The organism is Parabacteroides caecihominis (assembly GCF_023656785.1).
Taxonomy (GTDB): domain Bacteria; phylum Bacteroidota; class Bacteroidia; order Bacteroidales; family Tannerellaceae; genus Parabacteroides; species Parabacteroides segnis.
Genome location: NZ_JAMOKS010000048.1, coordinates 1 through 41,818 on the forward strand (window position 1 = coordinate 1; position 41,818 = coordinate 41,818).

General features: G+C 44.8%; 32 protein-coding genes. 24 read left to right on the plus strand and 8 right to left on the minus strand.

The window, feature by feature from the left end:
- Positions 1 to 156: 156 nt before the first annotated feature.
- Entirely contained in the window at positions 157 to 639 is a 483-nt protein-coding gene (locus NBH14_RS25675; RefSeq protein WP_186961637.1) for a ferritin, read from the minus strand.
- Positions 640 to 793: 154 nt separating this feature from the next.
- Between NBH14_RS25675 and NBH14_RS25680 the strand changes: the two genes are divergently transcribed.
- The 4 genes from NBH14_RS25680 (at position 794) to NBH14_RS25695 (ending at position 5,475) form a co-directional block, all read left to right on the plus strand.
- Entirely contained in the window at positions 794 to 2,278 is a 1,485-nt protein-coding gene (locus NBH14_RS25680; RefSeq protein ID WP_186961638.1) for a DUF4153 domain-containing protein, read from the plus strand.
- Between the two features lie 159 nt (positions 2,279 to 2,437).
- Positions 2,438 to 3,658: a sugar MFS transporter gene (locus NBH14_RS25685; RefSeq protein ID WP_186961639.1), complete on the plus strand. Its 1,221-nt coding sequence runs from the start codon at positions 2,438 to 2,440 to the stop codon at positions 3,656 to 3,658.
- A 694-nt stretch (positions 3,659 to 4,352) separates the two neighbouring features.
- Positions 4,353 to 4,907, plus strand: a complete 555-nt coding sequence (locus NBH14_RS25690) for a hypothetical protein (protein WP_186961640.1) — start codon at positions 4,353 to 4,355, stop codon at positions 4,905 to 4,907.
- Positions 4,908 to 4,956: 49 nt separating this feature from the next.
- Positions 4,957 to 5,475, plus strand: a complete 519-nt coding sequence (locus NBH14_RS25695) for a hypothetical protein (protein ID WP_186961641.1) — start codon at positions 4,957 to 4,959, stop codon at positions 5,473 to 5,475.
- 162 nt (positions 5,476 to 5,637) lie between these two features.
- On the opposite strand, the gene NBH14_RS25700 is transcribed toward NBH14_RS25695, so the two are convergent.
- Positions 5,638 to 6,471: an OmpA family protein gene (locus tag NBH14_RS25700; protein ID WP_186961642.1), complete on the minus strand. Its 834-nt coding sequence runs from the start codon at positions 6,469 to 6,471 to the stop codon at positions 5,638 to 5,640.
- Positions 6,472 to 6,566: 95 nt separating this feature from the next.
- Between NBH14_RS25700 and nrfH the strand changes: the two genes are divergently transcribed.
- The 7 genes from nrfH (at position 6,567) to NBH14_RS25735 (ending at position 14,236) form a co-directional block, all read left to right on the plus strand.
- Complete coding sequence (nrfH, locus tag NBH14_RS25705; protein WP_010800218.1) at positions 6,567 to 7,154, plus strand: cytochrome c nitrite reductase small subunit; 588 nt, start codon at positions 6,567 to 6,569, stop codon at positions 7,152 to 7,154.
- A gap of 25 nt (positions 7,155 to 7,179) precedes the next feature.
- Positions 7,180 to 8,664 carry an ammonia-forming cytochrome c nitrite reductase gene (gene nrfA / locus NBH14_RS25710; RefSeq protein ID WP_186961643.1) on the plus strand — a complete coding sequence of 495 codons (1,485 nt, stop codon included), beginning with the start codon at positions 7,180 to 7,182 and terminating at the stop codon, positions 8,662 to 8,664.
- A gap of 2 nt (positions 8,665 to 8,666) precedes the next feature.
- On the plus strand, positions 8,667 to 9,938 hold the full coding sequence (locus NBH14_RS25715) for a cytochrome c biogenesis ResB family protein (protein ID WP_186961644.1): 1,272 nt from the start codon (positions 8,667 to 8,669) through the stop codon (positions 9,936 to 9,938).
- Between the two features lie 3 nt (positions 9,939 to 9,941).
- Positions 9,942 to 10,736, plus strand: a complete 795-nt coding sequence (gene ccsA / locus NBH14_RS25720; protein WP_186961645.1) for a cytochrome c biogenesis protein CcsA — start codon at positions 9,942 to 9,944, stop codon at positions 10,734 to 10,736.
- A 37-nt stretch (positions 10,737 to 10,773) separates the two neighbouring features.
- A complete protein-coding gene (locus NBH14_RS25725) occupies positions 10,774 to 12,084 on the plus strand; it encodes an alginate export family protein (RefSeq protein ID WP_186961646.1) in 1,311 nt (436 codons plus the stop codon).
- A gap of 64 nt (positions 12,085 to 12,148) precedes the next feature.
- A complete protein-coding gene (locus NBH14_RS25730; protein ID WP_007659441.1) occupies positions 12,149 to 12,814 on the plus strand; it encodes a Crp/Fnr family transcriptional regulator in 666 nt (221 codons plus the stop codon).
- Between the two features lie 81 nt (positions 12,815 to 12,895).
- Positions 12,896 to 14,236 (plus strand): sigma-54-dependent transcriptional regulator, encoded by a 1,341-nt coding sequence (locus NBH14_RS25735; RefSeq protein ID WP_186961647.1) that lies wholly within the window; start codon positions 12,896 to 12,898, stop codon positions 14,234 to 14,236.
- Positions 14,237 to 14,282: 46 nt separating this feature from the next.
- Here NBH14_RS25735 and NBH14_RS25740 read toward each other — a convergent pair whose 3' ends face one another.
- On the minus strand, positions 14,283 to 14,951 hold the full coding sequence (locus NBH14_RS25740) for a chloramphenicol acetyltransferase (RefSeq protein ID WP_186961648.1): 669 nt from the start codon (positions 14,949 to 14,951) through the stop codon (positions 14,283 to 14,285).
- An 859-nt stretch (positions 14,952 to 15,810) separates the two neighbouring features.
- On the opposite strand from NBH14_RS25740, the gene NBH14_RS25745 reads away from it, so the two are divergent.
- From NBH14_RS25745 to NBH14_RS25790, 11 genes are all read left to right on the plus strand, one after another.
- Positions 15,811 to 16,605 carry a DUF6261 family protein gene (locus NBH14_RS25745; protein ID WP_186961649.1) on the plus strand — a complete coding sequence of 265 codons (795 nt, stop codon included), beginning with the start codon at positions 15,811 to 15,813 and terminating at the stop codon, positions 16,603 to 16,605.
- Between the two features lie 295 nt (positions 16,606 to 16,900).
- The gene (locus NBH14_RS25750; protein WP_250817858.1) at positions 16,901 to 18,670 is read left to right on the plus strand and encodes a PAS domain-containing sensor histidine kinase; all 1,770 of its coding nucleotides are present in this window, start codon (positions 16,901 to 16,903) and stop codon (positions 18,668 to 18,670) included.
- Between the two features lie 791 nt (positions 18,671 to 19,461).
- Positions 19,462 to 20,172 carry a DUF6261 family protein gene (locus NBH14_RS25755; RefSeq protein ID WP_186961651.1) on the plus strand — a complete coding sequence of 237 codons (711 nt, stop codon included), beginning with the start codon at positions 19,462 to 19,464 and terminating at the stop codon, positions 20,170 to 20,172.
- Positions 20,173 to 20,601: 429 nt separating this feature from the next.
- Positions 20,602 to 20,682, plus strand: a complete 81-nt coding sequence (locus NBH14_RS28885) for a potassium-transporting ATPase subunit F (protein WP_118318664.1) — start codon at positions 20,602 to 20,604, stop codon at positions 20,680 to 20,682.
- A gap of 21 nt (positions 20,683 to 20,703) precedes the next feature.
- Positions 20,704 to 22,413, plus strand: a complete 1,710-nt coding sequence (gene kdpA, locus NBH14_RS25760; RefSeq protein WP_250817860.1) for a potassium-transporting ATPase subunit KdpA — start codon at positions 20,704 to 20,706, stop codon at positions 22,411 to 22,413.
- A 347-nt stretch (positions 22,414 to 22,760) separates the two neighbouring features.
- On the plus strand, positions 22,761 to 24,803 hold the full coding sequence (gene kdpB, locus NBH14_RS25765) for a potassium-transporting ATPase subunit KdpB (RefSeq protein WP_250817862.1): 2,043 nt from the start codon (positions 22,761 to 22,763) through the stop codon (positions 24,801 to 24,803).
- Positions 24,804 to 25,169: 366 nt separating this feature from the next.
- Positions 25,170 to 25,751 (plus strand): K(+)-transporting ATPase subunit C, encoded by a 582-nt coding sequence (locus tag NBH14_RS25770; RefSeq protein WP_186961654.1) that lies wholly within the window; start codon positions 25,170 to 25,172, stop codon positions 25,749 to 25,751.
- A 239-nt stretch (positions 25,752 to 25,990) separates the two neighbouring features.
- The gene (locus NBH14_RS25775; RefSeq protein ID WP_250817866.1) at positions 25,991 to 26,695 is read left to right on the plus strand and encodes a TorF family putative porin; all 705 of its coding nucleotides are present in this window, start codon (positions 25,991 to 25,993) and stop codon (positions 26,693 to 26,695) included.
- Between the two features lie 17 nt (positions 26,696 to 26,712).
- The gene (locus NBH14_RS25780; protein ID WP_186961655.1) at positions 26,713 to 27,834 is read left to right on the plus strand and encodes a sensor protein KdpD; all 1,122 of its coding nucleotides are present in this window, start codon (positions 26,713 to 26,715) and stop codon (positions 27,832 to 27,834) included.
- A 1-nt stretch (position 27,835) separates the two neighbouring features.
- Positions 27,836 to 29,566, plus strand: a complete 1,731-nt coding sequence (locus tag NBH14_RS25785; RefSeq protein WP_186961656.1) for a HAMP domain-containing sensor histidine kinase — start codon at positions 27,836 to 27,838, stop codon at positions 29,564 to 29,566.
- A gap of 29 nt (positions 29,567 to 29,595) precedes the next feature.
- The gene (locus tag NBH14_RS25790; RefSeq protein ID WP_186961657.1) at positions 29,596 to 30,939 is read left to right on the plus strand and encodes an aspartate kinase; all 1,344 of its coding nucleotides are present in this window, start codon (positions 29,596 to 29,598) and stop codon (positions 30,937 to 30,939) included.
- An 85-nt stretch (positions 30,940 to 31,024) separates the two neighbouring features.
- On the opposite strand, the gene mscL is transcribed toward NBH14_RS25790, so the two are convergent.
- Positions 31,025 to 31,450, minus strand: a complete 426-nt coding sequence (mscL, locus tag NBH14_RS25795; RefSeq protein ID WP_007659472.1) for a large-conductance mechanosensitive channel protein MscL — start codon at positions 31,448 to 31,450, stop codon at positions 31,025 to 31,027.
- A 75-nt stretch (positions 31,451 to 31,525) separates the two neighbouring features.
- Positions 31,526 to 33,181, minus strand: coding sequence for a hydroxylamine reductase (hcp, locus tag NBH14_RS25800; protein ID WP_186961658.1), 1,656 nt, complete (start codon positions 33,179 to 33,181; stop codon positions 31,526 to 31,528).
- A gap of 361 nt (positions 33,182 to 33,542) precedes the next feature.
- Between hcp and NBH14_RS25805 the strand changes: the two genes are divergently transcribed.
- On the plus strand, positions 33,543 to 34,211 hold the full coding sequence (locus tag NBH14_RS25805) for a Crp/Fnr family transcriptional regulator (RefSeq protein ID WP_186961659.1): 669 nt from the start codon (positions 33,543 to 33,545) through the stop codon (positions 34,209 to 34,211).
- A gap of 218 nt (positions 34,212 to 34,429) precedes the next feature.
- On the plus strand, positions 34,430 to 38,659 hold the full coding sequence (locus NBH14_RS25810; protein WP_250817864.1) for a cellulase family glycosylhydrolase: 4,230 nt from the start codon (positions 34,430 to 34,432) through the stop codon (positions 38,657 to 38,659).
- Positions 38,660 to 38,736: 77 nt separating this feature from the next.
- Here NBH14_RS25810 and NBH14_RS25815 read toward each other — a convergent pair whose 3' ends face one another.
- The 3 genes from NBH14_RS25815 to NBH14_RS25825 all read right to left on the minus strand — a co-directional run bounded on the left by NBH14_RS25815 (position 38,737) and on the right by NBH14_RS25825 (position 41,532).
- A complete protein-coding gene (locus tag NBH14_RS25815) occupies positions 38,737 to 39,249 on the minus strand; it encodes a ferritin-like domain-containing protein (protein ID WP_007659478.1) in 513 nt (170 codons plus the stop codon).
- Between the two features lie 114 nt (positions 39,250 to 39,363).
- The gene (gene fucO / locus NBH14_RS25820; RefSeq protein WP_186961660.1) at positions 39,364 to 40,524 is read right to left on the minus strand and encodes a lactaldehyde reductase; all 1,161 of its coding nucleotides are present in this window, start codon (positions 40,522 to 40,524) and stop codon (positions 39,364 to 39,366) included.
- A 129-nt stretch (positions 40,525 to 40,653) separates the two neighbouring features.
- Positions 40,654 to 41,532, minus strand: a complete 879-nt coding sequence (locus NBH14_RS25825; RefSeq protein WP_186961661.1) for a pirin family protein — start codon at positions 41,530 to 41,532, stop codon at positions 40,654 to 40,656.
- Between the last annotated feature and the right edge of the window lie 286 nt (positions 41,533 to 41,818).

Here is a 41,818-nt window from a genome sequence, read left to right on the forward strand (position 1 = left end):
GACAAAAAGCCGTTTAGTGAGTTGTTCATGGGGACAAAAGATACTGGGTGCCAAATTGACACCCAGTTAAATCTTAATTTTTTTTAGTGGACACGTGTGGTTCGCGAACCGCCCCTACCAACGCGCTACATTCACATCTGATAATATCTGAACCAATTATCTCTTACTCAAATGATGATCCATGATTGCCACATGATGTTCACCGTAGAGTTTTAGTTTTTCAACGATGTTTTTGGCGGTTGCTTCTTCTTCCACTTGTTCACGTACAAAGCCCCAAAGGAAATCTTGTGTTGCCTTGTCGTTTTCAGCATGTGCGATATCTACCAGTTTGTCGATCAACTCGGAAACGTGAACCTCATGCTGGTAAACATGTTCGAATACTTCCAGCGGTGTGCCGAAAGCTGTCGGAACAACATTGATCTGTTCCAGTTTCACCTGTCCGCCACGTTTTACAGAATAATCAATCATTTTATAGGCATGATCGAGTTCTTCTTCCGATTGTTTTTTCATCCAATGGGCGCAACCGTCCAAACCTATTTGAGCAAAATGAATGTACATGGACAGATAGAGATTGGAAGACCACATCTCTGCCAGTATCTGTTCGTTCAGAGCATCGGATAATTTTCTACTTAAAGTCATAGCTGTATGTTTTATATTACGTTTATTGATTTTATTAATAAAACAAACAGCTATGGGATTTGTTCTAATATGTGTTTATTTATTTCGTCTCTCATCGCTTTTATGTAATAAGAAGTTCTTATCTTCGTTTCTATCTAATAAACGTTGAATCAATATGAAAAAGAAAATAGAGGTTCTCATAAGCAGGTTGAAACTGGCTGTCAGGAAACATCCGGTGGAAGTTGTGTTGTCAGTCGTTTTCAGTCTGGCAGGATGTGTCTATTTCGAGTATGGATTCGGATATTCTTTTCTGGCGCCGCCGCTGGCTTATTTTCCGGTCTTGTTCCTGATAACCTATATATTGAACGGACTGACCGTACAACACAAACTACGGCCGCTGTATTTTTTATCGGCTTTCTTTTTTATTCCTTTTCTGTGGCTGGATAAGGATGAGATATGGGAACCGACCTATCTGGTTTCATTGATTGTAGTGCAACTCCTCTATCTGGTTAGCGGCTGGAAACGTGATAATGATGAGTTTGTGCGTGTCGGGTTGCGTTATGTGAAGTCTTTATTATCTGCCGGATTACTGGCGGGAATAGCTTATCTGCTGGCAATTTCGATCTATACATCCATACAATACATCTTTGAGATATGGGAAAACAGTTACAGGAGTTTTTATACCGATTCGGCTTACCTTCTGTTTATGTGCGGGATGCCTTTGTTGTTCCTCATGTTCAATCAAGAAAGGGAGGAAAAGGAGGAGAGTCGTAACCGGCTGTTTGAAGTGCTGCTGAATTATGTGCTTTCGCCGGCTTTGCTGATCTATGCGGTCATTCTGTATCTTTATTTTATTAAGGTGGCGGTTCTCTGGTCGTTGCCGAAAGGGGCGGTGGCTTATATCGTTGTCAGTTTTGTTTCTGTCACTTTTATTCTGAAAGGTTGCCAGGTCTTTCTGACGAAGAGGTATTATGATTGGTTTTATAAACATGCCAGTTTTGCCGTATTGCCCGCTTTGGTAATGTATTGGGTGGGTGCTTGTTATCGTATCAACGAGTACGGATTTACAGAGCCGCGTGTTTATCTGCTTGTTGTCGGGTTGATACTGACTTGTCTGGCCGTTTTATTCTTTACCAAACAGTCCGGCCGTTATCTGTATGCTTCCTGCCTGGCGATCGTCTTCTTGTCGGTGGTTACTTATATACCCGGAATCACGGCAAAAGATATTGAACGGATTTCGCAAACCGGACGGGATGATTACCCTCCGGAAGATAAGAACTATGACTATCAGGCTTATCTTGAGATTGATAACGGGGAACCGTTGGATATTTCGGGCTATCAGTTTTTAATGCCGGTTGCCGGATATAAAAATCCCGGTAAAATGTGGACAACGACAGAACGGGATACTTTTTATCTGTTCAACCATAAAGGAGATACTATCTATCGGGAGAGTTTGACGATATTCTGGAACAACCAGTTGGCAAAAGCCGGGTTGACTCCTTATGATTCTATTCCTGAAACGATGTTCCCAGTTTTACTTGAGTTCGATATGGATTCGGCAAAACTGGTTTTTAATACGATCAATTTATACCGTAACGCTCCGGACTCTGCTTACCGGATTTCCTACTTTAATCCGAATTATTATCTGAAAAAGAAATAACCGGTCAGGACCTCCAATATCTGCGAGGTCCTGATTGTACATAGTTTATTGGCAGAAAAGAATTACCTTTGCAATCTGTTAAGTCATTTCCGGCGCCATATCGGCGGAGAAATGGCAATTGATGGACATATTTCAAATTACCCGAATCAAAAGAATCTGATGGAAAAGAAAAACAAACAAAGCTTATTTGCCGCCCCCAATGGAAAATCATATCTCGTTCCATTCATACTTATCACCAGCCTGTTCCTGTTGTGGGGATTTGCGCATGGTTTACTGGACGTACTGAACAAACATTTCCAGGGCGCTTTCACGATGACGAAGGCGGAGAGCGGCCTGGTGCAGTTTTCCACTTATATCGCTTATTTCCTGATGGCGTTGCCTGCCGGAATGTTTATGAAACGCTACGGTTATAAGAAAGGTATTATTCTGGGATTGTTACTTTTTGCTGCCGGGGCTTTCGCTTTTATCCCTGCTGCCTTTTTGCATTCTGCGACTCCTTTTCTGGTCGCTTTATTTATCATTGCCTGCGGGTTGTGTATTCTTGAGACGGCTGCCAATCCTTATTCGACTATTTTGGGACCGACGGAGTCGGGTGCGCAGCGTTTGAACTTGTCGCAATCGTTTAACGGGTTGGGCTGGATACTTGGTCCGCTGGTTGGCGGAGCTTTAATCTTCGGAGGTGCGCAGGATGACCCGTTTACCCTGACGAAACCTTATATTCTTGTGGGCGGTATCGTTTTATTGGTAGCTATCCTTTTCTTTTTCACCCGTTTGCCGGAGATAAAGGTAGAGGAACAGGAGGAAAATAGACTTGATACAAAACTCCCCTCCACTTCGATGTGGAGGCACGGGCAGTTTGTACGGGCGGTGATAGCGCAGTTCTGTTATTGTGCGGCGCAAACCGGAATCTTTAGTTTCTTTATTAATTATGTCACGGAACTCGACCCGCAGATGACGAATATCGAAGCCTCGCGGATACTTGCATTTGGCGGAATGGCTTTATTCATGATTGGCCGCCTTTCCGGAAGTTTTACGATGAAATGGATGGCTCCGGGAAAATTGCTGACCTGGTTTGCTTTGGCTGATGCCATCTGTATGGCGTTGGTAATTGTTTCTGCCGGAACGATATCTTTGTATGCGTTGTATATTTCATTCTTCTTCATGTCCATCATGTTTCCGACAATCTTTGCGTTAGGTCTGGAAGGGATGGGCACTTATACCAAAAAGGCATCTTCCTATATCGTGATGGGAGTAGCCGGTGGCGCTTTCAGCCCGATGCTGATGGGATATATCGGGGAAAACAATATGGCAATCGGATTCTTTGTGCCGTTGATTGCATTTCTGTATATTCTGTATTTTGCAATAAGATGTAAGAAGTAGAATTATCTTTAATTCTACTATCATACTATCACTGGTTGATATAAATGTATGATTATAAGCATTCTAATCTATGATAGTAGGTGTTTTTAACTATCATTTATCTATCATACAACCATCATTTTAACTCTATTTTAACTAAGCAGCCATCTTTTTGACCTTAAAAAGATGACTGCCCGGTTACATGCTGTCTCTCATAATTCGTTAGTCTACTACTTTTTTATCCCAAAACAATGACTTGATTTCACCCGAATGCAGACTTTTTGTTGCCGGGATGCCCATCTTACCCTGTTTTACACCCCCATCTTGACGATGCGAACACCCGGGTGTCGAAGGTGTCAAGACCCGGGTGTCAAGCAATATATGTTACTATGTTGTTGATTTTTAGCTATATATTTATCCAAAAGAAGACGTTTCCTATCTTACTTTTTAAGCGGGTATGATAGTAGCATGATAGATATATGATAGTTAAAACACCTACTGTCATAAGATAGAGTGTTGATAACTATGTATTTATATCAAATAATGATAGTATGATAGTAGATGATAAATATTTAATGATAAATAATATTAGGGGGGAGGCTTTTTTATATTTTATTATCACTGCCTCATACAATAATTTATTGATTGTCACTCACGCAATATGAAACAAAGGCTGGCGTTTAATGGATAGAAGTATTTAAAATGTGAGAATGATATGAGAAATCGAATGTTTGTGTTTTATCTATTATTGATGTTGACCTTGATGTCGTGTTCTAAGACTGAGATTGGTTTTAACGGTCAGGTTTATTTGTATTTGTCGGAGCCGGAAGTGAACCGGTATCCTGTAGAGAAAGGGGACAGTATCGTAGTGAAGGGATTTAATAGCTGGACTATCGGGGATGAACATAAAGGTATGCTGCCTGATAGTGTTGTGAGGGATTCGGGATACGATAAATCTTATGTTTATTATATCTGCGCGGTTACTGCTGAATTTAAGATGAATGAGGAGGATTTTATTATTATGTATGCTGATCAAAATACTAAATTAGGATATTCTTTTCCGGATATGGGTTATATTGGGGTTTCCAATACTGTAAAAGATTATGACAGTCTTGATGATTCATTTGTCATGAACACTTATCTAATCTATATTTCCCAGGAAAAGGATGGTAAAAAGATGGATATCTGGTATCCGTGTTCCCCTTTCGATTTGGAGTGGCATTGTTTTTCCTTTAAAGATATAGATGTAAAATCAAAAGAGGATAAATAGTTTGTTTTAGAGCTTAAAAGACTAGTATTTAATATTAAATTAAGGAATTATGAAGAATCTGTCGTTTATTTATAGTCTGTTAGTTGTCTTTGCTTTGCTTTCTTGTTCAAAGACAAAGTTCCATTATGATAAAAAAATCTATTTATCGGAACCGGAGATAACCTGGTTTACATTTGATGAGTATGACAGTGTGGCTGTCAAAGGATTTACGCGTTGTGAGGCTCTTGACGTGTGCAAAGGTGCGCTTCCAGGAAATGTAGCAAAGGAATCTGGGTTTGATAAATCTTATTTGTATTATATCTATGAAGCTTCGGTAGGAATGAAGGATAACGAAGAAAGATTGGTATTCAAGAATGTTGTGGATTTAGGATATTCAACCAGAGAACTTGAAAACAAAGGAACTTATCAGATAAGCCTGTTGGAAGAAAATGGAGATAAATACCTAAAAACATCTACCTGTCTTATTCATATTTTTCAGGAAGTAGGAGGAGAGAAACAAGATATCTGGTACCCATGTTCTCCCTTTGATTTGGAGTGGAGCTTTTTTTCGATTAAAAACCCACTATAGGTCAATAGAATAGCAGGACTGTTGCAAAAGTCCGTTTTGTCATGGCGGACTTGATCCGCCAACTCATACTAAATGGTGCATATCAACGTAGTATACGATCCCGGGTCAAGCCCGGGAGACAGACTGGATAGCGACTTTTGACACATTCCTGCTATTTATAGGTTATTGTAACATCTGATATAATTTATCCAGCTTCGGTGCCATAATGATCTCTGTCCGGCGGTTCTTGCTGCGGCCTTCAGCCGACTCGTTGTCTGCTACCGGCATATATTCTCCACGTCCGGAAGGTTGTATCTGCAACGGATTCACGCCGTAATCTTTTGTCAGGATACGGACAACCGAAGTTGCACGGATTACACTCAAATCCCAGTTGTCTTTGAACTGTGCCGTGTTAATCGGTTTGCTGTCGGTATGGCCTTCGATATATACATCTATATCCGACTGCTTGTTGAGGACTTCCGCCAGTTTAGCCAATGCCTCTTTTCCTCGTTTATCCACCCGGGCGCTTCCTGATTCGAACAATAACTTATCCGACATGGCGACATATACTTTGCCGTCTTTCTCCGTAACAGTCAGTTCCTCGCTGCTGAAACCTAATAAGGCATCCTTTACGCTGCTTAACAGCTTTTGAACTTTTTCGTTCTGGGCATTAATCATGTCCTGCAATTCGTTAATTGTCCGTTCCCGCTCGTTCAACTCTTCCATCTTCTGGCTGAGGAGGGAGTTTAACTTTTCCTGTTGCGTCATGTTCGAATTCAGCATCGTCTGATAGTTGCGGATGTTGCTGCCCATCTTTGCCGTGTCCCGCTGGAGGGCGGCGAGGCGCTCGTTCAGTTTGTCAGCGGCATCTTTGCAATCGACCAGTTGTTCCTGTAATGCATTGCCGCGGCCGATGGCTTCGAGCCGCCCATTCTCGGCTTCCAGGTATTTTTTCTTCGTTACACACGAGGTGCAGATCAGCAGTGCGGAGACTGCCATGAATAAAACTTTTCTCATTTGTTGGATAATTTTCGCGCAATGTAATATTTATTACACTTTACCTGTACTCGATTTAAGATATTTGTCAAGAATTAAACTTTAATTAAGGCTGTATGAAGATAAAAGAGATAATAAACGCGATTCTTCCTTCCAGGCGATGGAAATTATTTGCCATTGTCGCGAGCGGAGCGATTTGTGGTTTAGGCTTTTATACATTTTATGTATCGAGGGCCTGGAGTTACTTGTCTGATGAGCCGTCGACCTGTGTGAACTGTCATATCATGGGGCCTTATTATGCTACCTGGAGTCACAGTTCGCATAGCCGGAACGCTACTTGTAACGATTGTCATGTGCCGCACGAAAACGCCGCAAAGAAATGGTTTTTCAAAGGAATGGACGGTATGCGACATGCCGCTGTCTTTATGATGCGTGGCGAACCGCAGGTAATACAGGCAATCGACGAAAGCGCTGAAGTAATCATGAACAACTGTGTCCGTTGCCACACGCAACTGAATACCGAATTTGTAAACACCGGACGTATCGACCACAATATGGCGATGGCGGGTGAAGGAAAAGCCTGTTGGGACTGCCACCGCGATGTTCCGCACGGAGGTTCCAACAGCCTCTCGTCCACTCCTTCGGCCATTGTGCCTTATCCGAAAACCAATACGCCGCAATGGCTGAAAGATATGCTTAAATAAAACGAATAAATAAAAATCAACGAATATGGAAAAGAAACTTAAATCATGGCAAGGCTGGTTATTGTTCGGCGGGACAATGGCCGTTGTTTTCGTATTGGGCGTACTCGCTACCTCGATTAATGAACGGAGGGCCGAGATTGCCAGTGTGATGAATAACAAGAAAGTCGAGATTACCGGCATTGAGTCGGTAAACGAAAAATTTGCCCCGAACTATCCGCGGGAATATGAAACCTGGACGCAGACGATGGATACCAGTTTTCAAAGCAAGTATAACGGAAACCAGATGGTCGATGTGCTGGCAGCCCGTCCCGAAATGGTTATTCTTTGGGCCGGATATGCTTTTTCTAAAGATTACTCGACTCCACGCGGTCATATGCATGCGATTGACGATATGCGTCATACCTTGCGTGTCGGTGCTCCGATGACACCCGATGAAGGTCCGCAGCCGGCAACTTGCTGGACCTGTAAGAGTCCGGACGTTCCCCGTATGATGCAGGCGATAGGAGTAGATAATTTCTATAAGAGCAAATGGGCGGCAATGGGAACGGAGATTATGAATCCTATCGGTTGTGCCGATTGCCATGAACCGGAGAATATGAACCTGCATATCAGCCGTCCGGCCCTGATTGAAGCATTCCAGCGCCAGGGACGCGACATCACCAAGGCTACCCAGCAGGAAATGCGTTCCTTGGTTTGTGCGCAGTGCCATGTGGAATATTATTTTAAGGGTGACGGAAAGTATCTGACTTTCCCCTGGGATAAAGGCTTTACTGTTGAAGACATGGAGGCTTATTATGACGAAGAAGGTTTCGCAGACTATACGCATAAACTGAGCCGTACACCGATTCTGAAAGCACAGCATCCGGATTATGAATTGTCGATGATGGGTATCCATGCACAGCGTGGCGTATCCTGTGCCGATTGCCATATGCCTTACAAGAGCGAAGGCGGCGTGAAATACAGTGACCACCATATCATGAGCCCGTTGGCAATGATTGACCGTACCTGCCAGGTTTGCCACCGTGAAAGCGAAGAAACTTTGCGTAATAATGTTTACGAACGTCAGAACAAGGCAAACGAAATGCGTAACCGCCTGGAAGCCGAACTGGCAAAAGCACATATCGAAGCAAAGTTTGCCTGGGATAAAGGCGCAACGGAAGACCAGATGGCTCCGGTATTGAAACTGCTCCGTCAGGCACAATGGCGTTGGGATTTCGGTGTTGCTTCCCATGGCGGAGCATTCCATGCACCGCAGGAAATACAGCGTATCCTGGGTAACGGCCTCGACAGGACCATGCAGGCACGTCTGGCAGTATCCAAAGTCTTGGCTAAGTTGGGTTATACCGATGATGTTCCGATGCCGGATATCTCGACAAAGGAAAAAGCACAGCAATATATCGGTCTGGATATGGCTGCCGAACGTCAGGCAAAAGAGAAATTCCTGAACACTGTCGTTCCGGAATGGATTAAGGAAGCGAAAGCAAACAAACGTCTGGCTGAAAAGATTTGATTATGTGGAAGCAACCCTGGGGATATGCAGAAGGATGGGCGATAAGCATCGGCCTGTTCATTACCGGAGTCATTTTGCAAACGACAACCGGGAAGGTGGACGCGACTCTTTTCCAGTATCCCCTGAACGCTATAGCAGGAGGAGTGTTCCTGTTTTTCTTGATAATGATATATGCCGCGAGCTGTAAAGCTGCTGTTCTGCAGTGGTTTTACAGCCTGACGGCGAGTATTACCTCTTTAACGGCCTGGATGGTTTTGGTTATCATCATGGGACTGACCCGACAAGTGGCTCCCTCTGCAACGGTTACTCACGGAGGACTACTGTCCGGGTTAGGTTTCATGCAAATGACGGTCTCGTGGCCTTTCATGCTGCTGTTCCTTTATTTTCTCTCCGTATTGGGGTTGGTGACGATTCGGAAGATAAGCCGTTTTAAATGGAAAGATGTTCCTTTCATCCTGAATCATGCCGGATTATTCATTACGTTGCTGGCAGCCATTTTAGGAAATGGTGACTTGCAACGTCTGCGGATGACGGTTCCGCAAGGCGAACCGGAATGGCGGGCAACCGATGAAGCCGGAGAAATGCAGGAACTGCCTTTAGCCATCGAACTGAAATCATTTACAATCGACGAATATCCTCCGAAGCTGCTGGTTATCGACAATGCGGACGGTAAAGCGTTGCCCGAAAAGAATCCTGAAAACATCCTGGTCGAATCCACTCCTTTGTCCGGCAGCCTGCTGGATTGGGAGATAGAAGTAACCGACCTGTTGCCGATGGCCGCCTGCGTCCCTGGAAAGGACACGGTCAACTTTGTCGCCTTTCATTCCGAAGGGGCGACAACCGCCTTATACGTAACTGCCCGAAACAAGGCAAGCGGTGTCGAAAAAAGCGGTTGGGTGAGTTGCGGCAGCTTCATGTTCCCGTACGTATCCCTGCAACTGAATGAGGAGGTGAGCCTGGTCATGCCGGAACGCGAACCGAAACGCTTCGCCTCCGAGGTCTTGGTGTATACGAAGGAAAAGGAGCAGGCCGAAGCATTGATTGAAGTGAACAAGCCTTTAAGTATGGGCGGCTGGAAGATTTACCAGCTAAGCTACGACGAAACAAAAGGGAAATGGAGCCGCCTGAGCATCTTCGAGTTGGTGAAAGACCCGTGGCTTCCGTTGGTATATACCGGCATTCTGATGATGTTGCTCGGTTCCGTCTGCCTCTTCATTCTGGCACCCGGGAACAAGCCGGAACAGGCGGTCGTTAATGATACAAAAACTGTATAACGTATGGAATGGAATCATTTGATATATTTCGCTTTGCTGGCCGTGTTCTGCTGGGGCATGGGAGCAATGGCGGCTTACCGGCCCGGCAAGTCGTTGCAGGTGGTTTTGTGGACGGTTGCCGGCCTGGCTATCTTTATGGCTTTCATCGTCGGGATGTGGGTGTCGCTGGAACGTCCGCCGTTGCGGACGATGGGGGAGACCCGCCTGTGGTATTCCTTCTTCCTGCCGGTGGCCGGAATCATTACTTATATCCGCTGGCGCTATAAATGGATATTGTCTTTCAGTACGGTCATGTCGCTGGTGTTTATTTGTATCAACCTGTTTAAGCCGGAGATACATAATAAGACGCTGATGCCCGCCTTGCAAAGTCCCTGGTTTGCACCGCATGTGATTGTTTATATGTTTGCCTATGCGATGCTGGGAGCGGGGGCCGTGGTGGCCGTCTATCTGCTGGTCCGGTCGCGAAAGAGGGCGATTGAGCCGGGTGTAATGAATCTCTGCGATAACCTGGTCTATGTGGGAACTGCTTTCCTGACTATCGGCATGCTTTTCGGGGCGCTCTGGGCGAAAGAAGCCTGGGGGCATTACTGGAGTTGGGACCCGAAAGAGACCTGGGCGGCAGCGACCTGGCTGGGCAATCTGCTGTATATACACTTCCGGTTTCAGAAGAACAAACAATACAGGGCAGCCCTTGGAATACTGGTGTTCTCTTTTATCTTGCTGCAAGTTTGCTGGTTCGGTGTAAACTATCTACCTTCGGCACAGGGCAACAGCGTGCACGTATATAATATGGAATAACAAGCAAATGAAATATCAACTTAAATCGTAAACAAAAATGAAGAAACGGGTGATTGTTTTTTCCGGGCTTCTGTTGGTAAGCTCGATGTGGATGAAAGCAGACGAGAATGAAACATCCAAAGATAAAGAGAATACATTCTCGATGAGTGCGCAGATACGTCCGCGTGCAGAGTACAGGAACGGAGTTTTAAATCCCCGTAGCGAAGGGCAGGAGCCGGCCGGCTTCATCAATAACCGTGCCCGCCTTTCCATGAATTACGAGCGGCAGAACCTCTCGATCGGTCTTTCCGCACAGCACGTAGGCGTCTGGGGACAGGATCCGCAGATCGATAAGAACGGCCGTTTCATCCTGAACGAGGCCTGGGCAGAACTCGACTTCGGATACGGCCTCTTTGCCAAGCTCGGACGCCAGTCGCTCATCTACGACGACGAACGCATCCTCGGCGGACTGGATTGGAACATCGCCGGCCGTTATCATGACGCCCTGAAACTGGGTTATGAGAACAAACAGAACAAACTTCATCTCATCCTTGCCTTTAACCAGAACGACGAAACTAAAATAGGCGGCACTTTCTACGCCGAGGGCGCGCAACCCTACAAAAATATGCAAACCCTCTGGTACCAGCATATCTGTAGCCAGGAGTTTAAAGCTTCTTTCCTTTTCATGAATTTGGGACTGGAAGGCGGCGACCAGAAAGAGAAGGTTTCCGACACCCAGTTCATGCAAACGATGGGAGCAAACCTGTATTACCAGCCGGGCGACTGGACCTTTGGCGGTACCTTTTATTACCAGTCCGGCAAGAATGCGAAGAAACGTGAAGTCTCCGCTTTCCTCTGGGCCTTGAATGCCGCCTATAAAATCAATTCGCAATGGAGCGTTGCCCTCGGCAGCGATTACCTGAGCGGTGCAGACAACACGGACGGTCCGGATGCCAAATACACGGCCTTCGACCCGTTGTACGGAACCCATCACAAGTTCTACGGTGCGATGGATTATTATTATGCCACTCCCTTCCAGAACGGTTTCAATCCGGGACTTTGGGACAACCAGGTGAAGCTCGCCTTCAAACCGTCGAAAAAAGTCGACCTGTCGCTCGCCTACCATTATTTCTCCACCACAAGCGACGTGACGGTTAAGGGAAAGGACCTCGACCGCGGACTGGGTTCCGAACTCGACCTCCAGGTGGACTGGCAGATTATGAAAGACGTGAAACTCTCCGCCGGCTACTCCACGATGCTCGGAACATCGACGATGGAAGTCGTCAAGGGAGGCAGTAAAGATAGTTGGCAAGACTGGGGATGGTTGTCGATCAACATTAATCCGAGAATATTTATTGCCAAGTGGTAACTTGCAAGTGTCGGAAATGTTCTTATCTTTGTAAGAAACATTTCCGACACTAAATCGATGCTGAATGAATATAACCGATATCTTTCAAATACCGTTGTTCCGGAATTTCACGCAGAAGATGCAGGAAGACTTCCTGGAGAATCTGGAATACACACTAGAGAACCATCCGAAAGGAAAAACGATTATCCACCAGGGTTCGCCGTGCCAGGCCATACACGTTCTGCTCGAAGGTAAACTGAACGTAGACGTAGTCGACGTCTCGGGAGGCGAAGTCAGGGTAGAGGTCATCAAAGCCCCGCGCACCTTTGCCACTCCGCATGTTTTTGCCGAAAAGAACCAGTTCCCCGCCACCTTCTCGGTCGAGGAAGATGTCGTCCTGATGAAGATTTCCAAAGATTCATTCTTTAAGATGATGCATTCGATGCCCGTGCTCCTTCATAACTTCCTTTGCGTCAGCACCAGTTGCAACAAATGCACTATGACCCGCCTGCGTGTCCTCTCTTTTCGCGGCATCCGCAGCCGTTACATTTATTATCTGATAGACCATCTGAAAGAGGGCGAAGACACGGTCGATATGGAGCACAACCAGGTGCAGCTTGCCGAGTATTTCGGCGTCACGCGGCCCGCCCTTTCCAAAGAAATCAATAAGCTCGTAGACAGCGGTTTCATCCGCATCTCGCGTAACAAGGTGAAGGTACTGAACAAGCAGGCCCTTATCAGCATGCTATAAAATTCAGCATATTGCCCCGCATCCCCTTGCCGGAAAAAATAATCATCGTACATTTGCCTGCGTTACAGAATTGTTGAAAGTATGGGAAAAGTACTGATTATTGACGACGAAAAGCAGATTTTAGGTTTACTCTCACGTATCATCGGACTTGAAGGTTACGATGTGTTCCAGGCGTCCACCTGCCGGGCAGGTCTGAAACAACTGGAACAGCAGACCCCCGAAGTCATCCTGTGCGACGTCTGCCTGCCCGACGGCAGCGGCGTTGAACTTGTACGCGAACTAAAGAAGCTGCGCCCCCATTCCGAAGTCATCCTGCTGACCGCCCACGGTAATATCCCCGACGGCGTGCAAGCCATCAAGAACGGTGCTTTCGATTATATTACCAAAGGCGACGACAACAATAAAATTCTCCCCCTGATCGCCAAGGCTATGGAGAAGGCCACCGCCGCCTACCGTCAGGAGAAAGCCACCGCTTCGCCGGTCGGCCGGCAATATTCGTTCGACACCATCGTCGGCAAATCGCCCGCCATACAGGAGGCGATCGCCCTGGCCCGCAAGGTGGCGCAAACCGATGTCCCCGTGCTGCTGACAGGCGAGACAGGCACCGGAAAGGAAGTCTTCGCCCAGTCCATCCACCAACACAGTTCGCGTAGCGGAAAAGCCTTTGTGGCTATCAACTGCTCTTCTTTCAGCCGCGACCTGCTGGAGAGCGAGATGTTCGGCCATAAAGCCGGCGCTTTCACGGGTGCTTTGAAGGAGACGAAAGGACTTTTCGAGGAGGCCGACAACGGCACTATCTTCCTCGACGAAATCGGTGAAATGGCTTTCGACCTGCAAGCCAAGCTGCTACGTATCCTGGAGACCGGCGAGTTCATCAAGATTGGCGATACACGTCCGGTAAAGGTGAACGTCCGCGTCATCGCCGCCACCAACCGCGACCTTTCCAAAGAGATTGCCGAGGGACATTTCCGCGAAGATTTGTTTTACCGCCTTTCCGTTTTCCAGATACATCTGCCGCCGTTACGGGAACGGTCGGAGGATATTCCGTTGCATGTGAAGGCATTCGTTACGGCTTTGTCGGCAAAGATGGGCAAGGAAATCAAGACGATTTCGCCCGATTATATCAACCTGCTGAAAAAATACACCTGGAAAGGAAACGTCCGTGAACTCCGGAATATGGTGGAACGCAGCCTGATTATTGCGGATGGCGATGTGCTGACGCCGGATTCATTGCCCCTGAACATTCAGCAGCCCAATGCCGCGGCAAACGATGCCTATGCCGGATTTGACCTGAGCGGCGTTGAAAAAATGCATATACAGAAAGTCCTGAAATATACAAACGGGAATAAAACCGAAACTTCCCGCCTGCTGGGTATCGGGTTGACTACGCTGTATAGGAAGATTGAGGAATATGGGTTGTAGTTAACTATAACACACCCCCTGCCCCCTCTCGAGAGGGGAGGGGATACTATCCCAGATAATTTTCCACCTTCTGATAGAACGTTGCTAGATGCGCCCCATCCACAAACCCGTGATGCACGTTGATCGCGACGGGGATAACCAGTTTTCCTTCCCTCGTCACCGCCTTCCCCACGTTCAGCAACGGATAGCTGCTACCGCTTTCGCGCTCCTGCGTATGGGTCATCGATGTAAAATAAAGGTCGGGCGTCGCGCTCACCAGAATAACACTATACCGGTTTTCTTCAGACGACAGGTTTTCGGCATTATACGGGTCTCCGTCCTCCGGGATAGAGGCGATGATACGTCGCGCCTCCCGATGGAAGTCTTCAAACCCGGCTATCCACGGAATCCTGACCGTATAGAATTTCCCATTCTCCTTCATCCGGATGGGGCATAAGACATCGACAGTCTCGAAATACATCACCTGCCCTTTGTCATCCACTCTGAAGCGCAACTCCTTAATCTCGTTTGCCGCCCGCAAGATGGCGTATAAATAATGTATAAAGAAGGATTGCCCGTTCTTTTTCGCTTTCTCTTTTGCCGCAGTGCATTCCACTTCGGAGGTAATAGTGATACACGGATTCAGGAAATTCCGGAAGAAATTAAAATTATCTTTCCGTTCCCACGTTTCAATATCGACGATTTGTCTTTTAGGAAAGACCGTTTGCTTATCCATTCTCTACTAAGTTTTATTGATTGGATGCAAAGATAGCTATTTCGTTTTGAAGGAATCTATTTTTCAAAAAGGAAGACTGAAAACTTATTGTAAAATCAATCAATACCTAAATCCTCATAAGATTGATTTTTCATAAATAAAAAAATATATATGCCGATAGGGAATATTTACAAATAAAACATGTTAAATACTGAATGGATAACATGAGTGTACCCATTGAAAAACAATTTAGAAAAGCGTTAAATACGAATGACTAGATTAATCGTTCCTTTTTTCTGGTCACCACAAAGCAATGAAAAAATTATTATATAAACAAATATTATTAAGAAAAAAATGAATAAAAAGATTGATTTTCTTGTTATGATGAGTGTTTTTTAATCGGATATGGTTATTTCTAAAGAAAAGTATAAACGTGACTAGAAAAAAGGAACGATTAATCTAGTCATTTCGTTGTTAATAAATATAAACACAAATATAACTTGACCCCTTAACGGGCCATTACCTAAATCTGATAAAAATGAAACAAAGACAATCTGAACATCCTCCGAATGTTGATAAACAAACGGGGAAGCGAGAATAGAAATAAGGAGATAAAGATAAATTTGTTTTCAAGCATTTCATTAATACTAGATATGCCGGTTTATGTGTCGTGAGACACGTACGGCAGTAAAAAGCCTTCGATACGTGTATCGAATGGCTTCGGCACAACAAAGATCCCTCCGGTATGAGTATCGAGACTTTTTTAAAGGGTGGTCATTATATCGATACAAGTATCGGGGGATTGCGCCGAGGGCGTAATGTTATTGTAAAATATTGGAAACATTTTTACCAGATACTAAACGAATAAAAACACATACCTATGACTAAAATACAAACATTTGGAACAAAAACACGGTTGAAGAATAACGAAAGTCTGACGTTCGGCCGTGAAATAGAAACAGCTATTGAAGCCAAAGGCGACGATACGCTGGAGATAACCGATATATTTTCCGATTATAAGGCGAAATTGCAGGCGTTCGATGATAGCATTGTCAACGTTGCCAAAAGTTCTATTACCGAACAGATGGCTACGGGTAACAAACAACGTGGTAACCTGCATGTTGCCATACTTATAGAAATAAGAAACGGATTGAGGCACTTCGATCAGGATAAGCGAGACGGCGCTTTGCGTCTGAGCGTATTGGCTGATACTTTTACCGGTGCCCAACGGCGTTCGTTCGACGACCTGACAAGTTTTATCAATAACTTTTTACAGGAACTGGCGTCCGATAAATACAAGGCAGACGCTACTCTCTTAGGTTTGGACGGCTGGATAGCCGAACTTAAAAAAGCGAATGACCTTTGTGCCGAACTGACATCGAAGCGCTCGAAAGAACACTCCGAAAAAAGCGGAAAAGGAAGTACCGAAATGACACGTCCCATCTACGAGAAGGCTTATAACGCATTGGTGGAAAAACTGAATGCCCTGGCACTCGTTAAAGGAGATGATAAATACGCCGAACTGTTCGCATGGTGGAACGCGCGTATCGACCATTACCGTGTCGTCATCTCCGACAGCCTCGGGGCAGGCAAAGGAGGAAAGACGAGCACCGGAACTACCCGCCCGCCATCGTCGGGAGGAAGTAGCGGTGGCGACCGTCCGGAAATTGAATAGGAGGTTAGGATTGATAAGGGGGGTAGGCGGAGGCTGTGAGGTTTCCGCCTGCATTTTTGATACGAATTTGATATTCCATATTATGTTTTTTATGTGCTATTTTTGTGATAGTCAATAAAAATCAATGATTTTCATGAATTTATTTACAAATTGTCTTTGAAGAATAGATTTATTACAATAGCTTTGCGGGAACAGTGAAGCAATGTTTTTCAACTATTCTTCATATGTACGTAAGATGAAACAGAAAATACAATGAATTTATTAGAGGGGTATAACTTGGGTCTAAATTAAAATTATGAAGCGCAACATCGGTATATTTATTTTGCTGGAATATTTTACCGGAAAGATATATGCGGGGTGCATCCCTGCGATAAATATTTCTCCGGCAATAGGAGGGGATGCGTTTTGTTCTGCCAATTCTTCCATGCTGGAAAAGCCATTGAATTTTATCGAACATTATGACCTGCTGATATTCAGCCTCTATATCCTTGCTTCCATCATTGTTGCACTGCTTACAATCATCTATATCAGGCACATAAAATCGAAGATGCGGACCCGCGAATATAAATTGCTTCTTAAATACCGTGATTTATTCGACAATATGCCTATCCCTTATCTACGTAGTAAAGTCCTGAATAAAGGCGGACAGCTTGATTTTATTATTATTGATGTCAACAATGCTTTTGAAAAGAAGGTATTGCCCGGATTCAATATCCGGCATAAAAACAGGGAGCAGATTGAAGAAGCCTCGATTGGTTCGATGGACAGGTTTCTGGACGTTTCAAAAAAAGTACTGGCTACAAAAGAAACGCATACGGGCGAATATGAGGTGAACGGGGCTTCGTATACAGTCATCATTCGTTCATCGGAAGAAGAAGATGTGGTGGACGTGTTCTTTGTCGATGTGACGAAGCTGAAAAATTACCGCGAAAATCTGGAACTGGTAAATTATAAGCTGTCGATAGCGATAGAAGCGGCTGATATGATTTGCTGGTATTATGATATAAAGAATGATTTATTCTCCGTAAAAAAGATGGTGGCCGAATACGATTCGTTGACCGGAAAGACACACCGGAGGCTGGTCGAAGATAAAAACGTCCCGCTGGAAACGGCTTTGATGCTGGTGCATACCGATTTCCGTGAGCAGGCGAGGGAGTTGTTCAGGCGATTAATCAGTGGAGAGATACGCAGGGGACATCTGGAATACCAGTTGAGCGACCTGAATATCTATAACGACAAGGAAGTCTCATGGGAAGAGACGTTGGCTGAGGTCGAGTACGACAGCGAAGGGAATGTGATTGCCCTCGACGGCGTTTTCATGCCTATCACAGAACAAAAACAGCTGGAACAGAGCCTGCGCGACGCCCTCACTGCCGCTGAAGAGGCCAACCGGCTGAAATCCGCTTTCCTGGCAAATATGAGCCATGAGATACGGACGCCGCTGAATGCGATCATAGGTTTCTCCAATTTGTTGATTAACGTTGAGACGGAAGAGGAAAAGCAGGAGTTTATCGGGATTATCGAAAATAACAACGCGCTGTTGCTACAACTGATTAACGATATTTTCGACCTGGCAATGATAGATGCAGAAACGCTCGACTTTAACGAATCGAGGACTTCTGTCAACCATATTATTGACGAGATTGTGACGTCTGCCCGGATGAGGAACCGAAATAAGAATGTACAGTTTATCGGTAGCAAAGGATTGCCGCAGTGTTATATCGTCATCGCAAAACATCGTTTGGCACAGGTGTTGGCAAATTTGGTGAGTAATTCCATGAAGTTCACGGAATCCGGGTCTATAACGGTCGGGTATGAGTATGAGCAGAAAGGGAACCTGTTGAAGTTTTTTGTCAGGGATACGGGTATCGGCATTCCTAAAAATAAGATGAAAGAAATATTCCATCGTTTCACAAAGCTGAATACATTTATTCAGGGAAGCGGTTTAGGCCTGAGTATATGTGAAATGATTGTTCATAAGCTAGGTGGTAGGATATGGGTGGATTCGGAAGTAAACGAAGGTACTTGTTTCTGGTTCACCGTACCTTACCAATTTATCGAATAATATTTTTTTTTGGATTTTAGTTGTAAGGTCGTGAGACCTTCTGTAGCCGGATATGTCGTGAGATATAGGCTACCTTTACTATTATTAAAGCCCCGGGCCCTATACAAGCCGGGGCTTTATTTTTTGTTCCCGCCAGGGGAATGATTTAGCTGTGAAATTATGTGAACGCCAATAGGATATTTTTGCCTGAAAGGTGTGTTAATTATAGCCGTATAAGAAGTGTTGTGAGAGCTGAAAAACAATAGGAAAAGGTGTTAAATATGAATGACTAAATTAATCGACCCTTTTTTCTAGTCACCTGCAAAGTAAATGAAAATAAATTTACCAACAAATCTTCTACACCGAAAAATGAATGAAAATCATTGATTATTTTATTCTTATGGTTGGTGAAAAGGCATAAACAGTCATTTTCAAAGAAGTGTTTAAAGGTGACTAGAAAAAAGGGTCGTTTTATCTAGTCATTTTGGTGTTAATAAATATGAATAAAAAAGAATCCGGACCCTTAAACGGGCTATAATACAGGTCTGATGTATATGAAGAGAATGCAATCAGGGAATCCTTCGGACGTCCTTAAATGGGCGGAGAAGGGATAAATAGAATAAATTCGCTTGTAAATCAGTTGGTCGTGAGATAAAACTGAAAGTAACCCCTCTTCAAACTTATTTTTGAAGAGCCTCGCACTTTGGAGTTCCCCGGATATAAATACCGGGGGACTGTGGCGGGGAAATCGTGCTTTCATGAATGAATCCATACCTTTTATTATTATATTATCAATTAAAATATTCATTTCTATGATAAAGATACAGCCGTTTGAAACGAGAACACAGTTGAGTAACAGGGATAGTCTGAGTTTCGGGCATGAGATAGAAATAATTATTGACATTAAAGGTGCCGATGTTTTTGGGATAAACGATGTATTCTCTGATTATAAAGCGAAGTTGCAAGCATTCAATGATTCTGTCATCTATATACCTAAAAATGCTTATACGGAACAGATGAAGAGAGTCAGCCAGCAGCGTCAGAGCCTTCATATTGCCATAGTTATTGAGATAAAAAACTATCTGAGGCATTTCGATATAGTAAGAATAAATGCCGCCACGCATCTAAAGCCCCTTGCCGATTCGTTTTTAAGGGTGCAGAAGCTGTCGTTTGACAATCAGACAAATTTTATAGACAATTTCTTGCAGACGCTGGCCTCGGATGAATATAAAAGGGAAGTCGCTCTGCTGGAATTGGGTAATTGGACGGATGAACTTAAAAGGGTGAACGACATTTGTGAAAAGCTGACATTGAAACATTTTAAAGAACACTCCGGAAAAACCGGAAAAGGAAATAGCAGAATAACGCGCCTCGCCTATGAGGCGTCTTATAATATATTGGTGGAAAAATTGAATGCACTGGAATGGGTCGACGGTGATGAAAGACACGCAGAGCTTTTCACATGGTGGAATGCGCGTATCGACCATTACCGTGCGATGACCTCCAATAACCTCAGGCCGTGAGGTCTTACGTAACCGTATATGTCATGAGACATAGATTACTTAAATCATTCTAAGCCCCGGAAATAATTGGTATTTTCGGGGCTTTTTTTCTATTCCCGCACTCTCTTTTTCATCTTTCCGTTTTAGTATACTTTACCGTTTTGACAAGCTGACCTTTTCAAAATGGAAGGGTTGCCTCTTCCGGCGTTACGCTGTGTTTTTCTGATAAGTATTTGTGATACAGGTCTTAACGGATTGTTGCCTCCGCTTTGGCACGGCTTTGGCATATAGAAGGGCAAAATGATTTGTATAAACGATTAAAAGACAAAGCTATGTTAGAGAATGAAATTGTATCATTTATTTTTTTATGTGCGGTAGGTAGCCTTTGCTACTGGTTTTTTTTCAAGTGTGTAGATTGGTTCGAAAAGATTTAAAGGAAGGAGGAGAGATATGTTCGTAGCACTGTTTATACTCTGCCTGATTATCTTCGGGTATCTGATGTATGTGTTGATTAAGCCCGAAAAGTTTTAAACAAATAATGATGGTAAAAAGATGAATACGGAATTATTAGGTAGCATCGCGCAAATAGTACTCATGGTCGTGCTGGCCTACCCGCTGGGGAAGTACATTGCAAAAGTTTATAAAGGGGAGAAGACCTGCCTGGACTTCATGGCCCCGGTGGAAAGATGGATTTTTAAACTGTGCGGCATCGACCCGAACGTGGAAATGAGTTGGAAGAGCTTCCTCAAAGCATTGCTGACCATTAACCTGTTTTGGTTTTTCTGGGGAATGTTCCTGCTGTATTTCCAGCAGTACCTGCCGTTGAACCCCGACGGCAATGCGAGCCAGTCGTCGCACCTGTCGTTTAATACCTGTATCAGTTTCATGGTGAACTGTAACTTGCAGCATTACAGCGGCGAGAGCGGGTTGACTTATTTTACACAGTTGTTTGTCATCATGCTTTTCCAGTTTATTACGGCGGCAACGGGTATGGCAGCCCTGGCGGGAGTTTTCAAGGCGATGGCATCGAAATCGACTCATACGATCGGTAACTTCTGGAATCTGCTGATGAAGAGTAGTACACGTATCCTGCTGCCGTTGGCGTTGGTGGTTGGTTTTATCCTGATTATAGAAGGTACGCCGATGGGATTCGACGGCAAGATGAAGCTGACGACGCTGGAAGGACAGGAACAACTTGTTTCGCAAGGTCCGGCTGCCGCAATCATCCCTATCAAACAGTTGGGAACGAATGGCGGTGGTTACTACGGGGTTAACTCTTCGCATCCGCTGGAAAACCCGTCTTACCTGACGAATATGGTGGAATGCTGGTCCATCCTTATCCTGCCGATGGCGATGGTATTTGCATTGGGATTTTATCTGAAACGGAAGAAACTTGCCTATTCGATATTCGGGGTGATGCTGTTTGCCTACCTCGTGAGTGTCGGCATCAATACATACTATGAAACGAAGGGGAACCCGATGATCTCGGCGATGGGAATCGACCAGCAGGCCGGTGCTATGGAAGGAAAGGAAACCCGCCTCGGTCCGGCTGCCACCGCTTTGTGGAGTTGCACGACGACGGTGACTTCCAACGGTTCGGTGAATAGTATGCACGATAGCACGATGCCGCTGTCGGGAATGATGGAGATGTTGAATATGCAGATTAATACCTGGTTTGGCGGTGTAGGCGTGGGATTCATGAATTATTACGCTTTCCTGATTATCGCTGTCTTTATCAGCGGGTTGATGGTCGGGCGCACGCCTGAGTTCCTGGGAAAGAAAGTGGAGGCACGCGAGATGAAGATTGCGACGATTGTGGCGCTGGCTCATCCGTTCGTTATCCTGATCGGCACGGCGGTGGCATGCTATTATTGGGTATATAATCCGGCCTTTGTGGAGGCGGAAGGAGGGTGGCTGAATAATCCTGGCTTCCACGGACTTAGCGAGATGCTTTACGAATATACGTCGTCTTCGGCAAACAACGGGTCGGGATTTGAAGGACTGGGCGATAATACCTATTTCTGGAACTTCACGACTGGTCTGGCACTGATTATCAGCCGTTATCTTCCTATCGTCGGGCAGGTTGCCATTGCGGGACTGCTGGCACAAAAGAAATATATCCCGGAAAGTGCAGGGACATTGAAGACAGATACGGCCACATTTGCCGTGATGACGTTCAGCGTAATCTTTATCGTTGCCGCCCTGTCTTTCTTCCCTGCACTGACGCTGGGGCCGATAGCGGAATATTTCTCGATATATTAATAACGATTGATTGAATTAATACGTATCACAGTTTATTAAATTATGAATGTTTATTAGTAAAAACTGATTGTAACTTTTTCCCCTCTTGAGAGGGGGCAGGGGGTGTGTCATATCTCAGCCTGTAAACCGGCTTTATCATGCTACCCTCAATATAAATTAAACTATTTCCATGTTAATGCATTTTAAGCCTGCTTTATTGATATGTGTTAACACACCCCCTACCCCCTCTTGAGAGGGGAGAAGTTACTCCCGGCACTATAAGCATCTAGCTGATATTTTCCGGTATATGAAATTAACTCTGTCAATAGATATACAATTTATATCGAAACATAAAAAGAATAAGTAATATGAAAAATAATAAAGCCGCTTCCCTGTTTCCCAGGGAGCTTGTTATAGAAAGTTTGAAGCAATCGTTCGTGAAGCTGAACCCGAAGACGATGTTCAGGAATCCAATCATGTTTATCGTGGAGGTTGTCACGTTCGTAATGCTCTTTGTTACCATCTGGTCCGCTGCGACGGGCGACCACACGCAGGGTTCGTTCGGATACAATATGTTGGTTTTCATTGTGCTGTTTGTCACCTTGCTCTTTGCCAATTTTGCCGAGGCAATAGCCGAAGCACGCGGCAAAGCGCAGGCAGACAGCTTGCGAAAAACCCGTGAGGAGACACCTGCCAAACTAATCGGTGCGAATGGCAGTATCACGACAGTCAGCAGTTCGCAACTGAAGAAAGGCGATGTTTTTATCTGCGAGGCAGGCGATACTATCCCTTCCGACGGTGAGATTATCGAAGGACTCGCCTCTATCGACGAAAGTGCCATCACAGGCGAATCGGCTCCGGTCATCCGCGAGGCAGGCGGCGATAAAAGTTCGGTAACGGGTGGTACGAAAGTTTTGTCCGACCAGATACGTGTGAAAGTGACTACGCAGCCGGGCGAAAGTTTCCTTGATAAGATGATCGCCCTGGTTGAGGGCGCTTCCCGCCAGAAAACACCCAATGAGATTGCGTTGACCATCCTGCTGGCAGGTTTTACGTTGGTGTTCGTGGTTGTCTGCGGGACGTTGAAGCCGATGGCTGATTATTCGAATACGCAGATTACGATTGCTGCCTTTATCTCCTTGTTCGTCTGCCTGATTCCGACGACGATCGGAGGACTGCTTTCTGCTATCGGCATCGCCGGCATGGACCGTGCCTTGCGTGCAAATGTAATTACCAAATCCGGCAAGGCTGTGGAGACGGCGGGCGATATCGACACGCTGCTACTCGATAAAACAGGAACGATCACGATTGGCAACCGTAAGGCAACCCAGTTCTATCCAGTAAAATGGATTGACGAACAGGCATTTGTTCAGGCTTGCCTGATGGCATCCTTATCCGACGAAACGCCTGAGGGTAAATCTATCGTGGAACTGGGACGCGAAAAGGGTGTCCGCATCCGCGACCTGAGTACGTCGGGTTCCCGCATGATTAAATTTACGGCGGAAACGAAATGTTCCGGCGTCGACCTGAAAGACGGAACGCGTATCCGCAAAGGAGCTTTCGATGCCATCCGCCGGATGAGCGAGGCTGCCGGAAATAAATATCCGGAGGAAGTAGCTGAACTGGTGGAAAAGATTACCAGCAACGGAGGGACGCCGCTGGTTGTTTCGCAGGATGATTTTATCATCGGTGTGATTGAGTTGCAGGATATTATCAAGCCGGGAATACAGGAACGTTTCGAACGCCTCCGCAAGATGGGTGTCAAGACCGTTATGGTGACAGGCGATAACCCGCTGACTGCAAAATATATCGCTGAAAAGGCTGGCGTAGACGACTATATTGCCGAAGCCAAGCCGGAAGATAAAATGAACTATATCAAGAAGGAGCAGGAAGCCGGCAAACTGGTCGCCATGATGGGTGACGGAACGAACGACGCTCCCGCACTGGCCCAGGCAAACGTCGGTGTCGCCATGAATAGCGGTACGCAGGCAGCCAAGGAGGCCGGAAATATGGTGGACCTCGACAACGACCCGACAAAGCTCATCGAAATCGTTGAAATCGGCAAACAGTTGCTGATGACGCGTGGAACGCTGACCACATTCAGTATCGCAAACGATGTTGCCAAGTATTTTGCCATCGTGCCGGCTTTGTTCATGGTCGCTATCCCACAGTTGGCAGCATTGAATATCATGCACCTGCATAGTCCGCAAAGCGCGATACTCAGTGCAGTTATTTTCAATGCGCTCATCATCCCGATTCTGATTCCGTTGGCATTGCGCGGTGTGACTTATAAACCGATCGGGGCCTCCGCCCTGCTTCGCCGCAACCTGCTCATCTATGGGGTAGGAGGGATAATTGCTCCGTTCGTCGGCATCAAGCTGATCGATTTGGTGGTAAGCATGTTTATGTAGACAATCTAAACATTTTATTTTCCAAATAAGAATAGCTACGTATAACGAGGTAAAACCTCGTGCCGCAGGCTCTCTTTTGCCGTCAGTTTCAACTGACGGATAATAAAAACTCCGGCTTTAGCCGGAATCCTCTGTGGATTTTAATCCCTTTATAGATTATTATAAAGGTTTATTTAAGGAAAGAGGTTAAAACCTACAGAGGAAGAGGCTTTGCCTCCAGTCTTTAAAACCGTCGGTTGAAACCGACGGCAAAAGAGAGCCTGCGGCACGAAGAGATATTTTGTAAAAATTGTAAAGCTGTGAGTAAACAGGCTTTTATTATTGAACTTATATTATTAACGGTTATATTTTAAAGAACAAACAAGTATGATATCAACTCTTTTCAAATCATTTAAACTGACAATAGCATTCAGTCTGTTGTTTAGTATCTGCTATATCTTCGTCTTATGGATTTTTGCACAGGTAGCAGGCCCGAACAAAGGTAACGCCGAAGTTCTTGAACTCGACGGCAAAGTCGTGGGAGCCGCAAGCGTAGGCCAAAACTTCACGGAGGACATCTATTTCTGGGGACGCCCCTCTTGTGCAGGTGACGGCTACGACGCTTCTTCTTCCGCCGGAAGCAACAAAGGCCCTTCCAACGAAGAATACCTTTCGGAAGTCAAAGCCCGCATCGACACTTTCCTCGTTCATCATCCTTATCTGACACGTGAGGAAGTGCCCGCCGAAATGGTCACCGCCAGCGCTTCCGGACTCGACCCCGATATCTCCCCGAAAGCCGCCTACGCACAGGTACAACGTGTCGCACAGGCCCGAGGCCTCTCGCCCGAAAGCGTTATGGCTCTGGTGAGCAGCCATACCGAAGGACCATTATTAGGTTTGTTCGGCCCGGAGAAGGTCAATGTCCTGAAATTGAATATCGCTTTGGAAAAGGCAGAGAAAAATAAATAACAATCGTATCGAAATACCAAACGCAGGGTAAAAATCATCAGATAAACGTATTTATGGGCAAATACCTAGGTAAAAACGCATAAAAACAAATATTTATGGGTTAAATCGGCGGCGTAGCCCCCAAATAAATATATCGAATGATGAATACCCTGGTAAAAATGCATAAAACAATGAATATATCCATAAAACGCATAGTAACGGCGTTTCTGTTACTGTTTTTCACCTCTTTTACATGCGTCATGGCTCAAAAAGACGATAGCGGAGCCGCATTTACCGTGCAAGGGGACCTTGTGAGTTCGTATCTTTGGAGAGGGTTCTATCAAACGGGAGCAAGTTTCCAGCCGACCCTCGCTTTTAGCGTCGCCGGCTTCTCCCTGACAGCGTGGGGATCGACCGATTTCGACGGTTATAAATCTTCGGAAGGTGCCGCCAACAAGGAAATCGACCTGACGGCAGCCTATACCTTCGGCAATTCCGGACTTACCCTATCCATCGCCGACCTGTGGTGGGCCGGACAGGGTGCGAACAAATACTTCAACTTCAAAAGCCATGAAACCGCCCATCATTTCGAGGCCGGATTGGCTTATACGCTTCCCGTGGAGAAATTTCCCCTCTCCGTTGCCTGGTATACTATGTTTGCCGGACAAGACAAGGACGAGGACGGCAATCAGAACTATTCTTCCTACGTCGAACTCAATTATCCGTTCCGTGTGAAAATGGTCGACCTGACCGCCACCTGCGGTTTCCTTCCCTATACCTCTTACGGGGTCTATACGGGGGCGAAGACCAACGACGGATTTGCAGTTACTAACGTTGCGCTGAAAGGAAGTACCGCTATAAAGTTCAGCGATTCATTCTCTTTGCCTATATTTGCGCAGGCTATTTGGAATCCCCGTATGGAAGATGCACATCTGGTCTTTGGCATTTCACTAAGACCGTGGTAATCTGAAACAAGCAACTCATGGACAGAGAACAGAGCGTACAACACTTTTTAGATTTGCTGAAAAAATCCCGCCGTGGAAATTTCAAGATATACATCGGCATGATTGCCGGTGTGGGGAAAACGTACCGTATGTTGCAGGAGGCGCACGAATTGCTTCGGAGCGGTATCGACGTGCAGGTCGGTTACGTGGAAACACACGGCAGGGTTGAAACGGAGGCGTTGGTCGAAGGTTTGCCTTTGATACCGCGCCGCCGGTCATTTTATAAGGGGAAAGAAGTGGAGGAGATGGATTTGCAGGCTATCCTGAATATCCATCCGGAGGTCGTGATAGTGGACGAGCTGGCGCACACCAACATCGAAGGTAGCAAGAACGAAAAGCGCTGGCAGGACGTTACGGACATTTTGGAGGCGGGCATCAGCGTCATCACCGCCGTCAATATCCAGCATCTGGAAGGGTTGAACGAGGACGTGCAGGATATCACCGGCATCGAGATAAAAGAACGTATCCCCGACAGTGTCCTGGAGCAGGCGGACGAGGTAGTGAATATCGACCTGACAGCCGACGAACTGGTGAAACGCCTGACAGCCGGAAAAATATACAAGCCGGAAAAGATTCAGACGGCGCTGAACAACTTCTTCAAGTCTGAAAATATTCTCCAATTGCGCGAACTTGCCTTGAAAGAGGTTGCGCTACGTGTCGAGAAGAAGGTGGAGAGCGCGGTCCCTGTCAATACAGGTGTCCGGCATGAAAAATTCCTGGCTTGTATCAGCAGTCATGAGAAGACGCCGCGTAAGGTCATCCGCAAGGCTGCCCGGCTGGCTACCCGCTACAACACGAAGTTCTTTGTCCTCTACGTGCAGACGCCCCGCGAAAGTATCGACCGCATTCCGTTGGCAAACCAGCGTTACCTGTCGAATCATTTCAAGCTGGCGGCCGAACTGGGAGGCGAAATCATACAAGTGCAGTCCAGAAGCATCCCCGACAGTATTATCGAAGTATGCCGCGAAAAGCAGATTTCGACCGTCTGCATCGGGAAGCCTGCCTTTACGCTTGTTTCCGTGTTCCGTGCCTGTTTCCAATACCGGAAATTGCTGAATAGCTTGTCGCAAATGAATATTGACCTGATAATATTGGCATAATATGTTACAGTCTGTTAGTCTAAAGATTAAAACGAAGCTCACCTATGGTATAGGTCTGCTGTTTGCAATGATTGTCCTACTGGGCGGTCTTTCGGTAAAGAATATCTACCGCATGTCGGCGGATACGCAGAATATCCTGGCGGATAATTACAATACGCTCCTGTATTCGCGCCGTATGCTGGATGCCCTCGAACGTATCAAGACCGACCCGGTAGCGCGTACCGAGTTCGAAAAGAACCTGAACTTGCAAAAGGAGAATATAACGGAAGTGGACGAGAATGTCGCGACCACCCATCTGGTTACGCAATACGAATCAATGAAAAAGGATATGAACGACGCCTCCATCCAACGTGTCCGCATGGCGTTGAACGAGGTGATGAGTCTGAATATGACTTCCATCTACCGGAAAAGCCAGGTGGCGGAGCATACGGCACATGAAGCCTTGATGTGGATTTGCATCCTCGGTATCACCTGCATCCTGATAGCCTTTGCCTTCCTGATTCGCCTCCCCCGGTCCATCAACACGCCGATCCACAAGCTGACGGACGGTATCATGGAGATTGCCAACCATAATTACGAGAAGCGCCTCGACCTTGGGAAATATGAAGAGTTCGCCGCCGTCGCCAACTCCTTCAACCGGATGGCGGAACGGCTGACCGAATACCGTAAAAGTACGCTGGCGGATATTATCCAGGGGAAAAAATACATCGAAGCCATCGTCAACAGCATCACCGAGCCGATCATCGGACTGGACGGGAACCGTAAAATACTTTTCGCCAACGATGTCGCCCTGACAATCCTCAATCTGAAACGTGAAAATGTCATCGGCAAGTCTGCCGCCGAACTGGCGCTGAAAAACGATCTCCTGCGACGCCTCGTGCGCGAACTGGTGCAACCCGACGAAAAGAAGGAACCGCTCAAAATTTATGCTGATAACAAAGAAAGTTATTTCAAGGTGCAATACATTCCTATCCATTTGACGGACGGGCAGAAAGACGTCAGCCAATACGTCGGCGACGTTATCCTCCTGAAAAACATCACCGAGTTCAAGGAACTGGATTCGGCAAAGACGACCTTCATCTCGACCATCTCCCATGAACTGAAAACGCCTATTTCAGCCATCATGATGAGCCTCAAACTCCTGGAAGACCAGCGGGTAGGCGATATGAACAACGAACAGAAAGCGCTTGCCGAAAGCATCAAGGAAAGCAGCGACCGCCTGCTCGAAATAACCGGCGAACTGCTCAAAATGACGCAGGTGGAAACCGGAAAACTGCAACTGAACCCGAAAATTACCAAGCCAATCGAACTGATAGACTACGCTATCAAGGCGAACCGTGTGCAGGCGGAGCGTTTCGGCTGCCATATAGAGGTCGAGTATCCGGAGAAAATCTCCAAACTCTTTGTCGATAGTGAAAAGATAGCCTGGGTCCTGACAAACCTTTTGTCGAACGCCATCCACTACACGCCGGAGAACGGCCGCATCATCATCGGTGCCCGCCAGGAAGGCAAAGTCGTGGAGATATTCGTCCGCGATTTCGGTAAGGGCATCGACCCGCGTTACCACCAGAGTATCTTCGACCGTTACTTCCGCGTTCCCGGTACGAAAGTGCAGGGTAGCGGCCTCGGACTGGCTATCAGCAAGGACTTCGTCGAAGCTCATGGCGGAACCATCCGCGTGGAAAGCGAGATAGGAAAGGGCAGTACCTTTATCGTTTCATTTAATGTATGATAATAAGTAAGAAAACACAGTAAACAATCATGAAAGTATTAAAATTTGGCGGTACATCTGTCGGCTCGGCCCGACGGATGAAGAACGTCGTATCCATCATATCCGGCGGTGAACCTAAAATTGTCGTCTTATCAGCGATGGCCGGAACAACTAATTCGCTGGTCGACATCACTCGTTGCTTCTATCGCAAGGAGGTCGATGAGGCAAATAAAATCATTACCCGTCTTGAACAGGCTTATGCCGGGCATATCGAGGATTTATATACCTCTGTCGCCTATAAGGAAAAGGCGCTGGAACTGGTAACGGAACGTTTCAATGAAATATGGGCGTTTGCCGGTGCTCCTTTTACCGTCTTCGATGAAAAGGTGGTGCTGGCGCAGGGTGAATTGATTTCCACGGGCATGATGCATCTTTACCTGCAAGAGCAGGGAATGAAGTCGGCATTGCTTCCGGCCCTCGATTTTATGCGGATAAATGCCGACGGTGAGCCGGATATGTCCTATATCGAAGAGCATCTCGGAAAACTGCTGTCCCGCTTCCCGGACACGGATATCTTTATCACCCAGGGTTTCATCTGCCGGAACGCATACGGCGAGACAGATAACCTGCAACGCGGAGGAAGCGATTACAGTGCTTCCCTGATCGGAGCGGCTATCCATGCCAGTGAAATACAGATATGGACGGACATTGACGGTATGCATAACAACGACCCGCGCGTGGTAAACCATACCGCTCCTGTCCGCCAGCTTAACTTTGAAGAGGCGGCGAAGCTCGCTTATTTCGGAGCGAAGATACTCCATCCTTTTTGCATTCGCCCGGCAAAGGAAAGCAATATTCCGGTCCGCCTGCTGAACTCCCTGCAACCCGATGCTCCCGGAACATTAATCTCGAATACCGCGGAGAAGGGCAGAATCAAGGCGGTTGCAGCGAAAGACAATATCGTCTTCATCAAAATGAAGTCGTTGAATATCCTGCCGCCTCATAAGTTCCTGAGTACGGTGTTCGATACATTTGCCCGCTACAAAACGGCCGTCGATATGGTGACGACCTCCGACATAGGCATCTCCGTGACGACCGACAATCCCGAACATTTGCAGGAAATAGTAGGCTGCCTGGAGAAATATGCAACAATCAGTGTCGAAAAGGATATGGTAATCGTCTGTGTGGTCGGCGACCTTGAATGGCAGAACGTCGGCTTCGAGGCAAGAATCATAGATGCGTTGAAAGACATTCCCGTGCGGATGATTTCTTACGGGGGAAGCAGCAGCAACGTCTCCCTGGTGATGAAGTCCGCCGATAAAACGCGTGCATTGCAGGCACTGAGCTCCCGTCTGTTCCCGAAACCGGATGAAACGGAAGCGATTGGTGCCTGAAAACAGAAGCGTGCCAAAAAGAGGCTGACCTCTGTTTTGACACGCTTCCCTGTTATTCAGGAAACCTTACGGGTAAGGTTTTTCTTCATTTCTTTTCTTTCAGTAAGTCACGTATTTCAGTCAGCAACTGAACATCGGCTGGCGGAGCGGGAGGGGCGGCAGGCGCTTCTTCCGTTTTCTTTTTATTCAGGGCATTCATCCCCTTCACCATCATAAAGATAGCGAACGCAATAATGATAAAGTCGAAAGTCACCTGTATAAAATTCCCGTAATTGATTGTGACGGCAGGCGTAATGACTTTATCGCCTTCCATAACCGCCTGTTTCAGCACGATTTTCAAATCGGTAAAGTTGACTCCACCCACCAGTAACCCTACGGCAGGCATGATAATATCTCCAACGACCGAAGATACGATTTTTCCGAAAGCACCACCAATGATGATACCGACAGCCATGTCAACGACGTTGCCGCGCATGGCAAACTGTTTAAATTCTTGTAAAAACTTCCCCATATATATTCGCCTTTTTTATGTTATAACCATAAATGATTGCATTTGGTTGCGAATATACAAAGTTTAGTTAAAATATCAGGCAAGAATTAGCTTTTCTATATCTTCATCCACGGTACTGATGGTTCCGATGCCGAAGTTTTCAACTAATACCTTCGCCACGTTCGGTGAAAGAAATGCCGGCAACGTCGGTCCCAGGTGAATGTTCTTAACGCCCAGGCTCAGCAACGCCAGCAGGACGATAACCGCCTTCTGTTCATACCACGCAATGTTGTAAACAATCGGCAGCTCATTGATATCTTCCAGTCCGAAAGCCTCCTGCAATTTCATGGCGATGACGGCTAATGAATAACTGTCGTTGCATTGTCCGGCATCCAGCACGCGGGGAATGCCGCCGATGTCGCCGAGCGGCAGCTTATTGTAACGGTATTTGGCACAGCCGGCCGTCAGGATTACGCAGTCGGAAGGCAGTTCGCTGGCAAACTCCGTATAATAGTTGCGGCTTTTCATTCGTCCGTCGCATCCGGCCATCACGACGAATTTACGGATTGCACCGCTCTTAACGGCGTCGATCACCTTGTCTGCCAACGCCATAACCTGGTTATGGGCAAATCCTCCGGTGATCTGTCCGTGCTCGATTTCTTTGGGCGCGTCACATCGTTTGGCATGGGCTATGATTTCCGAGAAGTCTTTTGTCTTGCCGTCTTCCCTTGACGGAATATGTTTCCATCCCGGAAAGCCTGTCGAGTTGGTTGTATACACACGGTCTTTATAAGAAGCTTCTTCCAGTGGCGGAACGATACAGTTGGTCGTGAACAGGATTGGCCCGTTGAAGCTCTCGAACTCTTCCCGTTGTTTCCACCAGGCATTTCCGTAGTTGCCGACAAAGTGTTTGTATTTCTTGAAAGCCGGGTAATAGTTGGCCGGAAGCATTTCGCTATGCGTATATACATCGACTCCGGTTCCTTCCGTTTGTGCAAGCAGCTCTTCCATATCTTTCAGGTCATGGCCACTAATTAGAATGGCTGGATTATTGCGCACACCGATGTTCACCTGTGTGATTTCCGGATTACCGTAACTGCTGGTATTGGCCTTGTCGAGTAACGCCATTGCTTTTACACCGTAACTTCCGGTTTCCAATACAAGTGCCGTCAATTGTTCGGCCGAAAGGTCTTTCCGCAAAGTTTCGGCGAGAGCATGCTGTATGAAAGCATGTAAATCCTTTTCCTCGAATCCCAGATTGCCGGCATGTTCGACATAAGCTGCCATTCCCTTTAAGCCGTAGATGATGAGTTCTTTCAGGGAACGGATATCGGGATTGGCTTCACGCAACACACCGACCGTAAGGGCTTTTCCTTCAAAAGTACTTTCATCGCCTTTCCAGACCAGTTCATCGATGACCGGCAGTTCGATGCCGTGTCCGGCAGCCTCTTCTTTTAGCTGGTCTCTAAATTTCAAACCGTTGACAATCCGGCCGGTAATACTCTCTATATCGAAGTTCGCATTTGTTATAGTAGAAAAGAGCGCATCGACAACGAAACGGTTGATATGCGCAGGAACTTCTACTCCGGCATTCCGTAACAGGGTCGCCACAACGGAAACACCTTTGGTGACAAATAAAAGCAGGTCCATCCGGTTGGCCGTTTCATCATCCTTCCCGCAGACACCCTTGATGGTACAACCGGTACCTTTCGCAGCTTCCTGACACTGAAAACAAAACATTTTTGCATCCATACTATTCTATAATTTATTGGTTTATATTATTCCGAAACAAAAGTAGGACAGGCCGGTCTCTTATATTGTACCAAATGTTACAAACTCGGATATTTCTTTGATAAACGCGGTCATACTCTCATTTGGATACGGGGGAAATACGTGCCGGTTCCTATGTCATTTTATTTATCTGCTGATGTAAGCTGTTGCCGACGTCCTCGACAATATTGCCGACGCTGTCGAAAGCTTTGCCGACGTCGTCGATTATTTTGCCGACAGCGTCGGCAACAACTTGCCTTTGCAGGAAAATAAGGTTTCCTCCGTATCTTTTAGTATATTTGCCTGTATATATAATTGAATAAGCCTGTATATATAAATGAATATGATAGCAATTCTTTCTAAATCCATATTATTTCGGAATATCCCGGAGTCAGACATTTCCGGTTTGTTGGAAACGACGGCTTACCGGGTCGCATCTTACCACCCAAAGGACATTATCGCTTTGCAGGGAACGCCATGCAATTATCTGATGATTGTGTTGAACGGGCTTTTGCAGGGACAGATGGTGAATGACGCGGGTAAACTTGTTGTTATTGAAGAATTGGAAGCGGCTCAGTTGTTAGCCCCCGCTTTTTTATATGCTCCGAAAAACAATTTGCCGGTAAATATCATCGCCGTGGAGCCGTCGGAGATTTTATTTATCCACCGGGATGATTTTACCGTGTGGATGCAGCAGAACAGGCAGCTTCTTCAAAACTTCCTGATGCTGATATCCGGCAGGAGCCATTTCCTGAGTGACAAAATTATGTTCTTGTCTCTGAAGAATATAAAGAATAAGATAGCGGATTATTTGCTTCATAAATTGCCGGACGCGTCGTCTGCGGTGATTCATCTGACCGATACTCAGCAGGAGATAGCCGATTCATTTGGCGTGACCCGTCCTTCGTTGGCGCGTGCATTGGCGGAGATGGAGCAGGAGGGGATTATTTCTATAGACAGGAAAGTGATAACGATTTGTAACATGCAGCTTTTGCGGCAGATGGGGCAATAAAGCATCCTGTCGGAAATATTTTTGCCAGCCAATATCCTTAATAAGGATTAAAAGAAATTAATCCGTCAGCCCGATATACCGACTTCGGTCGGCTTTTAATTATCTTTGTAACTGAATTTTAGAACAGTGCCACAAACCGACCTCTTATAGTTTCAAAACCAATTGTTTTCTATTTAATTTTTTTGAATATCAGTCAAAGTCGAACTTTATTTAATTACATGATGAAAAGGGATTTATTTATTAAGTTAGTATTTATATGGGGATTATTTACCGGATTTACAGATATACATGCAGCCGGAGTAACTGAACCGGATAGGGCCAGTGATATTGTCTATGCGCTTCCGATAGAGAAAGTGATTCCGATTTTTGGCAGTCACTATAGTAAAACAAATAATAGTTTTAATATTTATGACAAGTGGGGGGATGAAAAGACAACACCTTCATTAGCACAGACTGAGGATGGCTTTAATCTTGTTAAATTATCGAATTTCGATTACCATCCATTGACTTTTTATAATTCACCTGCCGACTTATCGACGGCTACATACATAAATATAGATGCTTTTTTTAGCAAGGATGTCAGTACTGTAGGAATAAAATTATATCCGTCAGGTAACACGGATTATGAGTTTACCAGTAATAAAACATATAAAAAGGGAAAATGGCATTCCATCCAAATCCCTTTAAGCGAATTTGCTCGTGTTAAAGGAGACGAGGCGCTCCAAACAACTGCTTCTATGCTATTAAGCGTGCAAGGTGATGACGTTGGAGTTACTGCTTATCTTGACAATATCTATTTTTCTACAGAAGCAAATGAACCGATGGAAATACCGGCCGCTTTAATACCGGAACGCTCCGCCGCCAATGTCGTTAATTTCTATAGCACTAAATATGGAACAGGCACTGAAGTAGTCTTTTTAGAGTGGGGAGGAAAATATAATGTTTCAAAAAAAGAAGATAATGAAGGTAATGAATTGCTTAAATTATACGGGTTTAATACGGGTGCAATCCAGTATAATCTCAATAATCAAATACTGGAAATTGGCGATAACAACAAATTTCATTTAGAGGTGTATGCGGGAAATGCCATTCCGGCTTTTAAAGTAACATTGATGCTTTATGATAATAGGATAGGCAATGCGGAAAATATCGAATTTGAAACACCGGAATATAATCTGGCTGCCAATGAATGGCATACTATTGATATTGATATCGATGATTTCCTGGAAGATACAGAGCGTAAAATAAGTACAATTCAAATCCATACCGGAAGCAGTAATAATACGATCTATTTGGATCATATCTATTTTTATAATGATGAAGATATCATTCCCGTAGAAGGTGCCCCGGAACACATGGCTTATCTTCCTCCCGTGCAATTGAATCCGGCGAATGTAATTTCTGTATTCAGCGATGCTTATGAAAACGGACTTTCGGATGGCTATCCCGAAATTGCTGATTGGGAGCAAACCACTATAGATGCAATTGTTCGGCAGGGTAATAACTCCATTTACCAGTTAACGAAAACAAATCAATTCCCCCTTAAACTGGGAAACGTCAATCTTTCGGGAATGGATTCTTTGCATATCGATGTCTATTCGCCGGATGCAACATCTTTGAGTATTATGCTTGATGGCGGGACTAAACATTCTATTCCTCTAACGCTTGTTTCGAACGAATGGAACCGTATAAATATTGCATTATCAGAGTTTACAGATGTGCCTTTGGAAGAAGTTCATTATCTATCTCTTGAAGATGGAAATGAAAAGACTTTCTTTATTGATAATATTTATTTCTTCAAGAAAAAGGAACTATTCACTCCTTCTCCGATTGAGAATCTGAATAAGAAGTTGGGAAAAGGGATCAATTTAGGGAATATCTATGACCAATCGAATCTGGAATGGAATGATGCTTACGTTGCGATGGTAAAAGAGCAAGGATTTACGCATGTTCGTCTGCCCATCCGTTGGGATAATGACGGCAGAAGTATGAATGAAAAGCCTTATAATATTGATGAAGCGTTTATGCTTAAAATAAAAGCAGCCATTGATAAGATTCTTGCTGCCGATTTAAAGCTCGTCATCAACATGCATCATTATAACCCTTTAATGGAGTTGTCGGGAGATGAACAGGCGAAAGAAATGGAGCGTTTCCTTATTTTGTGGGCTCAAATTGCTGAGTATTTCCAGAATTATCCGGAAGATTTAGTCTTTGAAATACTCAATGAACCCAGAGATAGCATGACGGTTGCGCTATGGAACGAATTGCTGGAAAAAGCTATAAATACCATACGAATAACGAATCCGAATCGGGCCATAATGGTTGGTACGACAGATTGGGGAACGGTCAATGGATTGGATGGATTAATACTTCCACAGGATAATCATCTTATTTTGACAGTCCATTATTATAATCCAATGCCGTTTACTCATCAGGGGGCTGAATGGTCCGGTAATCCTCCGGTAGGATATAAGTGGTATGATTCACAGAGTGATAGGGAGGCCGTAATAAATGATTTTAACCTTATCAGAGATTTTTCTGCGGAAAACAATAATATCCCTGTCCACATCGGTGAGTTCGGTACGTATGACAAAGCGGATCTGGATTCGCGCCTGCTCTGGACTACCTTTGTCACACGTACGATTGAGCGGTATGGTTACAGTTATGCCTATTGGGATTTTGGAACTGACTTTGGAATTTATGACGTTGCCACCGGACAATTCCGTCAGCATTTATTGGATGCTTTATTTACAAATAAAATTCCGGAAAAACCAATGGATTTGCATATTGTTGGGAGCGAAACAGTCTATGACAGCAATATAGATAAAGGTAGCAACTGGAACACCGGTTGGATTAACCAAACAAGTCATTGGATTAACTCTTGGGATGATGGTGAGCTGAAAGTTTCTATCATTAATGGTGGTGAAAATTCCTGGGACGTTCAACCGATTTTACTCACCAGCCTTGAAATGGGAGCGGTATATACAGTCACATTTACTGTCAGCGGAGATACTGAAGGTTTCACTTTTTCAAATTATATCGGGAAAAATGGTACCGCTTATATTCCCTATGGACCAAATTTATCTTTCTCTGCCAAACAGCAGGAGGAGACATATTCTTATACTTTTACTATGTTGAGGGATACGGATGATGCTGCACGTTTTACTTTAGATATGGGAGGAAAGGGAACAGGAACTTTCACATTTAAAAATATCTCTATAAAAAAAGGAACTTTGGCTATAAATGCTGCTGCTGTTCCTGAAATGGAAGAATCTGATGTATCTACAGTTTTTAGCTCTTTCTATAATAACGACTTACAGACTGTCGCATTTCCGGAAATGGACTTAACCATAAAAGGAGAAGAGGAAGATGTGAAAGGGAATAAAGTTATAAAACTGGAGAATTTCGATAAGCAAAATATCACTTTGGGAACATCTGTCCAGCTGAACGATAAAGGTCGTCTTTGTCTGAATGTATTTCCCAGAAGTAAAATGAGTCTGAAAATAACGGTTGGTAATGATACTGTAGAACAAGAATATAGTTATGATTTAAAACCTCATACATGGAATGCCCTTGATATGGATTTGGCCGGACTTCTTATTAAAACAGAAGGGAAGATTAACAGGATTAATTTATCCTGTGCTCCCGGAGGTCGGACGCTGTATCTTGATCATATTTATTTTTATGAAGAAAGTGAGGGAGAAGAACCTTCAGAACCGGAAGAACCAGTCGGACCTACTGTAGCAGCTCCTACTCCTTTACAGGCAGAAAGCAGAGTTGTTTCTGTTTTCAGTGATGTTTATGCAAACATTCCTTATTCTTTTGACAGCCAGGAGGGGCAAACGACTAAAGTGGATGTTGTTAAAGTAGCAGGCAATAATACATGGAAATTGACTAACACCAATTCATTGTTTATCAACTTGGATAATTTAAAGGTCGATCACCTTGAACAATTACATCTGGATGTATGGACGCCTGATGCAGAAATATTTAGTATCTATTTGTCAGACGGAGTATTGGAAACTCCGGCTATAAAGATGGCAAGTATCGAGCAGAGATGGAACTCATTGGATATACTTCTGTCTGATTATCAGAAATATATTAATATGGCAAATCTTTATTCTATCCGGCTGGAATCGAATAAACCTGGTGCTTATTATATTGACAATTTATATTTTTATTCAAGCCCGGCAACTGATAATAGTGCTATCCAACAGGTGAATGATATAACTTGTAGAATAATAAATAATCAATTGTTTGTTGAGTCACAAACTCCGCTTCGTTCCGTAATTATTTCTGATGTTTCCGGACGTATAAACAGTAACATAAAGGTGAATGGGACTACTGCTGTGACTATTGATTTAAACTTAATGAGTAATGGGGTTTATTTCCTGCGGGCAGTTTGTTCCGATGGAAAAATAAAAACAACTAAGTTTCTGAAAAGATAAAACTGGATAAAAATAAACCCACAATTTTCTAAAAAAGAGTGGGTTTATTTTTTTAGTAATCTATACCGGACCAGGTATTACTTATTCAGGAAAGAACTTTTCATTCTGGCAATATCTGTCAGATAATCCTGTAAATCCTGTTCATGTTCTTCTTCCATAGCCAGGATATGTTTGGCTATTTCGCAGGTAGTAAAGTCTTTGCCATCTGTAAATTCGGCAATTTGCTGATATCTGACAATGGCGCAACGTTCTGAAGCGACATTCTGGTTTAGCAGGCTGACAACATCGAAGTCATTTGGTACGTCATATTTGCATCTGGCCAGTTCGAACCATTGTTTCGGATCAAGAACGGGAACACCTTCCAGTTCGATGATACGGTCGGCCAATAGTTTGGCATGACCTAACTCTTCGTTGGCATGTTCTTCAAATTCAGCCTGTACGTTTGCACGCATAGCACCTTCTGCAACCAAAGCGCCTACCCAATATTGATAGTATGCTAACCATTCTTCTGATAATGCAGCGTTAAGCTGTGATAACAAACTTTCTACGTCTAGTTTTTTCTGTAGAATCTTAACACTTTCTTTTGCCATAATTGTAAAATTTAGTTTAGTATAATGCTCGTTCGTACTGTTCAAACAATACTGTCGTGTGTTTGTTCATACTAAACTAAATTGGAACGGTAATTTATTATTTTTTCTATTATGTTAGATATAGGCTTTCCGGTAGAGAGCAAGAAGGTCTTCGACGGTAACATCTCTCGGATTGCCGGGAGTACATACATCTGCGTAAGCTGATTGGGCCAGTTGTTCCAGGTCTTCTTCCTTTACTCCGATCTCGCTTAGTTTCTGTGGAATGCCGATTTTCAGGGATAGTTGTTTGACGGATTCTACTGCAGCGACGGCTGCCGCTTCATCGTTCATTCCTTGTATGTCGCATCCCATTGCTTGTGCTATTTTCTTATATTTCTGAATGGAAGAAGGCATATTATATTCCATCACATAAGGAAGTAACAAAGCATTGGCAACTCCATGAGGTATGTTATAGAAAGCTCCCAGGGGATGAGCCATTCCGTGTACGGCTCCTAATCCGACGTTACTGAATCCCATACCTGCAATATATTGAGCTACTGCCATACCATTACGCGCTTCAAGATCATGGCCGTTGGCAACGGCTGCGGGAAGATGGCGGGCAATCATTTCAATGGCTTTCAGTTCAAACATATCTGACATTTCCCAGGAACCTTTGGTTATATAACCTTCGATTGCATGGGTGAGCGCATCCATACCGGTCGCTGCGGTGAGCGATTTGGGCATGGAACTCATCAGCTCAGCATCGACGATTGCCAGGACTGGAATATCATTCGGGTCTACACAGACCATTTTCTTGACATTCTCTTCGTCGGTAATCACATAGTTGATAGTTACTTCTGCTGCTGTTCCTGCCGTAGTTGGCAAAGCTATAATAGGAACGGATTTGTTTTTGGTATTGGCTACACCTTCCAGTGAAACGACATTTGAGAATTCAGGGTTATTAGTAATAATTCCTATTGCTTTTGCCGTATCTGTCGGGGAACCGCCTCCTATGGCTATGATGAAATCGGCAGCAGATGCTGCATATGCTTTTACGCCGGCTTTTACATTTGTAACAGTTGGGTTTTGTTTTACTTCTGCAAAAGTGGTGTAGGGGATAGCCGCCTGTTCCAATATGTCGGTAACCTGTTTTACTACTCCAAATTTTACAAGATCATTATCTGTTACGATAAATGCTTTTTTAAGGTTTCTCCTTTTTACTTCTTCAGGGATAACATTCCTTGATCCCGGACCAAAGTAAGATGTTTCATTCAATACGATTCTGTTCGTGTTCATGATCGTTTTTCTTTTGTTATGTATTGTAATAGAGCGTCAAAAGTAAAGCATTACCAGTTTCTGAAACTTATAAATATGATATTTATGGTTTCAAAACTGATAATGCTTTTACGTTAGGATTATTGTCGTTTAATCGTCCAGTTTGCCGAACTTGCCGGCTCCCAAATCAATGTAAGCTTGTTTTAATTCTGCCACGTTATTCATAACGAACGGACCATATGCTGCAATAGGTTCTTTGATCGGTTCACCACTCATTATAAGAACAGTAGCTTTGTTTACAGCGTGGATGGTGAACGTTTCTCCTTTAGTTTCAAATAAAGCAAAATAATCGGTTGGAACCAATTCATTATTATTGATCTTTACGGAACCTTCAACGACTAAAATAGCAGTATTGTAATCTGCCGGAAATGAAAATTCAGCATTTCCACCTTTGTTTAGTTTAGCATTGAACAGATGCATCGGGGTAAAAGTAGATGCTATTCCGTTTGTATTCTGATATTTGCCTGCAATAACTTCCACCAGACCTGTGTTATCGGGTAATTCGACTTTAGGTATCTGACTGTTTTCGATAGATTGATATTTAGGATCGGCTTTCTTATCCCTGGCGGGAAGATTGATCCATAATTGTACAATGTGGAATTCGCCTCCTTTCCGGCTGAAACTTTCTTCGTGATATTCCTTATGAAGTACTCCGGATGCGGCTGTCATCCATTGGATGTCGCCCGGGCCGATCACGCCGCTGTTGCCTCTGCTGTCGTGATGGGCTACTTTTCCTTTATATACGATTGTGACGGTCTCAAACCCACGATGAGGGTGTACTCCGACTCCTCTCGGTTCTTTACGTGGAGAGAACTCCATTTTTGCATTATAATCTAACAGAATGAAAGGATTCATACGTTCCCTGCTTAGTTGTTCCAAATGCGGTATGAAATTATGAACTCTGAATCCGTCTCCAACCATATGCGGGGCAGGCGGAGCTATGATACTTTCTACTTTTTTTATTGTCATAAAATAATCTCTTTATTTTTTAGTAAAACAAAAAAGAAAACGGCTTTGTTGTTACAATTCGTTATTCCCATATTATAATGTATAGGGAAGGTTCTTGAAAAGATCTTAAGTTAGGCAATAACGCCTGAATTTTAAGGATAGTTGCAGAGTGAGACTTTGTTTGATTTTTTTTATGCCTGTAACGATCAGTCGTTCAGAATTATAGTCTGTCAGTAACGATTTAGTTGAAAAAATAATCTCATAAAAGTTTGGAGTGTATGTTGTAAAGCACTACTTTTGCATCCGC

Bases quoted from the DNA above. Each gene is read 5' to 3' on its own strand.
- kdpB (WP_250817862.1), top strand. From the start codon at position 22,761: ATGAAAAATAATAAAGCCGCTTCCCTGTTTCCCAGGGAGCTTGTTATA.
- NBH14_RS25770 (WP_186961654.1), top strand. From the start codon at position 25,170: ATGATATCAACTCTTTTCAAATCATTTAAACTGACAATAGCATTCAGT.
- NBH14_RS25775 (WP_250817866.1), top strand. From the start codon at position 25,991: ATGGCTCAAAAAGACGATAGCGGAGCCGCATTTACCGTGCAAGGGGAC.
- nrfH (WP_010800218.1), top strand. From the start codon at position 6,567: ATGAAGATAAAAGAGATAATAAACGCGATTCTTCCTTCCAGGCGATGG.
- NBH14_RS28885 (WP_118318664.1), top strand. From the start codon at position 20,602: ATGTTCGTAGCACTGTTTATACTCTGCCTGATTATCTTCGGGTATCTG.
- ccsA (WP_186961645.1), top strand. From the start codon at position 9,942: ATGGAATGGAATCATTTGATATATTTCGCTTTGCTGGCCGTGTTCTGC.
- NBH14_RS25740 (WP_186961648.1), bottom strand. From the start codon at position 14,951: ATGGATAAGCAAACGGTCTTTCCTAAAAGACAAATCGTCGATATTGAA.
- NBH14_RS25700 (WP_186961642.1), bottom strand. From the start codon at position 6,471: ATGAGAAAAGTTTTATTCATGGCAGTCTCCGCACTGCTGATCTGCACC.
- fucO (WP_186961660.1), bottom strand. From the start codon at position 40,524: ATGAACACGAACAGAATCGTATTGAATGAAACATCTTACTTTGGTCCG.
- NBH14_RS25730 (WP_007659441.1), top strand. From the start codon at position 12,149: ATGAATATAACCGATATCTTTCAAATACCGTTGTTCCGGAATTTCACG.
- NBH14_RS25805 (WP_186961659.1), top strand. From the start codon at position 33,543: ATGATAGCAATTCTTTCTAAATCCATATTATTTCGGAATATCCCGGAG.
- kdpA (WP_250817860.1), top strand. From the start codon at position 20,704: ATGAATACGGAATTATTAGGTAGCATCGCGCAAATAGTACTCATGGTC.
- NBH14_RS25810 (WP_250817864.1), top strand. From the start codon at position 34,430: ATGATGAAAAGGGATTTATTTATTAAGTTAGTATTTATATGGGGATTA.
- mscL (WP_007659472.1), bottom strand. From the start codon at position 31,450: ATGGGGAAGTTTTTACAAGAATTTAAACAGTTTGCCATGCGCGGCAAC.
- NBH14_RS25825 (WP_186961661.1), bottom strand. From the start codon at position 41,532: ATGACAATAAAAAAAGTAGAAAGTATCATAGCTCCGCCTGCCCCGCAT.
- NBH14_RS25745 (WP_186961649.1), top strand. From the start codon at position 15,811: ATGACTAAAATACAAACATTTGGAACAAAAACACGGTTGAAGAATAAC.
- NBH14_RS25685 (WP_186961639.1), top strand. From the start codon at position 2,438: ATGGAAAAGAAAAACAAACAAAGCTTATTTGCCGCCCCCAATGGAAAA.
- NBH14_RS25725 (WP_186961646.1), top strand. From the start codon at position 10,774: ATGAAGAAACGGGTGATTGTTTTTTCCGGGCTTCTGTTGGTAAGCTCG.
- NBH14_RS25755 (WP_186961651.1), top strand. From the start codon at position 19,462: ATGATAAAGATACAGCCGTTTGAAACGAGAACACAGTTGAGTAACAGG.
- NBH14_RS25680 (WP_186961638.1), top strand. From the start codon at position 794: ATGAAAAAGAAAATAGAGGTTCTCATAAGCAGGTTGAAACTGGCTGTC.
- NBH14_RS25815 (WP_007659478.1), bottom strand. From the start codon at position 39,249: ATGGCAAAAGAAAGTGTTAAGATTCTACAGAAAAAACTAGACGTAGAA.
- NBH14_RS25690 (WP_186961640.1), top strand. From the start codon at position 4,353: ATGAGAAATCGAATGTTTGTGTTTTATCTATTATTGATGTTGACCTTG.
- nrfA (WP_186961643.1), top strand. From the start codon at position 7,180: ATGGAAAAGAAACTTAAATCATGGCAAGGCTGGTTATTGTTCGGCGGG.
- NBH14_RS25785 (WP_186961656.1), top strand. From the start codon at position 27,836: ATGTTACAGTCTGTTAGTCTAAAGATTAAAACGAAGCTCACCTATGGT.
- NBH14_RS25675 (WP_186961637.1), bottom strand. From the start codon at position 639: ATGACTTTAAGTAGAAAATTATCCGATGCTCTGAACGAACAGATACTG.
- NBH14_RS25780 (WP_186961655.1), top strand. From the start codon at position 26,713: ATGGACAGAGAACAGAGCGTACAACACTTTTTAGATTTGCTGAAAAAA.
- NBH14_RS25735 (WP_186961647.1), top strand. From the start codon at position 12,896: ATGGGAAAAGTACTGATTATTGACGACGAAAAGCAGATTTTAGGTTTA.
- NBH14_RS25750 (WP_250817858.1), top strand. From the start codon at position 16,901: ATGAAGCGCAACATCGGTATATTTATTTTGCTGGAATATTTTACCGGA.
- NBH14_RS25695 (WP_186961641.1), top strand. From the start codon at position 4,957: ATGAAGAATCTGTCGTTTATTTATAGTCTGTTAGTTGTCTTTGCTTTG.
- NBH14_RS25790 (WP_186961657.1), top strand. From the start codon at position 29,596: ATGAAAGTATTAAAATTTGGCGGTACATCTGTCGGCTCGGCCCGACGG.
- NBH14_RS25715 (WP_186961644.1), top strand. From the start codon at position 8,667: ATGTGGAAGCAACCCTGGGGATATGCAGAAGGATGGGCGATAAGCATC.
- hcp (WP_186961658.1), bottom strand. From the start codon at position 33,181: ATGGATGCAAAAATGTTTTGTTTTCAGTGTCAGGAAGCTGCGAAAGGT.